Below are 56,419 nucleotides of genomic sequence, written 5' to 3' on the forward strand. Positions count from 1 at the left end.
TTTCTTTTGAAAAGCCCTATCAGTAATGATAGGGCTTTTTTGTTACCAATATAGCGTCCCGATGGGACTCTAACTATAACAAAACCACCTCATAGGGTGGTTTTGTTGTTTATATGCTTCATGAAAGGCTAACGTGAGAGTCTGCTAGCGAATGTACTTGGCTAGTTCGGCTAAAGCCTCCTAGCTTTTTTGAAATCTTTATGAGGTTTTTGTTACCAGTATGTCGTCCCGATAGGACTAAAAAAACTCAATAGGCTGGTTTTCTACTTCATGAATCGTTAAGGAGAGCAACTCGCTTGTGAATCTGTGAGCACGATGAATATTTTAATGAGTTTTTTTACCTTTATATCGTCACTACGGGACTGGGAAAAGTATAATTATTCTAATGAAAACCAATTCTGCGTTAGGGATAGCAGCATTGTTTGAGCTCTTACTTAAAATTCTTCAAGATTTTAAGTAAAGCGAGTGCGGATAGCCCGACCCTTAGGGGACGCCCTAAAACTCTAGAATTGTATCGTAATGTTTGTGGTGATTTTTGAATTCTTGTACACCTTCTTTAAAAGTTAGGTATTTTGCCCCGTTATTGTGGTTGTTTTTACTGATTAGGTACATGTAATGAAAATGACGTGTGAGTTCTTTCCAACCGAATAAAAGCGAATGTTTTGGATCGTACATGTGAGTAGGTTCGCTGATGGCACCGTTTATTTCTACGATTTGGAAGTTTTTACCTTTTGCTAAATCTTCATAGGAATGGTACATAATATCCATTCTTCCAAAATGAAAACCACTGATTTGACTACAAATGGTATTGAAACTTTCCATCATTTCTGAGGTGATTTCGTGACTCGCATCTACGAATTTTGTTCCGCGACAATGGTTTCCATAAGGAACCAAATTAATGGTTTCTCCTTCGTTTAAAACAGTGTTTAGTTTGTCTTTGTATTCTTCTTCAAGTACTTCTAATTGTAGCAGATAGCGTTTGTCTTGATATAGTAATTCTCTAAGGGTGTTTTTACCGTTTCCGGTTAAAATCATGAATTCTTTGGATACAATACCGGTTATTTTCCCGGGTTGGTTTGGCAATTTTACATAGAAAAGACCGATTTCATTTTCATAAGGAATCAAATCCTGAATTAAAATGTCAAATTTTGCTTTTTTGAGATAATTTTCTAGCTCTTCGGTAGTGTGAATTTTTTTTACTGCAGTTCCTCTTAAACCAATATCAGGTTTTGCAATTAGAGGAAATTGAATATTTTCGGAGTTAATTCTTTGTAAAATAACTTCTAAATTTTCATTAGGACTAACTAAAAGAGTTTTAGGATAATATTGGGGTGGAATCAAATCGTAAATTTCTTTTTTCGATTCCATAAAAAATCCTCCGTTTTTTATTGTTGGATTTGAAGCATTAAAGAAAAAAAATGATTGTGTTCTAATCACATAATATAAATATTGGAAATATACTGGCAAATACACCACTTGATAGGGCCAATATTCCCAATGGGTTAACTTATGTAGGAAAAGATTCAGTTTTGTCATTTTTTATTCGAATAAATCAAGATACTCCATTTTTATTGTATTACTAGTTACTTTGCATTGTGTTATACTGATGGTTTTCAATACATCGTTGCGATTAATCTGCAAGCCAAATTCTTTATTTTCTGATTCTGTAAATTGATGAAAATGTAAAATTTCTTCTGGTGTTGGAGCGTTTTTACTTTTTATAAAATCTTGAAACCATTCTTTTCTTTGTTCTCTAATTTCTTTAGAATATAGAGTAGAAGAGGACCAAATATGAAATTGCTTCGCATCAAATTCTGTTGTGCTTTTTTCAACTTCGTTCCATTGCAATTGCGTTAATTTATTATTTTCAATTAATACAATTGTGAACGGTTCAATGTCAGACAAATCAATTTTTCCCCAATAATCTATGGTCTTTTTAGCGGTCATCAAATCTAAGACAATTAAACCTCTGCTTTTGCGATAATGTGGTTTGGGAATGTGTTTTTCTCGCGCTCCATTGAGTAGAACAATAATTTTAGTTTCGCTATGTGCTACCCAAGTTCCTCCAGCTTTTGGGTCTTTTGGGAAGATTATCTTTTTTCCATCAATTAAATATTCTTGTGGTGAAAGTGCTCTTTCACGAGTAATTTTTTCATCTCTGTTGGAAGTAATAATACAACCTTCAGGAGTCGGAATATACGTTACTGTGCACATTGTTTGCGGTATTCTAATGTTGATGGCGCTACTCCGAATGAACTAGGTATTTTAATATGTGGCAAATTATGTAATGCCACTTTTATCAAGGCTTGATGATGAATACTGTGTTCTAAATTGTATAATAATTCACGAAAATAATTAGTTGGCAACACTTCTTCGGTACTGAAACAATTGTGAATTAATGACAGTTGTTTGTTTTGTTTATCAATAATTGTTAGCTGTTTTTCCAAAATAGAAATCGCACAATTTACATCTGATTGAATTTGAATGTTGCGATTTCGATTGTCGTAATTTATGATTCCTTGTTCATAATTATCCAACAAACATCCCATCAATTCTATAATATGACGCATATGTTCGCCAATTGTTGCTTGACTTAATTCAGGATTTTTTTTGCAGAATTCGTCATTCGAAAGTTGACGAATTAATTCAATGTTTTCTTTTAAGTTATCTTTTACAAAACGTATTAGCATAGTTCTACTTGGTTTCTGGAACAAATTTTATGGAAACAGAGTTCATACAAAAGCGTTGACCGGTAGTTTCTTTTGGGCCATCATCAAAAATATGACCTAAATGACCATCACATTTTGCACACAATACTTCAGTTCTAACCATTCCGTAGCTCAAATCTTGTACATAGACAACTGAACCTTTAATCGCTTTGTCAAATGAAGGCCAACCACAGTGTGAATCAAATTTGGTATCAGAACTAAATAAATCATTTCCGCAAGCAGCACAAACATATTTCCCTTTTTCAAAATGATCCCAATATTCACCAGTGAAAGCTCTTTCTGTTCCTTTGTTTCTTAAAACTTCATATTGTTCTGGAGTAAGCTCAGCTTTCCATTGCGCTTCGGTTTTTTTAGAATTTGAATTCATAGTTTTTGGTTCTTTAGTTTGGGATTGACATGATTGTAAACTTACAATTGTGATTAATAAAAATAATTTTCTCATAGCTAACATTTTTTCAAATTTAAGTGTAAGAATTCAAATAAAGTGTTAACAATGTTACAAAGTATTTGAATTAGGTATTGATTTCTAAATCTTTAATATAGTCTTCGTTTTCATAAAAGAAACGTTCAAAAGCATCCATTTTTTCGGCAAAAAAGTCAAAAATTTCAGGCCAAGTGGTTTTGTTATTAATGCTAATTCCTGTTTTTTCAACCCAAACACGACTAATTACTTTTCCATTTTCTAAATAAAAATTACGTTCAAAAATGGCATCCTCTAAATAATCTTCTAAAAGAATATTCTTTAATGACTCTACCTTTTCATAATATATTATACGTTTATTTTCGTCTTTTGGTTCTATATCTAATAAAACTTGTGCTTTTTTATTATCAACATAAAACTTAAAAGTAACATCTTTTATTTTTGTGTTGTATAACAACCATTTGCGAGGATATTCGGCAGCAAATGCAATCCAAAAATCCTTTTTTATTTGAAGAGCTTCTTCTTTACTAAACATACTATTTTTTAAAAATATTATTTTTCCTGTAAAAATTAATTATCTTTAAGTTTACAAAAACGGTTTCCCTATGCTTTTTACAGATTTTATTAAATTTATTCCAAAGATAGAAAAAGAAAAACTGCTTTCTACTGATGCCCACATAAAAATGGCACCACTTGAGCGTATTTCTTATTTAAAGGAAGAAAATTATATGGATAAAAATCCAAAGAAAGCTGCTGTTTTAATGCTTTTTTATCCTAAAAATGAAATTACACATTTGGCTTTAATTGTCCGAAATTCTTATCCAGGAGTGCATTCTTCACAAATAGGATTTCCTGGCGGAAAAGTTGAAGAAACTGATTTTAATTTGGAAGAAACAGCACTAAGAGAAACACATGAAGAAGTGGGTGTGCATCCTGATAAAGTAAAAATAATCAAAACATTTAGCGAAATTTATATTCCGCCAAGCAATTTTTTAGTAGCTCCTTTTATGGGAATTTCGCATGAAGAATTAACGTTTATTCCTGATTTAGATGAAGTTAAGCGTGTTTTGGAATTTTCAATTGTTGATTTTTTAGATGAAAAAAGTATCACTAAAGTAAAAATGTCAACTTCATATGCTACTGATATTGAAGTGCCTGCTTTTATGGTGGATAAATATGTTGTTTGGGGCGCTACTGCTATGATGATGAGTGAGTTAAAAGAAACTATTAAAAGCGTTTTGCGATAAACTACTTTATAGTCGCAATTTCAATTTGTGATTTTATCTTTTTTTTCTTTTTAAAATGACTGATTTTACTACATTTGCTTTCTTGTTTTGTTAATAAAGTTAAGTATTATGGGCTTATTCAAGAGAAATCCTTTCGGACATATATTGTTTTTAAAAACGTGGTTAATTCGTATCGCAGGAATAATTACGCACCGTCGTTACAGAAGTTTTAACGAGTTACACATTGAAGGTTCTGAAATTATTAGAAGTTTGCCAGACACAAATGTGTTGTTTATTTCTAATCATCAAACCTATTTTGCAGATGTTGTAGCGATGTTTCATGTTTTTAATGCTAGTTTAAAAGGAAGAGAAAACAATATTAAAAACGTGCTTTATTTGTGGAATCCAAAACTAAACTTGTATTATGTAGCGGCTAAAGAAACTATGCAAGAAGGGTTATTGCCAAGAATTTTAGCATATGCTGGTGCTATTACAGTTGAACGAACTTGGAGAGCCAAAGGAAAAGACGTTACCGAAAAAAAAGAGGTTAACCCTAATGATACCGAAAACATAAAAATAGCTTTAGAAGATGGTTGGGTAATTACTTTTCCGCAAGGAACAACTCGTTCTTTTAAACCTGTTAGAAAAGGAACTGCTCATATTATTTTACAACACAAACCTATTGTTGTTCCTATTGTAATTGATGGATTTCGACGTTCGTTTGACAGAAAAGGGCTGCGCATCAAAAAGAAAGGAATATTACAATCATTTGTAATTAAAGAGCCATTGAAAATTGATTATGAAAATGCAACAGTGGACGAAGTAGTTGAAATGATTGAATTTGCAATTGAACAACATCCATCACTTTTAAAAGTAATTCCTGCTGAAGAATTGGATGAAAAAGCAAAATTAGACAGAGAAAGAATGTGGAAATATTAAAAATAAAAAAAGAGGCAATCGCCTCTTTTTTTATTTTACCGCTTCTACTTTAAATCCTTGTTTTCGCAATAGTTTAATTACACCTTCTTCTCCAGCTAAATGACCAGCACCAACACCAAAAAAGGTTGCTTTATTTTTCATGGTTTTAATCATAATTGGAATCCATTTTTTATTTCTATTGTTCAATAAAACATCTTGGTTTTCAGAAGTAATTTTATTATCTGAATCATCCATCATTCTTAACATGCCTTCAATATCTTTTTCTTCATAAATCACCAACATTTTTTTGAATTCATCTTTTTCGTTAGATAAATCACCTTTCGCTGTTTTAAGTAATTCTTCTGCTTGTGTTTTGTATGGAATTGCATCAAAAACTTTCATTTGATCTTCCATTTTTTCTAAACCAAAAACTTCTTCTCCTTGCTCTTTGGTCACTTTCATTAATTCTGATTCAACTGATTGAAAGTCACAGTCTAATAGCTTTGGTAAAAGCATCGTACTGACCATGAAAGGTTTGAAAGTGTCAAACGTTTTGGCAGACATGTTCATGTTTTTTTTCAAGAAATCGTCTACAATTTTAAATTCCTCTGCAGTTAATAATGTTGATAGTTTAGTACCATCATTCATTTTTATGTGCTTTAGCATTTGCATTTGCATAGATTTGTCGTCCATGTCTAATTCTAAAAACAATTGCTTGGTTTCATCTAATGCTTTTAATGTATTTTCATCTAATTTGGCATCGCAAGTAGCATGAATTGTTCCATATAAATACGATGGCTCTTGTAATTCATTACTCGAAATCCGCCAAAGTAAACTTTTATCTAACTCTTGTGAATTCCCTAATATCGTTGTTAAAAGTCCAGCAATTAAAAATAAATGTTTCATTAAAAATCTATTTTTTGAAGTTCGTTATAGTTTTTTTGAAGTCTTCTCAATAAAATGCCATAAAGTAATCTATAAAATAACCAAAATAGTAAAAGTATAATTATTACGAAGAAAAATCCACCCAAAATAAAGAACAATTGGTATTTATCATACAAGTGATTAATATTTTTATCATACATAAATTGAGAATAAATAACAATAGCACTTGTGATTCCAACCAAAACAAGATTATACCAAACATAATACTTAACAATTTTTCTTGTGTTAATTATGTCTTGCATGAGTTTTTTTACAGAAGAAGAAGAGTTTATTGCCTTTAAATTTCTATAGAAGTAATAAATAAAAACAAGTAAAACTACAAAATTGAAAATAGTAACAAATTTTTCAAAATCATAAATATGATGTTCTTTCATTCTATTAGAATACTCATCATCTAAAAATATAGATAGGTCTAAAAGTCTTAAAAATAAAAACTCTAAAATACTAATAATCAAAATCCACTTCACAATTGATGATGATCTTTTGTGTAGCATTCCGTATATTTCTTTTTCTGTAACTTGGTCGAAAGCATTTTCGTTTTTCTTCCAATCTTTTTTTAATATTTCTAATTCATCCATGATTACGGATTTAATATTTTTTTTAATTTTCCTTTTACACGGTTCATTTTTACCCGTGCATTTACTTCACTAATACCTAATGTTTCAGATATTTCAGTGTAATCTTTGTCTTCTAAATACAAGAAAACGAGCGCTTTTTCAATATCATTTAATTCACTTATGGCGCTGTATAATAGTTTTAATTTTTCTTCTTCCTCAAAGTTATAATCGTCTTGTGTTACCTTATGAAAAGTGCTGTCAAACTCAATAGTATCAATGGTTCTTTTCTTTTTTCGGTAAAGTGTAATTGCAGTATTTAAGCCAACTCGGTATGCCCAAGTTGTAAATTTAGAATCTCCTCTAAAGTTTGGAAAAGCCTTCCATAATTGAATCGTAATTTCCTGAAACAAATCTTTGTGCGCGTCAGCATCAGTAGTATACAATCGACAAATTTTGTGGATTATATTCTGATTTTCTTTAAGTTGCTTTACGAAAAGTGCTTCCGATTCTGATTTCATATACAATAAGTAGTCGTTTGAACTAATTTGTTACAAGTTTACTATTTCAAATTTAATTAATCATTAACTATTTTGCGAAACATTCAATTCTTTTTCTTCTTATCTTTGACTTGATAAATTTACAATGATAAATGAATATTCCTCGTAGTAGTTTTCCTCGAATTGTCATCATTGGTGGTGGTTTTGCTGGAATTTCTTTAGCGAAAAAACTTCGCAACAAGAAAGTACAAGTCGTTTTATTAGACAAACACAATTATCATAATTTCCAACCTTTGATGTACCAAGTAGCAACTGGCGGTTTAGAGCCCGATTCTATTGCGTACCCAATTCGAAAAATTGTTCAAGAATATAAAGATTTTTATTTTCGATTGGCAGAAGTTCGTGAAATTGATGCTAAAAACAATACGCTTTACGCCGATATTGGCGAATTAAAATTTGATTATTTAGTCATTGCTACCGGTTCAAAAACCAATTATTTTGGGAATAAAGAAATTGAGCGCAATAGCATGGCGATGAAAACCATTCCGCAATCGTTGAATATTCGTAGTTTGATTTTAGAGAATTTTGAACAAGCATTGCTTACCAATGATATCGACGAACGTCATGGTTTGATGAATTTTGTTTTGGTAGGTGGTGGACCAACAGGAGTAGAGTTAGCAGGAGCTTTAGCCGAAATGAAAAAAGCGATTCTTCCAAAAGATTATCCCGATTTAGATGTTCGAAAAATGGAAATCAATCTGATTCAAAGTGGCGATAGAATTCTGAATACGATGAGCGAAAATGCTTCTGAAAAGGCAGAAAAGTTTCTTTTGGATTTAGGCGTTAGCGTTTGGAAAAACGTTCGTGTAACAGGTTATGATGGAAAAACTGTTACAACCAATTCCGATTTATCATTCGATTCCGCAACTGTAATTTGGACAGCTGGTGTACAAGGCTCTTTACCTCACGGTTTAAAGGCAGATAGTTTCATCAAAAATGTAGACAGAATAAAAGTCAACCAATACAATCAAGTAGAAGGGTATGATAATCTTTTTGCGATTGGAGATATTGCAGTAATGACTTCTGAAGCCTATCCACAAGGACATCCCATGATGGCACAACCTGCTATGCAACAAGGAAGATTATTAGCCGAAAATGTAATCCGATTATTAGATAAAAAAGAAATGAAACCTTTTGTTTACAAAGATAAAGGTTCAATGGCAACCATAGGAAGAAACAAAGCCGTTGTGGATTTGCCAAAATTTAAATTTAGTGGTGTTTTTGCTTGGTTTGTGTGGATGTTTGTGCATTTGTTTTCGCTAATTGGATTCAAAAATAAAGCTGTAGTATTCTTAAACTGGGTGTATAATTACATTCGTTTCGACCGAGAAGCAAGATTGATTATGCGTCCGTATAAAAAGAGAAATCAAGTGAGTTTTACGAGTGATGAGTTGTAAATAGGGAAAAGTAAAAAGGGATTAGGGAAAAGTTAATACGTTATGTAAAACTATTCCCTAATCCCTTTTATCTAATAACTTATTCTCATATCCAATCGCTAAACCTACAAACTTACTATACCCTTCCATGCCATCTTTTTGTTGGTTGGCTTTAAGGAAATTGTCGTAGAAATATTCAAAAAACGTATTGATTGGTGTTTGGTATTCCTTCCAAAAGGTTTTGTTTTCTTCAAAGTTTTTTAAAACGCCTTTGTTGATTTTTTTCAAATAAGACTCTGAACTTCCTTCTTTTATCATTTCCAAATTATGCAATGCATAGCGCAACGCAAAACTGTATGCTGAATATTGGAAATACAAATCCTCGTTTTTAGCAGCGGTTACAAATCCGATAAAATTGCATTCGCTTTCACTTCCAATTCCCGTTTGATGCGCCATTTCGTGGCCAGTGGTTAAAGGTGAAGTGTATTTAGGTTTCAAATAATTCACTTGCGCTTCATTGGTAAACGGATTCAAATAACCGCCAAATCCCATATAACTCAACGGATAACTGAACAACGAAGATTTGATGCTTTTTACTTCGTAATGAAATTCTTGTAAGTTTGTTGGTAATTTTTCATACCCTTTTAAAGATAAATTGTAAATTTCTTCATCTGAATATGGAATCACAACGGCAACCGAATCATTTTTAGTGATTTGGATTTGCAATTCGTTGGTTTTTACCAACATTTTTTCAATGAAAACTTTCAATTGGTCTATTGAATATTCTTTTTCAATCTGCAATTTTTCATGTAACGGAATACGGTAATAGTTCATTCCCCAAAGAATATGGAAGAAAAAATAAAACACCGAAACCCAACTCAATATCGCCAATCCGTTATTTTTCCATTCTTTAAAAAAGCCAATTCGGTGCTTCCAAATCCAACGGAATAAGAGTAAAATCAGTATAAAATAGATCACATCACCAAACGAAAACGGCAACCAGCCTAGTGCTTTTCTCGACAAGAAAGCCAATTTTGGATAAAAACCTTTACTGTACCAATTTTCTACAAAATCAGGAAATAAACCAATCGTTTTCACAACGATAATTTGGATAAGTAAGAATAAAGGAAGGACGAATTTTCTTTTCACGAATTTATATTTGCCATAAAATTAACTAATAATATAGAATAGCGCATTTCTTTTTTTGTAAATTTGTTGTTTAAATTAGGGATAATGACAAAAATAACTTTAAATATTCCGGATAATGAATTGACTTTCTTTATGAAATTGATTGAAAAATTTAATTACGAGACTGTAGTTAATGATGTTTCAGTTTCTGAAGAGATGAAAGTAGCTTTAGATGAAAGAAGAGCCTCTTCAAAAAAGGAAAATTTTGTTTCTTGGGAAGAAGCAAAAAAGCAAATTCGTTTGAAAACTAAATAATGAGTTATAAAATCGTAATTGAACCTCGAGCTATTGCCGATATTCAAGAAGCTGTAGAATTTTATGAGTCAAAAAGAGAAGATTTAGGAAACTATTTTTTTCAAATTGTTGATGAATATATTGAATCGATTGCAACAAACCCATTTTTTCAAATTCGCTATAAAGATTATCACGGATTACCTATTAAAATTTTTCCTTACATTATTCTTTACTTTATAGATGAAAAAGAGAAAACAGTTTTTATTTTATCTGTTTTTAATACATCACAGAATACGACTAAATACCCAAAATAAACAAATATAATGAGCCAAGAAATTAGAAATCTGGAACCAAAGCCACTTTGGAACAAATTTGCCGATTTGAATGCGGTGCCACGTCCGTCTAAAAAAGAAGAGCGTGTTATTGAATTCATGAAAAACTTCGGAACCAGTTTAGGATTAGAAACGTTTGAAGACGAAATTAGAAACGTAATCATTCGTAAACCAGCAACGCAAGGAATGGAAAACCGTAAACCAATTGTTCTTCAAGGGCATTTGGATATGGTACACCAAAAAAATAACGACACTAATTTTGATTTCGATACACAAGGAATTGATATGTATGTTGATGGTGACTGGGTTCGTGCAAAAGGAACTACACTTGGTGCCGACAATGGGTTAGGAGTAGCGATGATTATGGCGATTTTAGAATCTACAGATATCAAACATCCTGCAATTGAGGCTTTGTTTACGATTGACGAAGAAACTGGAATGACAGGCGCTTTGAACTTAAAAGGCGGTGTGTTACAAGGTGAAATTTTATTGAATTTAGATACAGAAGAAGATGATGAAATAGATATCGGTTGTGCGGGAGGAATTGATGTAACCGCTACAAGAGATTACAACGAAGAAGAAACGCCAGAAGGTTCTGTGGGTTACACGATTACTGTAAAAGGTTTACAAGGTGGTCACTCAGGAATGGACATTCATAAAGGATTAGGAAATGCAAACAAAATCATGAACCGTTTGTTATTTGACGGATTTGAGAATTTTGGATTGCAAATTGGTGAAATTTCAGGAGGAAGTTTGCGTAATGCAATTCCGAGAGAAAGTGTAGCGAAAGTAATTATTGCAGAAATGTATGACGAAGCCTTTGTTTTTGACATGCAAGAAGTAATTGGCGATATCAAAACCGAATTCAAAACGATGGAACCGAATTTAACGATTGAAATTGTTAAAAATGATACAATTCCAGCGAAAGTAATGGATTTAGGCGTACAAGAAGGTTTGTTACGAGCGATTTATGCAGCACACAACGGCGTTTACAGAATGTCGGCTGATATGGAAGAATTGGTAGAAACTTCGAATAATATTGCACGTGTAATTGTAAAAGACGGACAAATTTCGATTCAGAATTTAACGCGTTCTTCTGTGGAAAGTTCTAAAATGGATTTAGCAAATAGCTTACGTTCAGCTTATGAATTATTTGGTTGCGAAGTAGAATTTGGAGGAAGTTATCCAGGTTGGACACCAAACGTAAACTCGGAAATTCTAGATGTATTGACTTCAATTTACGAGAAACAAAACGGTGAAAAACCAAAAGTAGTTGCTTGTCATGCAGGATTAGAATGTGGTATTTTAGGTACGAATTATCCAAACATGGACATGATTTCTTTTGGACCAACCATTCACGGAGCACACAGTCCAGATGAAAGAGCGTCAATTAAATCGTCTCAGAAATTTTGGAAGTTTGTTTTGGAAATTTTAGAGAATATTCCGGTTAAGAAATAAGAAGATAGAAAATAGAATAAAGAGAAAATCCCGAGTGAATGCTCGGGATTTTTTTGTGCTGGCGCGAGCATCTTGCTCGTGACTATTTCTATGCTTTGCTTTGTGTGCACGAGTGTGACGCTCGCACTAGCTGAACTAGCTTGGGTCAAGCGTCATAACGGAAATTATATGCAATTATATTTTTTTGCTATATGTTCGAATTTTTCAAAACAAATGTTGATTAATTCATCAAACATAAATATAAAATTATCTTTATCATCAAAAATCATTGCTGTTAATTCCATTTTAGAATCTCCAAAAACATTTAATTCATTTTTACTATAGGAAATGCCTGCAATAGCTCCGGGTTCAGAGTTTGAAGTGAAATTAATCATTTGCATAGCATGTTTAATTATTGGATTTTTGTCTGAACGATTACTTTTTTTTAATGGATATCCGTGTTTCTCTTGGTTTACAATATCGATAAGTATTTGAAGATGTAAAGAATTATTTATTTCATCTTCAATAATTTGTGGGTTAATATTTTTGCCTTTTAAGTGGTTTTTTAAATGATCTTTTAAACTTGAAAGATTATATAGAATGATGAATATTTTATTGATGATAGTCTCTTCATCATCATTACCTGCAATTATTGAAAAACTACTTTCGTTCTCATTTTGACTATAATTAACATAAACAGCTACTTCCTCATCAAATCTTCCATTAAGTGATGATATAGTTCTTTTTAATCTTGAAGAAAAATCGTTGTAATCCATTTGCTAAGTTTTGAGATGAAAATAATAGAAGTTATTTTCATCTCAAAAATAATAATAACTAATTCAAACCAAACGAATCACGAATTTAACTTATCAACAAAAAAGGCCCACTTTCGTGAACCTTTTCTTTATTTTTTAACTTCTTTATTCTTTTTATAAATCGGAATAAAATAACTTATCGTATAATTCAAACCAGCTCCAAATTTTCCGTCATAAGTACGATTAAATCCCGGAATGTATAAATTATCAAAGTTTTCAGGTCTTTTATTAGAAACCAAATAGTTCAATCGTAATGAGAAACCTAAATATAAATTATTGAATAGTTCAGCTTTTACACCGCCAATAACTTCAATCCAACTCGCATTTAATCCGCTAAATTTTTCTCCAGAAGTTATAATCGTTTCACCATAATAATTGGTTGGGTCATAAATTTTATATGAATTACGCGTTTGGCTAAAACTACTCACACCATAACGCATTCCCACATAAATCATGTTTTCCATGTCTAACCAGTTTTCAAAAGAGTTGTAGTCAAAACCAACTTTAAAATACGTTCCTTTTGTAGTAAAGTTTAAACGATCATCGTCAACTATTTTTTCTTCGTTACCAATTTCTCCTGCAATATAATAACGTCTAGTTAAGCGATAATCAGCAACAACTTCTAATCCTTTATAATTGTCATCATAAAACGATTTTGTTAATCGATGTAAATCAACACCAACGCGTAAACCATAGCGTTCTGGATACACAATTTTGGTAGTGTCTTTTTTTTGTGCGTTTCCAATTATCGAAAAACACAGCAAAGCGATACTAAAAATAAATCTTAACATGTACTTCATTTTCGTTTTCGATATTAGGTTGAGAAACTACAATATTTTGAATCCAATTAGCTGCATCTGGTGATAGTACAATCGGATTTGTTGGGTCTAATTGAAAAATAGTTTTGTAGCCACAAGCGCGTGAAATATATACATTACTCGTAGCATAATTGAATGTTATTGCATCTGGGTTATCATCAGAAGTATCTGTTGTGTCACCTCCATTTTCAATAAAATTCAAAGTTGTTGTAGTCGAGTTTGTTCGCAAAGGAACTTCAATTTTACTAATTCCAGTAAACGAAAAACGTGTATCAAAAGTAGGTTCGCCTACACCTAAATTGGTAACATTTTTTAATGTTGTTGTGTTTAAAGCATCATAAAATTCTATAACAACGAATGGCGTATTTGCATTTCCGTCGGCACAAATATCATCTTTTTCGCAGTTCCAAAACGAAACGGCTAAAAGCAAGGATAGGGTTATAAAAACTATTTTTTTCATATTTATCTTATTCTGTCAAAATGAGCTTGTCGAAGTCGTTTTGTAACATTTCGACAGGCTCAATGTGACAAGTATTATCTTTTTTCTAAAAGAACCACGTTTTCTACATGATGCGTTTGTGGAAACATGTCCACAGGACGCACACGAACTACTTTGTATTTTTCGTCCATCAAAGCTAAATCACGGGCTTGTGTTGCCGAATTACAACTTACATACACAATTTTTGGTACATCTGTTTTTAATAACATTTCTACCACATCTTTATGCATTCCATCTCTTGGTGGATCGGTGATGATAACATCTGGTTGTCCGTGTTGGTTGATGAATTCGTCATTGAAAACGTTTTTCATGTCACCAACATAAAACTCACAATTTGTAATGTTATTGCGTTCGGCGTTAGCTTTTGCATCAATAATCGCTTCTGGAACAGCTTCTACACCAATTACTTTCTTCGCTTTTTTCGAAACGAATTGCGCAATAGTTCCAGTTCCTGTATATAAATCGTAAACGGTTTCATTTCCTGTTAAACCTGCAAATTCTCTAGTAATTTTGTACAATTCATACGCTTGATCTGAATTGGTTTGATAGAACGATTTCGCATTAATACTAAAATGCAAGCCTTCCATTTCTTCCAAAATATAATCGCGACCTTTGAACAAAATAATGTCTTGGTCATACAACGTATCATTCAATTTTTGATTGATAACATATTGTAACGACGTAATTTGTGGAAAACGTTCAGCCAAGAAATTCATCATCAATTCGATTCCGTTTTTATCGTTTTCATAAAACTGAATCAACACCATAAGTTCTCCTGTTGAAGCAGTACGAATCATCAATGTTCTCAATAAACCTTCTACAGCTCTTGCATTGAAGAATGTTAGGTTGTTTTCGTTTGCAAAACGTTTTATTTCGTTACGAATTTCGTTTGATGGATCTTCTTGTAAATGACATTTTTCAATATCTAAAATTTTATCCCACATTCTCGGAATATGAAATCCTAATGCATTTTTATTATCAAATTCAGTTCCCGATTGAATTTCCGCATCGGTCATCCAACGCGCATTCGAGAAACCAAATTCCATTTTATTTCTGTAAAACAATTGCTTTTCCGAACCTAAAATTGGCTCGAATTCAGGTAATTCAATCTTACCAATTCGTTTTAAATTATTATAAACTTCCTGATTTTTATAGAACAATTGTTGGCTGTACTTCATGTTTTGCCATTTACAACCGCCACAAGCACCAAAATGCTCACAAACCGGTTCAATTCTATGCTCTGAAAATTCATGGATTTTAATTGCTTTACCTTCGTAGTAGGCTTTTCTTTTCTTCATTGTTTGTACGTCTACCACATCGCCTGGTACTACATTTGGAAGAAATATTACTTTGCCATCAGGAGCTTTTGCTACCGATACACCTTTTGCACCTGCATCAAGGATTTTTACGTTTTCGAATACGATTTTGTCTGTTTTCTTTTTTCCCATGAGGCAAAAATAAGAATTGTTGGGTGGATTTGATAGGATTTTTTCATTTTCTATTATTTTTAAAATCAATTTGATAGAATCCAATGTTTTTAATCGTAAATTAGCTAAAATGTTTTTGAATTATGAGAAGCAATAAAACTTTTATAAGTGCTATTTCAAATATTGAATTTCCTCTACAAGATCAGGTATTTGGAAAAACCATACGAAACTCTATTTTAAATCTAATTTTAGAAGATTATCCCGATTTTGATGTGAACGATTCCATTTCTGTACAAGAATTGAATGTGTATCGTGAAAAATATATTTCAAAATACTTGCAAACCGAAATTAGAGAACTTTCAAAATTAGAGAAAGATGTCATCAAATCATTAGGTGACGATACCTCATTTGTAGCCAAAATAGAAGACGAAGCAGATACTAGGAATTATGGTCAAATAATTGCTGATAAAGTGGCATCTTTTGGCGGAAGTTGGACTTTTATTATCTCTTTTTTTATTTTTATTACCATTTGGATTGGTTCCAATGTTATAATTTTCACAAACAAAGAATTTGACCCTTATCCGTTTATTTTATTGAATTTGATTTTGTCTTGTATAGCGGCATTACAAGCGCCTGTGATTATGATGAGTCAAAACCGTCAGGAAGAAAAAGATCGTGAACGTGCCAAGAAAGATTACATGATTAATTTGAAATCAGAACTTGAAATTAGAATGTTAGATGATAAAATTGATCATTTAGTAATGCATCAACAACAAGAGTTAATTGAGATTCAAAAGGTACAAATCGAAATGATGAACGATATTTTGAACCGAATTAAGTAGGAAATTCTATTTTTGTACCAAATTACACCAAATGAAAACCCATTTAGCCTTACTTCGGGGAATTAACGTTTCCGGTCACAACATGATAAAAATGGACGTTTTGAAATCGCTTTTAGAAAATGCTGGATTTCAAAATGTACGCACGTATATTCAATCGGGAAACGTTTTTGTGGATTCGGAAGAAGAACATGGTGCTAGTGTTGGGTTTAAAATCAAACAAGAAATCTTCAAAGAATTAGGATTGGAAGTTCCAGTTGTGGTTATTACTAAAGAAGATTTGGAGGCGTGTTTCAAAAACAATTCATATCTCAAAGAAAAAGATTGCGATACTAAGAAATTGTATGTAGCATTTTTGTCCAAAGAATTACAAGGAAGCGCCATTAATGATTTAAAAATAAGTCAATTCAAACCTGATGAAGCTACAATTGATAAAAGCAGAATTTACATAAAATACGCTGTTGGTGCTGGAAAAACCAGATTAGATCAAAAATATATCGAGAAAAAATTAAACGTTGTCGCTACGATTAGAAACTGGAATACGGTTTCGACGTTGTTGGAAATGTTTGGATAAAAGTTTAAAGGTTTAATTGTTTAAAAGAGTTTAAGTTATTCATAGATTTTTAAAATTTCTATAATTTCTTAAATCTGTGTTCCAAAAGTCAGAAATTCTACAGATTATTAAATTTGAATTTGAACTTGCCCTTGATTTTTGTATTTTTGACAACTATTCGGTTGATTTCTCACCATTAAGAAGGAATTGCGATGTAACAATCAATAAAAAAACATTTTATGTCAGTTTTAGAAAAAATGAGTTCGGCTGAAGCTATTGCATTAGAAGACAAGTATGGTGCACACAATTATCATCCACTACCAGTAGTTTTAAGTAGAGGAGAAGGAGTTTATGTTTGGGATGTAGAAGGAAAGAAATATTACGATTTTCTTTCGGCTTATTCTGCGGTAAATCAAGGACATTGTCATCCAAAAATTGTAGGAGCGATGGTGCAACAAGCCCAAACTTTAACGTTAACATCAAGAGCATTTTACAATGATAAATTAGGGGTTTACGAACAATTTGTAACGAACTATTTCGGATTTGATAAAGTATTACCAATGAATACAGGAGCTGAAGCAGTAGAAACCGCTTTAAAACTGTGTAGAAAATGGGCATACGAGAAAAAAGGAATCAACGAAAACGAAGCGCAAATTATCGTTTGTGATGGTAACTTCCACGGAAGAACTACCACAATCATTTCATTCTCAAACGATGAAAACGCACGTAAAAACTTCGGACCTTATACAGCAGGATTTATTAGCATTCCTTATGATGATATTGAAGCTTTAGAAAAAGCCGTAAATTCCTCAAAAAATATTGCTGGATTCTTAGTAGAACCTATTCAAGGGGAAGCTGGCGTTTACACTCCATCAGAAGATTTTCTTAAAAGAGCAAAAGCAATCTGTGAAGCAAATAACGTTTTATTCATTGCTGACGAAGTGCAAACAGGTATTGCAAGAACGGGTTCGTTATTAGCCGTTTGTGGAAATTGTACTTGTGAAGCAAAATGTGAAAAACAAGCAACTTATACACAACCAGATATTTTAATCTTAGGAAAAGCTTTATCAGGTGGTGCTTATCCGGTTTCGGCGGTTTTAGCAAATGATAGCATTATGAATGTGATTAAGCCAGGACAACACGGTTCTACTTTTGGAGGAAATCCGGTTGCAGCTGCTGTTGCGATGGCGGCTTTAGAAGTAGTTTCAGAAGAAAGTTTGTCTCAAAATGCCAGAAAATTAGGGAAAATCTTCCGTGAGGAATTAGCAAAATTTATTGAAACATCAAATGTAGCAACTTTAGTAAGAGGAAAAGGATTATTAAATGCTGTTGTAATTAACGATACTGAAGAAAGCGACACCGCTTGGAATATTTGTGTACGTTTAGCAGAAAACGGTTTATTAGCAAAACCAACACATGGAAACATCATTCGTTTTGCTCCACCATTAGTAATGAATGAAGAGCAATTGAGAGATTGCGTTGCGATAATAGTTAGTACCTTAAAAGAATTTGAAAAGTAGAAATAAAGTCTAAAAATCCTGCTCATTGCAGGATTTTTTTATATTTACAAGATTAAACTAACTGACATGAAAACTAAATTAATTGCGATTGCTTCATTTTTTCTTATAATTTCTGCTTGTTCATCAAATAAATCAACTATTCAGGAACCAACAACAATAGCTGTTAAAATGAATAAGGATGAAGCTGGGAAAATGTTATACGAAAATAATTGTGCTAAATGTCACGATTTATATAGTCCTAAAGATTTTAATGCAGAACAATGGAAGCCAATTATGTTAAGTATGCAGAAAAAAGCTAAAATTTCAGATGAAGAAAGAGAAATAATTTACGCTTATCTAACAAAATAATAAAAAGTAATCCGTCAATTGGCGGATATTTTTTTGGTATCATTTTTGTATTTTTACCATCAATTAATAGCCATGAAAATAAAATTATCTTTTTTCTTTCTTCTTTTCTCTTTGTTCTCCTTTGGGCAAGTGCCGCATTGTGGCTTTGATTTTACGTCGTATTTAGTAGTAAAAGCCCATGAAGAAGGAAAATCTGATAATATTCCCGATTTAAAAATTACGTTGGTCAACGAAAAAGGAGAAGAAGTCATCAACGAGAATAACAAATACAGTTGGAAATACGGTAACCAAGCTTTAGTTTTTACTCGAAATCATTTAATAAGTAAACCAAACGAAGCTGAGAAATGGTTTTTTCCTTACGCTGGTGATACGTATTTACTTTCAGTAACGAATACATTTCCTGCGGAAGAATTCTTTATTAAAATTCAAGATACTAAAGGAATCTACAAAGAACAATTGGTACAATTACAAGCTTTTAATATGTACATTTTATGTTCGAGTGAAAACGAACGTCAAGCCAGAAGTTTCGGACCAAGAAGCAATAATCCTATTGAAGTGATTGTTGAACGAAAATAAAAAAACACCTCAAAAAAGGTGTTTGCTAAATTAATTACCGTTGTTAACAGCAATAACTTTTAATGTTTTGTTGCCAGCAGGCAATTCCCAATCTACTTGATCGTTTACTTTAAACCCAATAATCGCCACACTAAGCGGAACTAAAACTGAATATTTACTTTCTTTTATATTCGCCTGAGAAGGCAAAACAATTTGAAATTTCATTTGTTTTTGAGTGCTCATGTCTTCAATGATTACCTCAGAATTAATTCGAATAATATCATTTTCGATAGCATTATCTTCTACAATATTGCCTCTATCTAATTCTTCCATTAGTAATTTTATTTCTCTTGCACTTGTTGCCGAAAGATTCGTTTTGGTAATCTTTTTTAGCAGTTTATGATCGCTTGACGTAAATGTTGGTATTGGTTTCATATTATTTTAATTTAAATTCATGAATTCTTCTCGGTTGTACTTTATAGAATCTTTATAGTAAATCTCTGTGAAATTTTGATTGGAATTGTGTTCCACTCTTTTATACAAGAAATCGGGCGTTATTTCTTTCGGATTTTCAAATCCACAAGCACCAATAAATTCACCAAAGGCTTTTAAGGTGTTTTTATGAAAATTAGCAACTCTAACTCTTTTATCGGTTACATCTAATCCTTTGTATAACGATTTATCTTGCGTTGCAATTCCCACCGGACATTTTCCGCTATCGCATTGTAAAGCTTGAATGCATCCAAGAGCAAACATCATTCCTCGGGCACTATAACAAGCGTCAGCACCTAAAGCCAACGTTTTTGCAATATCAAAAGCAGAAATAATTTTTCCAGAAGCTAAAATTTTAATTTCGTCACGCAAACCATATTCTTTTAGAGTTTGGTTTATAAATACAATTGCATCTGAAAGCGCCATTCCCATATAATCGATAAATTCAAGAGGTGCCGCACCTGTACCTCCTTCAGCACCGTCAATGGTAATAAAATCGGGATAAATTTTAGTGTGTAACATTGCTTTTACGATATCTATAAATTCATCTTTTCTACCAATACAAATTTTGAAACCCACTGGTTTAAAGTTGGAAAGTTCTCTCAATTGTCCAATAAAATATAGCAATTCGGTAGCATTTGAAAAGGCGGTATGACCAGATGGCGAATGTACCGTTGTAAAAGGTTTTATACTTCTAATTTTTGCTATTTCAGGTGTGTTTTTTTCTGCTGGAAGTAATCCACCATGTCCTGGTTTTGCTCCTTGCGATAATTTTAATTCAATCATCTTTACTTGTTCGTAATTGGATTTTTGAGCAAATAATTCACTAGAAAAGTTTCCTTTTTCATCTCTACAGCCAAAATATCCTGTTCCAATTTGCCAAATCAAATCGCCTCCCATCAAATGGTAATCACTAATTCCTCCTTCGCCTGTATTGTGAGCAAAATTTCCAAGTTTAGCTCCTTCGTTTAACGAAGTGATGGCAGTTTTACTCAAGGCGCCATAACTCATAGCGCTAATATTATAAATACTAGCATTGTAAGGTTGTAAACAATTTGAGCCACCAATTAGCGTTCTAAATTTTTTCTCGTCCGCTTTTTTTGGATACACTGAATGAGCTGCCCATTCATATCCAATACGATTAGGGTCGTCTTGCATTCCAAAGGAAATGGTTTGTTTTTCGTTTTTAGCTCTTTGATAAACAATAGAACGTTGTCTTCTGTTAAAAGGCTTTCCATCTAATTCACCTTCAAAAAAGTATTGACGAAATTCAGGGCGAACCGATTCAAATAAATAACGTAAACGTCCTACTAATGGATAATTTTTTCGCACCGAATGCTTAGATTGAAAGCTGTCAATGGTTACTAGAACAAGCATAAGTAAAGGGGCAAATAAGAAAACAGGATGCACTTTATAATACGCAACCAAAAAAAGAGTTCCCGTCAAAAATGATAACGTGATTAACCAAATTATATGGCGTGCATATAATTTTCCTAAAAGTTTTTTTTGCGACATGATACTAGAATTAAAAAAAAATAATGATTACAGAAGATACTTCTGAAATGAATAGAAAATGTTGTAAGTAAAAATCCTCCGTCTGAGAATTAGGAATAGGGTAGACGGAGGCCTAATTGATAAAGGCCTTGCTGTGTGTAAATGCTACTACTTTTGTAATAGTATTTGAAATTAAAGTGATATTTGAAACTAGGTATTTCAAAATGAATAGGTTTAATTTGGGTACAAAGTTAAGGAAACTAACGAGATAAAAAAATTACTTCCACTTAATATTACACCCAATACTCGGTTTCTGTTCCGGATTAATTAATCGATTCATCACCACACCATCAATAGCGCTTCGTAAATCAGAACCACTCAATGGAATTCCGTTTGCAGGTCGGCTGTCGTCTAATTGTCCGCGGTAAACTAGTTTGTTTTGATTGTCAAAAAGATAAAAATCAGGTGTACAAGCGGCATCGTAGGCTTTGGCTACTTCTTGTGTTTCATCATATAAATAAGGAAATTCAAAACCATTTTCAAAGGCAAATTCGGTCATTAATTCAGGAGCATCTTGCGGATATTTTATAACATCATTGCTCGAAATCGCTATAAAACCAATTCCCTGAACACGATAATCGTTCACTACGCGAATTACTTCTTCTATCACGTGATGTACAAACGGACAATGATTGCAAATGAACATTACCACCGTTCCTTTTTCACCTTTACAATTAGCAAATGTTTTAAAATCGGTAGCATTGGTATCTCTCAAATTGAAATCAGGAGCAATTGTGCCTAATGGTAACATGTTGGAAGGAGTTTGAGCCATTTTAAATTTAGAATTATATTTTAATACCTTTTACTTTAACCTTTTTACTTTTAACTTCATTAATTATACGCACCAAATCTTTTATTGTTACAAAATGCGTCAATACTTTTTTTTGGAATAGCATTTTCTTACTTTTGCACAACAACACAACACACTATGTACAAAATCTTCATTCGTCCGTTACTTTTCTGTTTTGATCCAGAAAAAGTGCATTATTTTACCTTTTCATTAATTCGTTTTCTGAATAAAATTCCAGGTTTTTCAAGTTTATTTCAAGCGCTTTACGAAGTAAAAGATGCCCGTTTAGAGCGAGAAGTTTTCGGAATTAAATTTAAAAATCCGGTTGGATTAGCGGCTGGGTTTGATAAAGATGCGAAGTTATATCAAGAGCTGTCAAACTTTGGTTTCGGATTTATAGAAATTGGAACATTAACTCCTGTAGGACAAGAAGGGAATCCAAAAAAACGTTTGTTTCGCTTAAAAGAAGACAATGCGATTATTAATAGAATGGGATTCAATAATGGCGGCGTTAAAGAAGCGGTGGAACGTTTGAAACAAAATAAAGGCGTTTTAATTGGTGGAAACATCGGAAAAAATAAAGTTACGCCAAACGAAGAGGCGGTTAAGGATTACGAAATCTGTTTTGAAGCTTTGTTTCCGTATGTCGATTATTTTGTGGTGAATGTGAGTTCGCCAAACACGCCAAATCTTCGCGAATTACAAGATAAAAAGCCTTTGACTGAGTTGTTACAAACACTTCAAGATAAAAACAATGCAAAACAAAAACAAAAGCCAATTTTACTAAAAATCGCTCCTGATTTAACTGATGAGCAACTTTTAGATATCATTGACATTGTTAATGAAACCAAAATTGCAGGTGTAATTGCTACCAATACTACGATTTCTCGCAAAGGTTTACAATCGGAAAACAAATCAGAAATGGGTGGTTTATCTGGAAAACCATTAACCAAACGTTCAACTGAAGTGATTCGTTTTCTTTCGGAAAAAAGTAATAAGTCGTTCCCAATCATTGGAGTAGGTGGAATTCATACTGCTGAAGATGCGATTGAAAAGTTGAATGCTGGTGCAAGTTTAGTGCAACTTTATACAGGATTTATTTATGAAGGACCAGCTTTAGTAAAAGCGATTAATGAAAAGATTTTAGAAAATTGCTAATTGAACGAGTAATCCTATTAGTAACGCAATCCCGAAACTTAACAAGGTTCCAATAAGTACATATTCCGTTAGTTTTCGGTCTTTTGCGGCTTTTAAATCACCAAATCTAAAAATTGACTTTGCTGCCAATAAAAATCCAATAGCTTCAAAATGATGGGTCAAAATGAAGCAAAAAATGAATAATCGTTCTAAAATTCCAATATAATTCCCAGCATTTTCAAGCGAATTGTCTTTTGCTTTTTTTTCTGGTGTCCAAATGGAAATGATATTTCGAATGATGATTGATGTGGGTTTTGTTAATAATACAATTCCTGTTATGATAATCCAGAAATTATTTCCAAAAAAGCTAAAATCTATTGTAGTATTTGTGTAAAGAAATGCGATTCCTACAAGGGTTATTATGTGTAAAAATTGATCCAAAAGAAACCAAAACCGTTTCGTTTTTTTAGTTTGAAATTGCAATTTGAGATAATCTATTACACCATGTAGAACTGCTAAAAGTAGTGCAAACCAAAGGAAATTTTTCTCAAAAACGAGTGTGAAAGCTAAAATACCGTGAAGAAGTATATGAAAATATAAATAAATACTTTTGTGTTTTTTAGCTTCTTTATCTAAAACCCAAGTGGTTGGTTGCAATAAAAAATCGCCAATTAAATGTGCTAAAAGTAATTTTACGAGTACAATCATACTTCAAGAGTTTTAACTTTTTTTCTAAAATAGTGTTCCACTTGCATCATCAATTCAAAATTAGAACGTTTTTGTCTTCTACTTACAGCTGCTTGATTAATGCCAAGTTTTACACCTATTTCTTCTTGTGAAAGTGTAGGGTTTTGAATGGCAATTAAAACAAATTCTGCCGACTGCTGCAACCAATTGTCCATGAATGACAAGCTTAATTTAAGCATTAAATTCAACTCTTCATCAAATGCTGTATTGCCTGTATTTAATACTAAATTTAGTTTCTGCTTTTTTAAGGTTTCAAATGTTTCACCTGAGCGAACAAAGGCTGTTCCGTTGCTTTCTGTTATTTTTCTCGTTTTATATGTTTTGTCTCCAAATCCTAAACTCATTCGTACATCTAAATTGATGGATTTGAAAAAAGCTTTAATTTGAAACGCGATTAATAACGCATCTTCTGGATTTTTAATTTCCATCTGAAATTCATCGCCACGGTAAATTTCCCAATCATTTGGAGATTTCCCAAAAGTCAGCAATAAAGCTTTTAAATCATCTATCCATTTCTTGGAAGAAAGCTTTCTCGATTTGACTATATCTGCTGTAAGTATCACAATCATGACTCAAATGTATAAAAATATTTTATAAAAACAAAAAGTATTACCAAAAAGTGTAATATTTACAATTATTACCAAAAAGCGTAATATTTACAATTATTACCAAAAAGCGTAATATTTGATTTTTAAAGAATGTAAAAAACGATTTCGTAAAATAGAATACTTTATTATCTTTGAAGCTATGAACGAAATCAAAATTATTGAATGTCCGCGCGATGCCATGCAAGGCATTAAACCTTTTATTCCTACTGAGAAAAAGGTAAAATACATTCAATCGTTATTGCGTGTAGGTTTTGATACTATTGATTTTGGAAGTTTTGTTTCTCCAAAAGCGATTCCGCAAATGCAAGATACGGTTGAGGTTTTGGCACAATTGGATTTATCGGCAACGAATAGCAAATTATTAGCCATTATTGCCAATACACAAGGCGCTCAGAATGCTTCAATCCATAAAGAAATTCAATATTTAGGTTTCCCTTTTTCGATTTCGGAGAACTTTCAAATGCGAAATACACACAAAACTATTGCGGAAAGTTTGGTGACCTTACAAGAAATTTTAGAAATTGCTGATAAATCAAATAAAGAAGTCGTGACTTACATTTCAATGGGCTTTGGAAATCCGTATGGAGATGCTTGGAATGTTGAAATTGTTGGAGAATGGACTGAAAAATTGGCGAATATGGGCGTGAAAATTCTATCGCTTTCGGATACTGTTGGAAGTTCGACTCCAGAAGTTATTGATTATTTGTTTTCTAATTTAATTCCGAAATACCCAAACATTGAATTTGGAGCACATTTACATACCACACCAGACAAATGGTTTGAAAAAATTGATGCAGCTTACAACGCAGGTTGTCGTCGTTATGATGGCGCTATTCAAGGTTTTGGTGGCTGTCCAATGGCAAAAGACGATTTAACAGGTAACATGCCAACGGAAAAATTGTTGTCGTATTTCACTACGAAAAGAGAAAACACGAATACCAGTCCAATGAGTTTTGAAAGTGCGTATAACGAAGCAACTAAATTATTTGGAGAGTTTCATTAATTTGATTTTCTTCGTTTAAACGCTTTATAAATTTCTACCCAAAGCACCGAAATACTTCCCACTAAAACACAAATTCCTATTTGGGAAACACATACCATTTCAAACAAGAAGAACTTTGAAAAAGCAGGAATAAACAATAGTAATCCTGTTAGTAAAATGGTGATTCCAATGATTAATCCCACCAAGTTATTTTTGTACTGAATTGTTTTAAAAATCGAATAATAAAACGAACGATTGGCTAACGTTAATACGATATTAGAAGTGATTAATGTTAAGAAAATCAAAGTTCTAGTACCGTTTTCGGACATGCTTTCTCCAATAGCATATTGATAAATAAATAACAATCCTAATGTAATAACCAATCCTTGAATGATGCTAATAAGCACTTCTTTTAAGTTGAAAAAAGTAGTAGTTAGCGGTCTTGGTTTTTGTAGCATCAGATTGTCTTCCATAGGTTCATTTTCGTAGATGATAGAGCATGTTGGTCCCATAATAATTTCCAAGAAAATAATATGAACGGGCGTAAAAATATTCGGATAGATCCAACCTAAAGCCAATGGAATAAACACAATTAAAATAATCGGAATATGAATTGAAATGATGTATTGAATTGCTTTTTTGAGATTAATGTAGATTTTTCTTCCCATAGCGATGGCATCCGTCATTTTTTCGAAATTATCATCTATAAGAATTAAATTGGCGGCTTGTTTGGCAATTTCGGTTCCTTTTTTACCCATTGCAATTCCTATATGTGCCGATTTCAAAGCGGGTCCGTCATTTACGCCATCACCTGTCATGGCTACAATTTGATTATTTGCCTTTAAAGCTTGAATAATTTTAAGTTTAGCTTCAGGAAACATTCGTGTAAAAATAGCGGTTTCCATTACTTTCTCTTTTAAAGTCGCTTCGTCCATTGCCATTAATTCGTCGCCATTCAAGACTTTATCTGCATTTTTAAATCCGACTTGTTTTGCGATGGTTGAAGTAGTTTCAGCATTATCGCCAGTAACAATTTTCACTTGAATTCCGGCTTTGTAAAATGTTTCAAAAACTGCTTGAATATTGTGTTTTGGTGGATCATAAAAAGCAACCAAACCTTTAAAGTTGAATTTTAATGCTTGTTGGCTTTCAGGATAATCCGTTCCTGAAAAGTCAGAAACTCCAACACCTAAAACCCTGAAACCTTTTTGAGTCATCGCTTTCATCGCTTTCATCGCCTGATTTTTTTCAGCTTCACTCAAATGACTTACTTCGATTAACGCCTCAGGAGCTCCTTTTGCTGCGATGATTTTTATACCCGATTTGTTTTCGAAAATATGCGTCATCATAGGAGGTTTTCCGCTTAACGGATATTCGTGAACCAATTTAAAATGAGGTCTTTCGTCTTCGCTTTCAAAATTGGAATATGCTTCATGAATCGCAATTTCCATCGCATCAAACGGAATGGGTTCGCTTGACCACATGGCGTAATTCAAGACTTCTTCGGCTTCTGTTGTTAGTTTTTCTTTCGTATCAATAATCGTATCAGAATCAAAAAGATACAACTCGGCCAAACTCATTTTATTTTCCGTAATGGTTCCAGTTTTATCTGTGCAAATTACGGTCGCGCTTCCTAAGGTTTCAACGGTTTTGGTTTGTTTGGTAATGATTCCCATTTTCATCAAACGCCAAGCACCTAAAGCCATAAAAGTGGTGAATGCTACTGGAATTTCCTCAGGAATAACGCTCATTGCTAAGGTTAATGCTTTCAATAAACTATCTAATAATTCTCTAGAATTGTAATAATTAATGCCCCAAACGATTCCGAAAATCACTAAACCAATAATCGACATTTTAGTAACGAAATTGTTGATTTGAATTTGCAAAGGTGTTTTTTCGTCTTCAATAGCATTCAAACTAGAGCCGATTTTTCCTAGTTGGGTGTTTTTTCCAATTGCTGTTATTTCACAAATAGCAAGTCCAGAAGCCACAATCGTACCTTGAAACACTTGTTTGTTTTCAGATTCATTGGATTTAAAAACCGATAAAGATTCGCCTGTTAAAATAGATTCGTTAACCGAAAAATCGTTTGAAGAAAGTATAATTCCATCAGCAGGAATAAATGCACCTTCTTCTAGCTGAACACAATCACCAATTACGATTTCTTCTGTTGGAATTTCGATGATTGTACTGCTTCGAATGACTTTACATTTGGGTTGCGATAATTTTTTTAAAGCTTCAATCGCATTCCGACTTCTGGATTCTTGAAAAACAGAAATTGCAATTACAAAAACAATCGCAATGGCCATAAAAATGCCATCACCATAATCACCAGTTATGAAATAAATACTCGTTGCGGTGAACAATAAAATAAACATGGGTTCCTTAATAATGTCTACTAACGAAATCAAGAAATGGTTTTTTTTAGCGTGTTCAACGGAGTTTTTGCCGTGAATTTTTGCGGATTCTAAAACTTCTAAATCGGTTAAACCAGTACTTATTTTTTTAGAATCGCTCATTGTTGATGGATTATTATTTATGCAAGTTACATAATTTATTCTTAAAAGAAATAGATTATTTGCTTAAGATTTACTATATTTGCACGCAATTTAACAACAACTACAAATTGCACCATGAAAGCACACACAACTAAAATCGTTGGCGAAGGTCTTACTTACGACGATGTTTTGCTTATTCCAAATTATTCAGAAATTTTACCACGCGAAGTTAGTATTCAATCGAAGTTTTCGAGAAATATTACTTTGAATGTTCCTATCGTTTCCGCAGCAATGGATACGGTTACCGAAAGCTCTATGGCAATTGCTATGGCACAAGAAGGTGGAATCGGTGTGTTGCACAAAAACATGACGATTGAGCAACAAGCAGCTAAAGTAAAGAAAGTAAAACGTGCAGAAAGCGGTATGATTATCGATCCAGTGACGTTGCCTTTGACAGCTAATGTTGGTGACGCGAAAATGGCGATGAAAGAATTTAGTATTGGCGGAATTCCAGTAGTAGATGAAAACGGAATTTTAAAAGGTATTGTTACCAATAGAGATTTACGCTTCGAAAAAGTAAATACCCGTTCTATTTTAGAAGTAATGACTTCTGAAAATTTAGTAACGGCTGCTCAAGGCACTACTTTGCAAGAAGCAGAAGGGATTTTACAAGAAAATAAAATTGAAAAATTACCAGTAGTTGATAACAACAATAAATTAGTAGGTTTAATTACCTTTAGAGATATTACCAAATTAACGCAAAAACCAATTGCTAACAAAGATAGATTTGGTCGTTTGCGTGTGGCTGCCGCTTTAGGTGTAACAGCTGATGCAGTAGATAGAGCAACGGCTTTAGTAACTGCAGGTGTTGATGCTGTAATTATTGATACCGCTCACGGACATACGAAAGGTGTGGTAGATGTGTTAAAAGCTGTAAAAGCAAAATTCCCAGATTTAGATGTAGTTGTAGGAAACATTGCTACTCCAGAAGCAGCATTATATTTAGCTCAAAACGGTGCTGATGCGGTGAAAGTAGGAATTGGTCCAGGTTCTATTTGTACAACTAGAGTTGTTGCAGGTGTTGGCTTTCCACAATTTTCAGCAGTTTTAGAAGTTGCTGCGGCTTTAAAAGGAACAGGAGTTCCAGTTATTGCAGATGGTGGAATTCGTTACACAGGAGATATTCCAAAAGCGATTGCTGCGGGTGCTGATTGTGTGATGTTAGGTTCACTTTTAGCAGGAACAAAAGAATCGCCAGGTGAAACGATTATTTTTGAAGGAAGAAAATTCAAATCATACCGTGGAATGGGTTCTGTTGAAGCGATGCAAGAAGGTTCGAAAGACCGTTATTTCCAAGATGTAGAAGATGATGTGAAGAAATTAGTTCCAGAAGGAATTGTTGGTCGTGTACCTTATAAAGGAGAATTAAACGAAAGCATGCAACAATTCATTGGTGGTTTAAGAGCCGGAATGGGTTATTGTGGAGCAAAAGATATTCCAACGTTACAAGAAAACGGTCGATTCATTAGAATTACAGCAAGTGGAATTGGCGAAAGTCACCCACACAATGTAACGATTACAAAAGAAGCTCCTAATTATTCGAGATAAAAATGTGTTCAGTGCTCAGTGAGTAATGATCATTAAAATAAAAACCTGATAGCCAAAAAGCTATCAGGTTTTTTATTTTGCTCCAAACATTTGCACCGCATAAATTTTCTTATTTTCCCAATCGATGCTAAAACCAATTTCTGTGTAAAAGTATTGATGATCTAAGATATTTTTCAAATGATTGGGTGATTTTTTCCATAGATTGAACATTTTTAACGCTAAAATATCTAAATCGGTTTCAGAGTAAATTTGGTCTTTAATTCCTGTAAATAATAGATTTTCACCCACTAATACAAACGAGTTTCCACCATAAAAGTAAACACGTTCTTTTGGGCTTTGTTTTTTAGCATCGGTTTGTTCGTGTGATAACTTTTGAGATTTTGCAATGTATTTGGAATGGTCGTCAGCTGCTTTTTTTAAATGAGCATCCAAACCAAGTACTTTTCTGTCGTTATTGGAACGTTCTTCGTTTACCAATTGATATACTTTTGTTTTCAGTTTTTCCAAATCAATTTTGTTTTGATATTGACTAAAACTCAATACAGAAAAAAGAAGTAGGAATAGGGTGAAATGGGTTTTCATATCGTATGTTTTTCAATACTTTATATAACTTAAAAAGAGATTAAATAGTATTTTACCCCTTCAAAAACTCATTAATTTTCTTTTTATCACCAGCAATCCATAAAATATCATCTGATTCTAAAATCCAGTGCGATTCTGGGTTTAGAATACGCTTTCCGTTGCGTTCGATACCTACGATGATGCCGTGTGTTTTTTCTCTAATTTGTGATTCACGGATGCTTTTTCCGATGCAAACGCGGTTTTTAAGCTCTAATTGTTGCAGAATAATATCTTCTTTAATGAAAGCTTCTGGTTCGTCGATTTCGTGTTTGTCTAAGAAGTTTTTGAATAATTTTACTTGTTCGTCCGTACCAATTATGTTGATTTCGTCTCCAGGGAATAAGCGTTCGGTTCTTATCGGAATATTAATCGTAACATCACCACGTTTGATAGATGCAATATTAATTCCGAATTGCTCTCTGATTTTTAATTCTTCTAAGGTTTTGCCTGCTAAATTAGATTCTTTGGCAATAATAAAATCCGCCATGTGACCATCCCAAGGCGACAATACATTCTGACGTTTGTTGGCTTGCTTCGTAATTTCTCTATCGTTAAAATTTTTCAAGAAATGACCTTCAATTTTGTTGTAAAAAGCATGCAATCTTTTCGGGAATAAAATGTAAGAAACAATTCCAATAACTAAAGCAATAATAGCAATTACGGGAGAGAAAAACTCATTCAATACAAATCCCATATAGAAAAGCGAAAGTGCAATTCTAAAGAATACCAATACAATAATAGGACCTTGATATTTTCTGACTTGCATTAATTCTTGCACTTGTTCCACAGCCACTCTTCTCAATGATAATGCCCATAAAAATGGAGATAAAATTACAACCGTTATTAATGCTGCGATGGCATTTCCAAAACGCGAATCTTCAACCAAAGGCAAAATATATTTCGATGAAAGTAGAATAATCGCCACAATAATAATCGAATGAATAATCACCTGAGTTAAGTAGGCGCGAAGTACAATTTGCCATGTACTTACCGATTTAATAGCTTCTGTATTGGCACTGTAACGTTCGATTTTTTTGACCCAACGTCTTGGTAGTTTTTTTTCTAAATACAACGAAAATGGCGTTGAATATTTCACCATAAAAGGCGTTGTAAATGTGGTAATCGCCGAAACAGCTACGACAATTGGATACAAGAAATCGCTCGTTACATTTAACGTCATTCCTAATGTGGCGATGATGAACGAAAACTCTCCAATTTGCGATAAACTCATACCAGTTTGTATGGATTGTTTCAACGGTTGTCCCGAAAATAAAGCACCAATGGTTGCACTTAACGATTGTCCTAAGATAACAACCAACGTTAGAATGGCTACAGGAAATCCGTATTTCATTAACATTTCAGGATCTATCAACATTCCAACCGATACGAAGAAAACGGCTCCAAATAAATCTTTTACTGGTTTGACCAAATGTTCAATGTGTTCGGCTTGCGTAGTTTCGGCAATAATCGAACCCATGATAAACGCACCAAGAGCAGGAGAGAAGCCCACATTTGCGGCAAATAAAACCATCAATAAACACAAAGCCAATGAAACAATTAGCAACATTTCATCGGTTAAAAGGTGTTTTGCTTTTTTAAGTAATGTTGGAATAAAGAAAATTCCCGCTACAAACCAAATGGTTAAAAAGAAAACCAATTTTAAAACAGATTGAAATAATTCGGTCCCTGAAAATTGTTGACTAACAGCAACCGTAGACAATAAAACCATCATTAAAATGGCTAAAATATCTTGTACAATTAAGGCTCCGATTACATTTCCAGCGAACTTTTGAGTTTTTACGCCTAATTCGTCAAAGGTTTTTAGGATAATTGTAGTGGAAGAAATGGATAAAATAACGCCTAAAAACAGACTATTCATTTTGCCCCAATCCATTAGTTGACCTACGAAATAACCCAAGGCTACCATTGAAATGATTTGAGTTAAAGCGGTTATGGAAGCTGTTCCACCTACTTTCATTAGTTTTTTGAAACTAAATTCGAGTCCAAGGCTGAATAAAAGGAAAATTACACCAATTTCTGCCCAAACTTTAACACTATTCATGTCTTTTACCGTAGGAAAGAAATCGAATTCACTTCCCGCTAAAAATCCGGCTACTAAATAACCTAAAACAAGAGGTTGTTTTAATAGTCTAAATATTAATACTGCGATTGCAGCAGTGACAAGAATTAGTCCTAAATCGCTAATTAAATCAGGAATGTGCAAGGTGGTTGAGGATAGAAATATTGGCATATATTTGAATTTTGACTAAAATAGTAAAAACAGATTTCTTTTCAAAATTTCTTTGAAAAATAGCGCTATTTTATTCATTTTTTAATGAATTCAAAATAATTCAATTCAGTTCAATCTAAAAGAAAAAACCTATCAGTAAACTAATAAAATGAGTTTTATACTGATAGGTTTTGGCATATTATATTAAATCAAATTTTAATCAATTGCAACGTAAAGTTTTTTCTTGAAACATAAATCCTGCAATATATGAAGCATTTTTATCACCAAGTCCATTTCTGGTTGTGGGTAATTTTTTTTCAAATTCTGATAAACTATTCATTATCTCAGGACAATTTGAAAAATGTTTTTTAATATCAGCAATGGCTTTTTGTTGATCAGCTAATCCTTTTGAAAATCTAGTTTCAACAAACGTTCCTTCTTCAAGAACTGTTTGTGTTTGTTTATTAATTATTTTATAAGCATAGATAAAACGAGATTCAGTAGGATTGAAAGAAACTAATAGCATTTTATCATTAGATTCGGCAACAATTTTAAAAAAACCAGTAGCTTTTTTTTCATTTTTTGTAATTTCATATGGAATATAGGTTATCTCTCCCGCAACCAGTTTCTCAACTTCATCAATATCTATACCTTTAACAAATTCAGTTCCTTTTTTTTCTAAAAGAGTATATCTAATTTTCTTAAAACTCATATAGTGATAATGATTTCCGTCGATTTCTATTTTTGTTCCATCTTTTTTCAAAATATAACTATCTTGAGCATTAGAAAAGATTGTTGATAACAAGATAATTGTAAAAAAAAGTTTTTTCATTTATAGTAGTTTTTATATATGTATTAAATCCCCAAATAGTTACTAGGTGTAATTTGCATTAACTCCGCTCTCACTTCTTCAGATACGTTTAATGTTCCGATGAAATTATGAATTGCTTCTTTATTAATTACGGTATTTGTTCTGGTTAAGTCTTTTAGAGCTTCGTACGGATTTGGATAGCCTTCACGACGCAAAATTGTTTGAATTGCTTCTGCAACTACCGCCCAGTTTTTCTCTAAATCTTCTGCGAATTTTTCTTCGTTCAATAACAATTTGTTTAATCCTTTTAAAGTAGCTTCAAATGCGATTAACGTGTGTCCCATCGGTACACCAATATTACGTAAAACTGTACTATCCGTTAAATCGCGTTGTAATCTTGAAAGTGGTAATTTTGCTGAAAGATGTTCGAAAATCGCATTTGCAATTCCTAAATTTCCTTCTGAATTTTCAAAATCAATTGGATTTACTTTATGTGGCATCGCCGAAGAACCAATTTCGCCTGCTTTGATTTTTTGTTTGAAATAATCCATTGAAACATACGTCCAAATATCTCTATCCAAGTCGATTAAAATCGTATTGATGCGTTTTAAAGCATCAAAAAATGCTGCAAAATGGTCGTAATGTTCAATTTGTGTTGTTGGAAACGAATGGTGTAATCCCAAACTGTTTTCTACGAAATCGCTTCCAAATTTTTTCCAATCGGTGTTTGGATAGGCAACTTTGTGTGCGTTGTAATTTCCGGTTGCACCACCAAATTTAGCTGCAAAAGGAACGTTGAATAACAAACGTATTTGCTCTTCTAAACGTTCCACGAAAACTAAAATCTCTTTTCCTAAACGAGTAGGTGAGGCTGGTTGTCCGTGTGTTCTGGCTAACATTGGAACGTTTTGCCATTCCATTGCTAATTCTTTCAATTTCGCAACTACGCTTACTAAACCTGGTAAATATACATTTTCAAATGCTTCTTTAGTAGAAAGCGGAATTGCCGTATTGTTGATATCTTGAGAAGTCAATCCGAAATGGATAAACTCTTTGTATTCTTGTAATCCTAAACCATCAAACTTCGATTTGATGAAATATTCCACCGCTTTTACATCGTGATTCGTTGTTTTTTCGGTTTCTTTAATCCAAAGTGCATCTTCAGTAGAAAAGTTCTTATAAATAGCTCTTAAAGAATCGAAAATCGATTTATCAATTTTGGCTAATTGAGGTAAATCAGCTTCGCGCAAAGCAATAAAATATTCAACCTCTACCAAAACTCGGTATTTGATTAAGGCTTCTTCAGAAAAATAAGGAGATAATGAAATAGTTTTGCTTCTATAACGACCATCAATTGGCGAAATAGCGTTTAATTCTGTTAATTGCATTTTGTTGTGTGTTGTTTAAAGAAGTGCAAATATAATAAGAAGTTAGAAGTTAGAAGTTAGAAGTTAGAAGTTTTTTGGATTGAATTTACCAATTCTTCTTTGACAATTTTCATTCCTTCAACTGCGGTTAACGGTAATACTTTCAATTCGTTTGGTAAATCATAAATCGTAGCAGGTTTTGGATCGATGTAATAAACTGGAACGCTTTGGTCTACATAATTCATTAATCCAGCAGCTGGATATACTTGTAAAGAAGTTCCGATAATAATTAAAATATCTGCGGTTTCTACAATGTCAATTGCGTGTTCAATCATAGGAACATCCTCGCCAAACCAAACAATATGTGGTCGCAATTGGTTACCTTCCAAATCAAAATCACCTAAGTTTAAATCTTGCTTCCAATCAATAACAAAATCTTCGTTTGAAATGCTTCGAACTTTTAATAATTCGCCATGTAAATGAACGATTTTATTACTTCCGGCTCTTTCATGTAAATCGTCTACGTTTTGTGTTATGATTTGAATGTCGAAATGTTCTTCTAATTCGGCTAAAATTTCGTGGGCTTTATTAGGTTTAACAGTTAAAAGTTGGGCTCTTCGTTTGTTGTAAAAGTCCAAAACCAATTCAGCATTTTTGTTCCAACCGATAGGCGAAGCGACTTCCATAATGTCGTGACCTTCCCATAAACCATCAGCATCACGGAACGTTTTGATGCCACTTTCGGCACTAATTCCAGCACCTGTTAGTACTACAATTTTTTTCATTTTCTTTTTCTTTTGCAATTTTAAAAAACAAATGCGCCTTAAAGACGCATTTGAGTATTATACTTTTCCTAAGGTATAGAGTTGTTCCATTGTTGGTCCAGCACTTCCTCCCGCAGGTTCTAATGTAATTCCGAAGGCTTGTGCTTCGTTTGCGTTTTCTACTTTAATTACTTTTGTAGTACTTGTAGCATATGAATCAAGCAATCCGATACTTGTAGGTGTTAAAACAGGTTCTAATTTTAATGCCCAAACTTGGTAAACCATTCCTTCTGGAGGAGTTGGTAAGCCAGATGCATCGATGTATACTTCTTTTGTGTTTTTGTTGTAATAGGCTTTTGCGTAAGCGTTTGGAGCAACTTGTTGTCCAGCCAAGGCTACAGCAACATTACTCGTATCTCTTAAAACAGCTAAAACAGATTCAGATTCTTTCTTTTTCAATTCTAAATCAACAACAGATTCTTGAAGGTTACTTTTTTCTACAGATAAAGTGTCAATTACATTGTTAGATTCGTTTAACTTGTAGAACTGAATTCCCATTCCTAAAACAAATACAGCGGCGGCAACCCAACCCATGTATTGTGTTAAAGAGTTTTTAGGTTTCATTTGAATTACCTTTTGTTTTTCTAACAGCTGATTTCTGATTTTTTCAAAATTTGTGGCTGATAAATGTGGTGCAATACCATACGATAGATTAATTACGGCTTTTTCGATAGCTGTAATTTCTTCTTTTACTTCAGGATATTGTGCTGCCATTTGGTTGACTTCCGCAATTTCTTCATCGGAAAGTTTTCCAAATACGTATAATTCTAATATACCTGATTCTATATATTCTCTACTATTCATTGATTAATAGTCTTAATTCGTTCATACAATTTCTATTCTGAGTTTTTACCGTACCTAAAGGAATCTCTAACTCGTCTGATGTTTCTTGTTGTGTATACCCTTTAAAAAACAACAAATCGATAATTTGAATGCACTTTGGTTTTAATTTCTTTATAAACTCCTTAATACCTATCGCATCTATTTGATTGATGGTTTTTGAGTTATCGTCCAATATATGTACGAAATTATCAGCAGATAAGTTTTTTTGATTGTTGTTAAATCCTTTAGAACGCAATTTATCAATAGAAGTGTTGCGTGCAATGTTTAACATCCAAGTGTACAAACGTCCTTTTGACTCGTTATAAGAATCTATATTTTTCCAAATTTTAACAAAAACCTCCTGGAGTACATCTTCTGCTTCTTCACGGTCTTTAATTAATGTAAAAATTACGCCATACAAACTTTTGGAATAATTGTCATAGAGTAGGGTAAATGACCTATCATCTTTTTTTAATAATAAGGGGATTAGTTCTTCTTGTGTCATGCAATTTTAATTTTTCACTAAAATAATAAAAAAAGTAGTATTATTTTTGTTTCATGAAAAATAATGTAAAAGACTTATTAGCATATTTAGAAGGTTTTATTTCAGAAAATAGAAAATCAGGTTTTTTAAGAGTGCTAAAAAATAGAACTAAACATTTTACTATAGCAATTGAAGATGTGTATCAATTACACAATACAAGCGCTGTAATGCGAAGCTGTGAAGTGTTTGGAATTCAAGAGTTGAATGTAATTGAACAAAAATTTGGCAAACGGATTGATACCGAAATTGCTATGGGTGCTCAAAAATGGGTCGATGTAAATCGGTTTAACACGGTTCAAAGTTGTATTGATCAAATGCGAGCTAAAGGATACCAAATAATAGCAACAACACCTCACAACGATTCTTGTATGTTACATGAATTTGATATTTCTAAACCATCTGCATTGTTTTTTGGTACAGAACGAAATGGATTGTCTGAGGAAGTAATTCAACAAGCTGATGGGTTTTTAAAAATACCAATGGTGGGTTATACCGAAAGTTTGAATATTTCGGTTTCAGCTGCGATTATTATTCAAGATATTACGAATCGATTAAGACAATCTAATATAGATTGGCAATTATCAGAAGAAGAAGTTTTAGAAAAACGCCTTGATTGGACACGGAAATCTATAAAAGATATTGAATTTATTGAAAAAAAATTTTATGAAAATTCTGAAAATGATTAATTTTCTTCTTCAATAACTTCTTTTGATAATGTAAGTTTTAAACTGATAAATCCAATTAAACCAGCTAATAATGAGGCTAACAGAATAATAAATTTTGCATTATTAATAATTGTTTCGTTTTCAAAAGCCAAAAGCGTTATAAAAATAGACATTGTAAATCCGATTCCTGCTAAAAATCCTACACCAAGAATTGACTTCCAGCTTAACTCATTTGGAAGTTTACACCAACCAAGTTTAATTGCTATAAATAAGATGGTAATAATTCCTAAAGGCTTACCAATAATAAGTCCAAGTGCAATTCCTATGCTATAATTTTGTGTAATAATTGTAGTAAAATCCGTTCCAATTACTATGGCTGTATTTGCTAATGCAAAAATGGGTAAAATGATAAAAGCAACTGGTTTGTGTAAAAAATGTTGTAATATATACGAAGTAGATTTTTCTCCACCATTTCCAAAAGGAATTGCAAAAGCCAATAGAACACCAGTAATCGTAGCGTGAACCCCAGAATGAAGCATGAAATACCACATAAAAACGCCTCCAATTAAATAAGGAATTAAGTTTCTAACTTTCAGACGATTAAGAACTAATAAAAAAGAAAAAATACCTAAAGCAATTATTAGGTTTGACCAAAATAATGCTTTTGTATAGAAAATCGCAATAATCATTATAGCACCTAAATCGTCAATTACGGCTAATGCTGTTAAGAAAATTTTTAATGAAGTTGGTACTCTATTTCCTAATAATGATAAAATTCCCAATGCAAACGCAATGTCTGTTGCCATTGGAATTCCGGCTCCAGATTGTGTTTCGGTTCCAAAGTTAAATAGCAAAAAAATCGCGGCTGGGATAATCATTCCGCCAATAGCACCAAAAATTGGAAGTAAGGCATCTTTTATATTGGATAATTCGCCTTGGTAGATCTCTCTTTCAAGTTCTAAACCAATCAATAAAAAGAAAATAGTCATCAATCCATCGTTTATCCAATGCTCAATACTATGTCCAGCAAATGTAGTTTCCCAGAAATGTAAATATGAATTGCCAAAAGCTGAGTTGGCAATTGCTAATGAAATTAGGGTAAATGCAATAAGTACTAAACCGCCTGATTTTTCACTTTCGAAAAAATCTTTATATAATTGTGTTGCTTTCATTCTATTTTTTTTGGAATTGATAAAAAAATCAATCCGATTATCAAATAGTTTAAAAAGGATAAGAAGCCTTTATTTTATTTGTTTTTTTTCAAAACTTTATACTCTTCATAGCATGAACTAATTGCATCCATGATTTGTAAGTCGTTTGCAGTTTTTATGAAGTATTCAGAGTAATTACAATTTTCTAGGATTAATGGAATATCATCTTTATTGATTTCTAATAAAGCCGCTAATGTTTCTCTATCAAATTTTGTAGCCAAAAGATTTCTAACGGTATCGTCTTTTTTCATTTCTTTTAGCTTTTTCATTTCTTTAGGGCGTTTTCCAAAAACATTATAAAGAAAGTCGGCAGGATTAAATATAGATCCTAAAACTTTAGAAACAGCATTTGGAGATTTATCACCCACTTCGTATCCAACTTGCAAACCAGGAATGCTGTAACGATAATTGTCAGAGGCAACAGGAATAAGTTCTGTGTCAACCTGAACGTGTCCAGTTAAATTGTATTTAAAAACAGTTACTTCGTCTAAAACATAAGACTTTTCACTAAGGTAAATTTTGGTTGGATTTTCTTTTATCCAGTCGTTAGTTACTTTGACTTTTATGGTTTCATATCCTAAATAACTAAATAAAAGAGTGTCGTTAACTTGAGCAGCAATTTCAAATAATCCACTTGGAGTGGTTATAGTTCCTGAAACTTTTGTAGCATTAATAACGTGCACACTCCCCATAGGTAAACGCGTTTCGTTATGAATTACGGTTCCTTTAATGAATTTTACTAGCGTATCATTTTGCGCATTGGCAAAGATAGAGACAAGTAAAAAAAGAAAAACTACAAAATATCTCATGCTTTATTTATTGATTCAAAAATACGAATCTAAAGCTGATATTTTGTAGTTTTATATAATTTTATAAGAAAATTAACGAAAATCGTTAGCTTCTTCTTGGTCTTCTTGGTCTTGCAGTATCTCCAGTACTTTCTGCACGTCTTGGTGCTCTGTCTGAAAATCCGCCTTCTCTTCTTGGTGCTGAACTGCTTCTTTCACCTCTAAAACTACCTTCTCTCTTAGGAGCTGAACTTCTATCGCTTCTTAAACCGCCATCTCTACCACCTTCTCTTCTTGGAGCAGAACCACTTCTTTCGCCTCTGAAGCCACCTTCGCGTCTTCCACCACCAAAACCTCCGCCAGAGTTTCTTCCATTGTGGTCACGTCTTCCACCACCATCATTTTTAGAAATTTCAACGTTGATTCTTCTACCGTTCATGTCATATCCGTTAAGAACAGACATTACTTTGTCAGTATGTTCTCCATCAGTGTTAAAGAAAGAGAAACCTTCTTTTACATCCACTTTAAATACATCATCTCTGCCTAAATCTAAAGTTTCTTTGATAAAGTCTTTTAATTGCATCCAATCGAAATCATCTCTTGCTCCAATATTAATGAAATAACGAACTGGATCGCCAGCTCTAATTTCTCTTGGTTCAGAACTTCTTTCTCTATCATTTCCTCTTTCACCTGATAAATCACGTTTCGATTTGTAATAGTTGATGAATCTATTAAATTCAACAGATACCATTTTCTTAATTAACTCTTCTTTAGATAAACCATCTAAAACTTCATTAATAGCAGGTAAGTAATTGTCAATTTCGTGATCAACTTCTGTATCTTTAATTTTGTTTGCTAAGTGTAATAACTGAATTTCGCAGATTTCAATTCCAGAAGGGATTGTTTTTTCTTCGAATTTTTGTTGGATAATACGCTCAATTGAGTGTATTTTTCTGATTTCACTTTTCGTAATAATCACGATAGAGGTTCCTAATTTTCCAGCTCTACCAGTTCTTCCTGAACGGTGGTTGTAAGTTTCAATTTCGTCTGGTAATTGGTAATTTACTACGTGAGTAATATTATCAACGTCAATTCCACGAGCCGCAACGTCTGTTGCTACAAGCATTTGAATTTGACGACCTCTAAACGATTTCATTACGCCATCACGTTGTGCTTGCGATAAATCTCCGTGTAAAGCAGCTGCGTTGTAACCATCTTCGATAAGTTTTTCAGCAACCGCTTGTGTGTCTCTTTTCGTTCTACAAAATACAACTGAGAAAATATCTGGGTTTGCATCTGCTAAACGTTTTAAAGCTTCGTAACGGTCACGAGCATTCACACAGTAATATTCGTGTGATACGGTAGCCGAACCTGAGTTTTTGCTTCCCACAGTAATTTCTACTGGAGATGACATGAATTGTTTTGCAATACGCGCTACTTCAGCAGGCATAGTTGCAGAGAATAACCAAGTGTTTTTCTCGTCTGGTGTGTCCGATAAAATGGAACAAATGTCTTCGTAGAATCCCATATTTAACATCTCATCTGCCTCATCTAAGATACAAAAATCGATGTTTTTAATGTTAACAAGACCTCTGTTAATCATGTCTTGCATTCTACCTGGTGTAGCCACAATAATTTGTGCACCACGTTTAACTTCTCTAGCTTGTTCTGTAATGCTTGCACCACCATAAACAGCCACTGTATGTAACCCCTTTATGTACTTTGAGTATAATTTAATCTCGTTGGTGATTTGTAAGCATAACTCACGTGTTGGCGATAAAATTAATGCTTGTGTATTTTTATTCTCAGCATCAATTTTTTGAATTAGCGGGAAACCAAAAGCTGCGGTTTTCCCTGTACCTGTTTGCGCTAGGGCAACTAAATCTGTGTTTTGTTCCAATAGTACTGGAATCGCTTTTTCTTGTACTTCTGACGGATTCTCAAATCCTAGATCTTTAATCGCCAGCAGTAGCGACTCATTCAATCCTAATTGTTCAAATTTATTCATAAAATATTTTAAATTGGGTGCAAAGGTACGCTTTATAAATCACATAAACTAATTTGTTATATATTGATTTTCAATTTGTTACGTTTTTTGGTTTTTTCACATATTTTATAAAAAATGTTTTATTGCTAAAATTAGAATGGAAAAATTAGAAAGTAAGGTATTTTTGTATCAAAATAAGAACCATGTTTGAACTGTTAGACATTATTGGAACATTAGTATTTGCCATTTCAGGAGCTTTAACTGCTATTTACAAGAAGTTAGACTTGTTCGGCGTGTATTGTATTGCTTTTGTTACCGCTTTAGGCGGAGGAACAGTTCGTGATGTGTTAATAGGAAGAACTCCAGTAGGGTGGATGTTGGATATAAATTATGTGTATATTATTACAGTTGGCTTTTTACTTTCTATAATTTTCAATCGTTATTTAGAGCGTTTGCGAATTTCTATGTTTTTATTTGATACGATTGGATTAGGTGTTTTTACCTTAATAGGTTTAGAAAAAGGATTAGAGTTTGGATTAAGTCCTGTTGTTTGTGTGATTTTGGGAACTTTGACAGCTACTTTTGGAGGCGTTATCCGCGATATTTTGTGTAATGAAATTCCAGTTTTATTCCGAAAAGAAATTTATGCCACGCTTTGTATTGCGGGAGGAATTCTGTTTTTCCTTTTGCAAGAATTACAAATACAAAGTGATATTATTTCGTTAATCGTAGCGGTTTTTATTATCTCGTTTCGATTGATTGCTTTTAAATACAATTGGAGTTTGCCTATTGGGACAGTTTTTGTAAAAAAAGAATAAGTTCTTTCACTGCAATTCCTCTGTGACTGATAGTTGATTTTTCTTCCATGCTTAATTCGGCAAAAGTTTTATCAAATCCGTCAGCTACAAAAATTGGGTCGTAACCAAAACCATTTGTTCCAATTTTTTCTTCAATGATTTTTCCGTTGATTATTCCAGTGAATAAGTTTTGTTTACCATTAAGATTTAAAGCAATCACTGTTTTAAAATTGGCTTTTCGATTCGATTTATCTTTTAATTCCGATAAAAGCTTATCCATATTATCATTTGCATCTTTTTGTTCGCCAGCATATCGCGCAGAATAAACTCCGGGCGCTCCGTTTAAAGCTTCGACTTCTAAACCCGTATCATCAGCAAAACAATCGTAACCATAGTTGGAGGTAACGTAATTGGCTTTTAGGATGGCATTCCCTTCAATCGTATCGGCTGTTTCTGGGATATCTTCAAAACAACCAATATCTTCCAAACTTACAATTTGAAAGGTATTTGGAACTAAAGCCTGAATTTCCTGAATTTTATTTTTATTGTTTGATGCGAATACGAGTTTCATGTGAAGTAATTTAGAAATGTAAAAATACGAAACGTCTATAAAGTATAAAAGCCGATCTGGAGCGATCGACTTTTACGGTGAACGTGTAACCACATTTCTGTGTCGTTCGGTGCAAATGTAAGACCAATAATTCGATTATGAACTATTATTTCTATAATTTTTTTTCTAATCAAAATAAATTATAATAAAAGTATTTTTCTTTTTACTTTTTTTTACTTTTGTCGAGTTTTAAACACCTATATATTATGGTAAAAGATTTATTCGAAAGAATTCAGAACAATAAAGGTCCTTTAGGAAAATGGGCTTCACAAGCAGAAGGATATTTTGTGTTCCCTAAATTAGAAGGAGAATTAGGTCCAAGAATGCAATTTCAAGGAAAAGATATTTTAAACTGGAGTTTAAATGATTATTTAGGATTAGCAAATCATCCAGAAGTACGTAAAGCAGATACAGAAGCAGCAATGCAATTTGGTGCGGCTTACCCAATGGGTGCTCGTATGATGAGTGGTCACACTAAATATCACGAACAATTAGAACAAGAATTAGCTGCTTTCGTAATGAAAGAATCGGCTTATTTGTTAAACTTTGGTTACCAAGGAATGGTGTCTATTATTGATGCTTTGGTTACTAAAAACGATATTATTGTATATGATGTAGATTCGCACGCTTGTATTATTGATGGTGTACGTTTACACATGGGAAAACGTTTCACATACAAACACAACGACCTTGAAAGTATGGAAAAAAACCTGCAACGTGCTACTAAAATGGCAACCGAAACAGGTGGAGGAATTTTATTCATTACCGAAGGTGTTTTCGGAATGCGTGGTCAACAAGGGAAATTAAAAGAAGTTGTTGCTTTAAAAGAAAAATACAATTTCCGTTTGTTAGTTGATGATGCACATGGGTTTGGAACACTTGGTAAAACAGGCGCTGGAGCAGGAGAAGAGCAAGGTTGTCAAGACGGAATTGATGTTTACTTTTCAACTTTCGCAAAATCAATGGCAAACATTGGTGCTTTCGTTGCAGCAGATAAAGATATTATCGATTATTTAAAATACAACTTACGTTCGCAAATGTTTGCAAAAGCGTTACCGATGATTCAAACTATTGGTTCGTTAAAACGTTTAGAATTATTACGTAATTCATCTGAGATAAAAGATAAATTATGGGAAAACGTAAACGCATTACAAAGTGGATTAAAAGAAAAAGGATTTAATATTGGCGATACAAACACTTGTATTACACCAGTTTATTTAGAAGGTTCTATTCCAGAAGCGATGATAATGGTAAATGATTTACGTGAAAACTACGGAATTTTCCTTTCTATTGTGGTTTATCCAGTAATTCCAAAAGGTATTATTTTGTTGAGAATGATTCCTACAGCTTCGCATACAATTGATGATATTAATGAAACACTAACAGCTTTTGAAGCTATTCGTGAAAAATTAGTAAACGGAACATATGCTAAAATTGCAGAAGCAAGCGTACAAAATGTAGAATAACATTTATTAAGAATATAAAAAAAGGGATTCAATTTGAATCCCTTTTTTGTTATAACTCTTTTCTATAAGTTCTTCTTCGTTTATTAATTTTCGAATTAAAATGTTTCCATAAATTATGAATGGCATGATTTTCTTCTAATTCGGGAGTTCTTATACAGGTTTCAATTCCTTTTGCTTGACACACTTTGTAGTATTCATCAAAAACAATTGCGGTAACGCCTTTGCTTTGGTATTCAGGTGTTATACCAATTAAATAAAAAACTACTTCTTTAGAATGTTTTCGAGCTTGTAATAAATGATAAAATCCAAAAGGGAATAGTTTTCCATTCGCTTTTTTAAGTGCTTGTGCAAAACCAGGCATCACAATAGCAAAAGCAATCATGTTGTCATTTTTATCGACGATAAATTTTATAAATTCTGGATTGATAAAACCAATGTATTTCTTTTTAAAATAAGCTTTTTGAATATCATTTATTGGAACAAACGATTGTAGTTTGGCATAGGTTTCATTAAACAAATCAAACATTTTGTCCACATAAGGCATAATGTCTTTTGTTTTTGTGAAATTCAGACTACGTAACTCGTAACGTTTTTTTATCAATTCACTTGCTTTTTGAAAAGGTTCAGGGTTGATACCATTAAAAGAAAAATCACTTTCAATGTATTCTTTCTCTTTTATAAAACCAAGTTGTTCAAAATGAGTAATATAATAAGGCAAACTGTACCAAGTAATCATGTTGCCCATTTGGTCAAAACCTTCACTTAAAATACCAACTTTGTCCAAATTAGAAAATCCCATAGGACCTTCCATGTGATCCATGTTGTGTTTACGTCCTAATTCTTCCACTTTATCTAAAAGTGCTTTCGTAACTTCAATATCGTCAATAGCATCAAACCAACCAAAACGAGCTTTTCTTTTCCCTAAAAGGTTGACTTCTTCCCAATTTATGATTGCGGCAATTTTACCAACAATTTTGTTGTCTTTGTAAGCTAAATAAAAATGAGCTTCAGCTGTTTGAAGAGCTGGATTTTTTGTTTTGTCAAAAGTTTCTAATTCTTCTGCGATTATTGGCGGAATCCAGTATTGGTTGTTTTTATATAATTCGAAAGAAAACATCACGTAATCTTTCATTTCTTTTTTGGTAAGGGCTTCTTTAATTGTTATCATTTTATTCTTCTACTGTATCTTTACGTTTTTTAGCATCTTTTTCGCCTTTTTTCTTCATTTTTTTATCCATTTTACTACCATTGTCTTTTTCAATTTTGACTTCTTTGTAGTTTTTGGTAAATCGCCACGAAAATCCAATTCCTCCAGTAAATAAGCTCGGTGTGTTTTTTATATTTTTTCCAATAGAAGCATCAATTTGCATGTCTTTATTGAATAAATATGCTGCTCCCATTCTAAATAATCCATCAGAATAATAATCACCCATATATCCTTGATTTTCAATAAATCCAGACCATTTTGAATTGAATCCTCTTGTAAGCGTAAGGATATAATCGATACTTGCAAATTCAGAGCCAATCTTGTTGTAAGCTACGTTTGTTACTAAAACCCATCTACTTCCAAAATGATTTTGCGCAATAATCATTGCTTTTGGACTTACTTTTGGTTCTTCAATACCAACAGGAGCAAAATTAAACGGATTGTCAGAAAAGTTCAAATTTGCACCTCCATACACTGCTACAGCAGGAATTAATTGTCTCCATTTGAAGCGGTGATTGGCTTTCCAGCTATATAGATTTGGTTTTTCTTCATAGTTTTTAAATGGGTCATAAATCAAATATTTGGCTCCAAAAAGTGTTTTTTTCAATGCACTTCTGTTTTTATCAAGCAAATCGGATGTATAATTATCATTTTGATACTGAAATTCAGCAATAAGTTCTAATTGCTCAAAGAATAATCCCCAACGAATATCAAATTCTGCCATAAAACCACTGGCTTTATAATCTAATGTATTGTGATCTTCGTTAACATAATGCAATCCTGTTTCGGTTTGAAAAACAGATTTCCCAACAGAAAATGCCATCATTGAACGACCAGGGCGATTGGAATTGATGTCATCTGTAAATTGTGCAAATGAAATTTGAGACATAATTCCTAAAATTAAAACAAAAAGTGTTTGAATAGATTTCATAAAAAAATGATTTATGTCCAAAAATAGTTATTTTATCATAATTTTAAGAAACAAATTTGAAGTTTTACCAACCAATATCTGTAATTTTGAATTTTAAATTTTTATAGCATGGAAATGGCTTCTTTTACAGGTTTTATAAAAACACTTTTTTATATCATACTGTTTTATTATTTGTTTAAGTTTTTGATGCGAATTTTTGCTCCTATTTTAATGCAAAAAGCAGTGAATAAAATGCAACAAAAAATGCAAGAACAATATAGACAACAACAAGAACAACAGCAAGATAGAACTTCTCAGTCGCAACAAAGTATGCCAAAAGAGAAAAAGAAAGTTGGCGAATATATTGATTATGAAGAAATCAAGTAGTTAGTATTTCATACATTACCCAAAAGGATATTTTAACGATATCCTTTTTTTAGTTACTTTAGCATCTTATTTTATTACACATTCACATGAAAAACATCAAAGCATTATACCCTCATTTATTAGTTTTAGTAGGGTTTATTCTGGTTTCAATAATCTATTTCTATCCAGTTTTACAAGGAAATAAAATTTTTCAATCCGATATCGTTCAATATACTGGAATGGCAAAAGAGCAAAATGATTTTAGAAAAGAAACAGGTGAAGAACCTTTTTGGACCAATAGTGCTTTTGGAGGAATGCCTACTTATCAATTGGGAGCAAAATATCCAAACGATGTTATTGGAATGTTAGATGATGCTTTACGCTTTTTACCACGACCAGCTGATTATTTATTCCTTTATTTCTTAGGGTTTTATGTATTGTTAATGGTGTTAAAAGTAGATCCATTAAAAGCGTTTTTTGGAGCGTTAGCATTTGGATTGTCTACGTATTTGATTATCATTTTAGGTGTTGGACATAATGCTAAGGCACATGCAATTGCGTATATGCCAATGGTAGTTGCGGGAGTTTTATTGGTTTTCCAAAGAAAATATATAATAGGAGGCTTACTAACTATGGTAGCGGCAGCATTAGAAATTAATGCGAATCACTTCCAAATGACGTATTATTTATTGCTATTGTTGGCAATTATTGCTGTTTATTATGTGGTAATTGCACTTAAGAATAAAGAATTTAAAGAATTAGGAAAAGTTATTGGTGTCTTTGCTATTGCAGGAATTTTAGCCATCGGAGCCAATGCAACCAATTTAATGGCTACTTCAGAATATGCCAATCATAGTATTCGTGGTAAAAGCGAATTGACTTTTAATGCAGATGGTTCTCAAAATACTGAGGATTCGTCAATGAAGTATGAATACATTACAGAATACAGTTATGGTGTTGCCGAAAGTTTTAATCTTATTGCGCCAAGACTTTTTGGTGGTGGAAATGGAGAAGAATTAGATGAAAAATCTGCATTGTATGAGTTTTTATTGAATTATGGAGCTACACCAATGGAAGCTTTACAAACGGTTCAATATTATGGAAAGACGTATTGGGGAGAACAACCTATTGTAGAAGCACCAGCATATATTGGAGCCATTGTGTTCTTATTAGCGGTTTTAGCATTGTTTCACGACAAACGAAAAGTAAAATATTTATTCTTAGCTGGAGCCATTCTTTCTTTATTACTTTCATGGGGTAAAAATTTTGATGCTTTGACGAGATTCTTTGTTGATTTTGTGCCTTTGTATGATAAATTCCGTGCGGTTTCTTCTATTCAAGTAGTATTAGAATTGTGTTTTCCAGTTTTAGCAATTATGGGACTTCAATCGTTTTTTACTTCGGAAAAAGAAACACAATGGGCAAGTTTATGGAAAGCAGCTGCGACTAGTATAGGAATAGTAGTTGTATTATACTTAGCAAAAGGATTCTTTAATTTTTCAGCTCCAATTGACCAACAATTAATGCAAATGTTTGGCGAAAGTCAAGATAAATCATTCGGAATCAGTTTTATAAACGCTTTAAAAGAAGATAGAATGAGTTTCTATACTAGCGATTTAATGCGTTCAGGTTTATTCATGTTGGCGGTAGCAATTGTTTTATGGCTGTATATTCAAAATAAATTAGCACAAACTACAGCGGTTATTTTGGTTGGATTTTTCATGGTTTCCGATTTATTCATGGTCGATAAACGTTATGTAAACAATAATCCAAACCAATTTAAAAGTGCTCGCGAAGTAGACATGCCTTTTGAAGCTACAGATGCAGATAAGCTAATTTTAAAAGACACATCAAATTATAGAGTGTACGAAATTCAAGGAAGATTGCAAGGAAGAACCTCTTATTTCCATAAAGCAGTTGGAGGTTACAGTGCAGTCCGACCAAGAAGAGTAGATCAATTATTTGAATATAATGTTGAGAAAAACATCAATGCATTAGGGAATTCGATAGATTTTCAAACGTTAAGTTTTACAAAAAGCAATCCGGTTTTAGATATGTTAAATGTAAAATACGTTATTGTACCAACAGGTGAAGGCGATGTTCCAGTTACCAATCCTTTTGCTAATGGAAATGCTTGGTTTGTAGAAAAAGTTAAACTTGTAAAATCAGCTGATGAAGAAATAAAGGTTTTAGATAAATTAGATACGAAGAGAGAAGCTGTTATAAACCCTATTTCTTTAAAAATGAAAACAAGTTATAATTTTAATGATTTGAAGAGGGATTCAACGGCAATAATTCAATTAAAATCGTATCAACCAAATCAATTAAAATACGTTTCAAATAATAGTAATGAAGGTTTTGCTGTTTTCTCTGAAATGTATTATCAAAACGGTTGGAAAGCAATGATTGATGGCAAAGAAGCTCCAATTTATAGAGTAAATTACGTCTTAAGAGGCTTAAAAGTTCCAGCAGGAAAACATACAATCGAATTCAAATTTGAACCTCAAGTAGTAAAAACAGGTAGTACAATTGCTTTAATCAGTTCAATAGCAATGCTTTTATTGATTGTAGCGGGAGTTTATTTTGAGAACAAGAAAAAGAAATCAGTACAATAAACTTTCAACTTGCAACCAACAAAAAAAATACTCATCATTTCGTATTACTGGCCACCAGCAGGAGGTCCAGGAGTACAGCGTTGGTTAAAATTTGTCAAGTATTTACCCGATTTTAATATTGAACCTCACGTTTATATTCCAGAAAATCCAACGTATCCTTTGATTGATGAGAAATTATTGAGTGAAGTTTCTGACAAAGCTGTTATTATCAAACAACCGATTTTTGAACCTTATGGATTGGCTTCGGTTTTTTCGAAAAATAAGGCAAAAAAAATCAGTTCCGGAATTATTCCCAATCAAAAAAAGCAATCGTTTGTAGAAAAAGCTATGCTTTGGATTCGTGGTAACGTTTTTATTCCCGATGCAAGAGTGTTTTGGGTAAAACCTTCGGTTAAGTTTCTGAAAAAATATCTTCAAGAAAATCAAATTGATACTATAATCACCACAGGTCCGCCACATAGTTTGCATTTGATTGGTTTGCAATTAAAAAAAGAACTAAGCATCACTTGGTTGGCCGATTTTCGTGATCCTTGGACTACGATTGGCTATCATAAACAATTAAAATTAAGTTCGCGGGCAGCTAACAAACATAAAACTTTGGAGAAAGAGGTTATGACGACTTGTGACCAAATTTTAGTAACATCTCCAACGACAAAAACAGAATTTCAAGCTATTACTTCAAAACCTATCGAAGTCATTACGAATGGTTATGATGTGGAGAAAGTAATCAAAAAACCTTTGGACGAAAAATTTACTTTAGCACATATTGGTTCTTTTTTATCGGCCAGAAATCCAAGGATTTTATGGAAAGCGCTGAAAGAATTAACCAAAGAAAATCCTGAATTCAAAAATCATTTCCAATTAAAATTGATAGGAGCGGTGAGTGCTGAGGTGCTTCAAGCGATTAAGGAATTTAAGTTGGAAAAATACGTGAATCATTTAGGCTATTTGCCACACGATGAAGCCATTATTGAACAACGAAGTTCACAAGTATTATTACTTATCGAAATTGATTCAGAAGAAACCAAATGCATTATTCCAGGAAAATTATTTGAATATATGGTTTCAGAGCGGCCAATCATCGCCATCGGTCCAGAAAATGCTGATTTTGCTCAAATCATAAAGGAAACTAATACGGGAAATTTCTTCAAATATGACGAATTAGAAGCTTTGAAAGCACAAATTCTGACTTGTTTCGAACAATTTCAGCAAAATAATTTAAAAGTATATCCAGTTGGTTTGCAACAATACAGCAGAAAGTCCTTGACTGAGAAATTAGCCAAACTGCTAATCACTAATCACTAATCACTTTTCACTAAAAACATGGGAATTGTCATCAAACAATCGATTAAAAACACCATCATTACCTACATCGGTTTTGGAATTGGCGCGATTAACACGTTGTTTATGTATGGACAATTTCTAGGCGATACTTTTTATGGTTTGGTTGGATTTATTTTGTCGGCGGCTAATATTATGATGCCTTTGATGGCGTTTGGAGTGCACAATACATTGGTGAAATTCTACAATGAATACGAAACCGAAGAGAAAAAAGCGCAATTTCTAACGTTTGTTTTAGTTTTACCTTTATTGATTGTACTTCCCATAAGTTTGATTGGTTATTTCGGATATCATCAAATAGCGGAATTATTATCGAGGAAAAATCAAATTGTTTACGATTATGTTTGGCAAATTCCAGTAATCGGACTTTGTATGGGATATTTTGAGATTTTTTATGCTTGGGTAAAAGTACATTTGCAATCGGTTTATGGTAGTTTTGTGAAAGAAGTTTTACTTCGAATTCTAATTTCGATCTTCTTATTTGCGGTTTATTTTGATGTTATTTCGCCTCAACAATTCGTTTTTGCGTTAATGGGAATTTACTTTTTATCACTTCTCGCTATGTTTTTATATGCGATGAAAGTCAAAACACCACAATTTAATTTGGTTTTTCCTGATAATGCAAAAGCGGTTTTAACCTATTGTTTCTTCATAATTTTATCGGGAAGTGTAGCTAATTTATTGTTGGATGTAGATAAATTCATGCTTAATTTTTACATCAAAATTGATAATATTGCTTTTTATTCTGTCGCTATTTTTATTGCTACTGTTATTGCGGTACCAAGTCGTGCGATGCATCAAATTACATATCCCATTACAGCAAAATTAATGAGTGAAAACAAGCATGAGGAGCTAAATGAATTGTATAAAAAGTCTTCGATTACGCTACAAGTTATCGGTGGTTTAATTTTAGTTGGGATTTTAGTAAACATCAATGAATTGTATAGCGTTTTACCAAAAGGCTATAGTGATGGAATTGCCGTGGTGTTTTTTATTGGAATTTCGAAGTATTTCGATTTGGTTTTGGGAAACAATAATGCTATTATTTTCAATTCAAAATATTATCAAGCGGTCTTGTTTTTGGGATTATTCTTGGTTTTTCTTACGGTTTCACTAAATATGATCTTCATTCCGCTTTATGGCTTGAATGGAGCGGCTATAGCAACGTTAATTTCAATTACGTTATATAGTTTAGCTAAATTACTTTTTGTGGTGCTTAAAATGAAGCTATTTCCGTTTACTAAAAATACGCTTGTAGCTTTGGTTCTAACAATAGTAAGCTTTGGAGTGTTTTATTATTGGGATTTTAGTTTTCATCCTTTTGTAAATATTGTTCTAAAATCTATTTTGGTGTCTATTTTCTATTTAGGATTGAGTTATTATTTAAAGATTTCTTCAGATATTAATTTTGTGATGAATTCTGTTTTTAAGAAATTTTTGAAATAAAAAATCCTGCTTCATCTTCCCAGAATCCGCAGGATTAAAAAACAAACTTAACCAACCAATTTTTATTTTCTTTTAACTTCTAAAGTTTCTCTTTTGATTTCTTTTACGTCATCATCAGACATTTTTGCTTTAGAACCGTCTTTTCTGTAGTAGTAATAGTCATCGTCATTGTAGTCGTCTCCATAATCATCGCCATCATCATAATGTCCGTTTCCACTTGAGTAATAAGTTCCAGGGTTGTAGTTGTATCCGCCGTTAGCGTGGTTGATAAAACCATATACATCTACAATTCTACCTCTTCTGTCATAAACTATTCGCATATTACCCACTTTAGTTACAGCAAAACTGTTATAACTCATATAAATAGTTCCAATACGTTTTACTCTTCCAAAAGCGTCGTAGTTGATGTAAACATTTCCTACGCGTCTTACTCTACCAAAGTTATCGTGTTCAACTCTAACGCCTCTTTCTGAAGTTCCGTAGTACATTCCTCTTGGTGCACCACTTGTTCCATTGTCTCTTGGTCTAACCGCTGGTCTTGTGTTGAAGTCGAATTCTCCATTTGGAAACAACATAAACTCAATTCCGCGTTCTCTGAAGATAATAGGCTCTGCATCTCTATAATCGATGTAATAACCTCTTCTGTTTGTGTTGTCAGAAAAAACAGGGTTTTCTGACGCTAAAGCCATGTTCCCTACCAGAAGGATACTGGCTACTACTAAAAGTGTAATTTTTTTCATGATACAACAATTTAAAAGTTGGGCAACTTCATTTTAAAACTCGTTTCTAAAACTTGTTGCTTGATTAGGTATTTCCAATTGCTGTGCCAAACTCAAAAAAAGTGTTGTGAACGATTTGTTAATGAGTTGTTATTAAATAAAAAAAAGACAGTTAAGTAGCTGTCTTTTAATGATTTATATGTTTTTGTTTTTATTGAACTCCAAAATATCTGTTCATTTCTTCTTTTAATAAATCTGGATCTTGTAGTGAATCAAAACCAAATGTTGCTATCATCCATATCATCATAAGTAAATAAATCACACCTAAAACAATTCCTATAATATTTAGCGTTTTACCAATTTTAACATTGTTATAATTTGTATAATTTGTTGGATTTTCGGCATAGAGTTTAGCGTCTTTATTGGCTAAAACAATTCCTATTGTCCCTAAAATAACACTAAAAATTCCATAACAACAACAAGTTATGATTGATAAGATGCCTAAAATAAGTACAGCTGTAGCATTTGGTAATTTTTGATTTTCCATTTTTATAAAGTTTAATTGGTTAAATAGGTAAAATACATTTTGTATACATAAGAAACTAAAACTACAATGCCGTTTAAAATGGCAATTGCAATTACTAATTTAGTGTAATTTCTTTTCTTATCTAATAAATGTAATAATAAAAAAACAAACAATAGTGCCAATGTATAAATAGCAGGAAAGATTTTAAAGGCTTCATAAAATTCTCCTTCTAATAAAAAAGCAATGGCTCTTTGCGTGCCACAACCCGGACATTCAACTCCAAAAAGTTGTTTGTTCATACAAGGCAACATATGTTCTTCCATAATACTTTTTGAAAGTTGAAAATTTGTTTCACAAGTTTACAAAAAAAAGTTCAAAAACAAATACTAATTTTAAAAACACTACTTTTGAAAACTTTATTAAAAGAAAAAATATGAAGCAATTTTTATACATTTTGATGTTCGCAGCTATCGGAATTTTTGCCATGATTGAACAATCAAAACCAGCTCCAAATCGATTTATTATGATAGGAGCAATGGCTGTTTTTATGTTTGGATTATTTAGATTGATGAAGAAAATTCCATCTAAAAATGATGGAGAAAATGAAAATAAAAATGACACAGAAGTTTGAAATAGGAGATAAGGTTGCCGTTTTAGACGACGACATTTCGGGAGTGGTAATTAAGGTTCAAAATAATGAAATTTCAGTGGAAACTACCGATAAATTCTTGATGACATTTTTTGTCAACGAATTGATTAAAATAAACAATTCCAATGAGTTAAGTGGTTTTTTCTCCACTCAAAGTTTAGGTTCGGTTTTAAAAGACAAAGAAGAGCCGAAAAAGCGCAGTTTTGTCAAAGAAAAGCGTTCTCGTAAGGATGAATTTGTCTTAGAAGTTGATTTGCATATCGAAAAATTAGTACCTTCAAAACGAGGAATGAGCAACTATGATATTCTGACTTTGCAAATGGAAACCGCTAAACGACAACTCGATTTTGCTATCAAAAATCGAATGCCGAAAGTGGTTTTTATTCATGGTGTTGGTGAAGGTGTTTTGAAAGCCGAATTAGACTTTATGTTGGGACGTTATGACAACATTTCATTCCAAGATGCGAACTATCAAAAATATGGTTTGGGAGCAACCGAAGTTTACATTAAGCAAAATGTGAAGTAAGATTTTGGACTAAAATTTCACTTGAATTTCACTTCAAGAAATAAAAAAAGGACTACTCAATTTTGAATAGTCCTTTTACTTTTTTGATGTTTTTTCTATAAGTCGGTTTCGTAATTTCCAAAAATATATTCTGTAAAACTAAATGAATTGTCCGGATTTGAAAAGTTTACATTTTTAAATTTAATATTATGTGTGTAGCCGTTAATTGTAATTCCATCTACATCGTAAAGCGCATCTGTAATAATTTCTATCGTTCCACCTGAAGCATTCCATTCTTTTTCAACAACAGGCGAAGCAGGAGGCAGTGTTGAACAAATTGTAGCAGAACTCACATTTCCAGAATATAATCTATAAATAATTTGATTTGTGGTTCCAACATTTATAATTCTCGGACTCCCATCAGGTGTCTCTTCGTTAAGAAAACTGCTCTCCGGAATACTTAAAAGCAACAACTCTTTATCGTTAATTTTAAAAACAAGGTTGTTATCTGTACAATTTTGAATAGTTGCAGTATCAAAATTGAAAGATTCTAGCGTAATATCGCCATCATCACAGGCTTGTAGCATAAAAACTGAGGCTACTAAAACTATAAGTTTTTTCATTTATTCATCGAATTTATGCAACAAAAATAAAGGTTTTAATTTATTAATTTGCTAAAGTTTGTTAATTTAAACGTGAATTGAATTTAAGACTTTCAAAATAAAATGATTTGTATCTTTGCGACATGAGAAAAGTGTATTTAGATAACGCCGCAACCACGCCTATTCATCCAGAAGTTATTACTGCAATGATGAACGTGCTTCAAAATGATTTCGGGAATCCATCTTCAACGCATAGTTTTGGTCGAAGTGCGAAAACGTTGGTCGAATCAGCTCGAAAATCCATTGCTAAACTGCTAAATGCACAAGCTTCAGAAATTATTTTTACGTCAAGCGCTACAGAAGCTACGAATTGGATTCTAACTAGTGCTGTTAAAGATTTGGGAATTAAACGAATTATAACAACTAAAATCGAGCATCACGCTACGTTACATACAGTTGAACATTTAGCAAAAGAATTCGGAATTCAAGTTGAATATGTTACGATTTTATCCAACGGAAACATCGATTACCATGATTTTGCTGATAAATTACATTCAGATGTCCCAACATTAGTATCATTAATCCACGTTAATAACGAAATAGGAACGATTTTAGACATCAAACGTGTTTCGGACTTATGCAAGTATGCGAAAGTGCTTTTTCATTGCGATACGGTGCAGTCTATCGGAAAAACGAATTTAGATGTGCAAGAGTTGGGAGTCGACTTTTTAGTGGCTTCTGCCCATAAATTTCATGGTCCAAAAGGAATTGGGTTTGCGTATTTGAAAAAGAATTCAATGCTACAACCGATGATTTTTGGTGGCGAACAAGAGAAAGGCATGCGTGCCGGAACTGAAGCTGTACATCAAGTTGTTGGAATGGCAAAAGCGTTAGAATTAGCTTGTGAGAATTTAGAAAACGACACCAATTACATTTCTGATTTAAAAAACTACTGCTTTTTAGAATTAAAAAAAGTATTTCCAGAAGTTAAAATCAACGGAGAAAACACGTTTTATAACCTTTTGAATGTGCAATTACCATTATCAGAAGAAAAGACTTCCATGTTGTTATTTACATTGG

The 56,419-nt window shown here is 32.7% G+C and carries 60 protein-coding genes (1 of these 60 cut by a window edge); 24 read left to right on the top strand and 36 right to left on the bottom strand.

The genetic code is table 11. The features are described 5' to 3' along the window. Positions 1–495 precede the first annotated feature (495 nt). From M9Q43_RS02925 to M9Q43_RS02945, 5 genes are all read right to left on the bottom strand, one after another. A complete protein-coding gene (locus M9Q43_RS02925) occupies positions 496–1,536 on the bottom strand; it encodes an ATP-grasp domain-containing protein (RefSeq protein ID WP_262317485.1) in 1,041 nt (346 codons plus the stop codon). Positions 1,537–1,539: 3 nt separating this feature from the next. Beyond that, the gene (locus M9Q43_RS02930) at positions 1,540–2,214 is read right to left on the bottom strand and encodes an NRDE family protein (protein ID WP_262317486.1); all 675 of its coding nucleotides are present in this window, start codon (positions 2,212–2,214) and stop codon (positions 1,540–1,542) included. Next, positions 2,202–2,690: a DinB family protein gene (locus tag M9Q43_RS02935; protein ID WP_262317487.1), complete on the bottom strand. Its 489-nt coding sequence runs from the start codon at positions 2,688–2,690 to the stop codon at positions 2,202–2,204. Before M9Q43_RS02935 ends, M9Q43_RS02930 begins: the two co-directional genes overlap by 13 nt. Positions 2,691–2,694: 4 nt before the next feature. Next, on the bottom strand, positions 2,695–3,171 hold the full coding sequence (gene msrB / locus M9Q43_RS02940) for a peptide-methionine (R)-S-oxide reductase MsrB (RefSeq protein WP_262317488.1): 477 nt from the start codon (positions 3,169–3,171) through the stop codon (positions 2,695–2,697). 70 nt (positions 3,172–3,241) lie between these two features. After that, positions 3,242–3,685, bottom strand: a complete 444-nt coding sequence (locus M9Q43_RS02945) for a DUF4268 domain-containing protein (RefSeq protein WP_262317489.1) — start codon at positions 3,683–3,685, stop codon at positions 3,242–3,244. 70 nt (positions 3,686–3,755) lie between these two features. On the opposite strand from M9Q43_RS02945, the gene M9Q43_RS02950 reads away from it, so the two are divergent. Together M9Q43_RS02950 and M9Q43_RS02955 are read left to right on the top strand one after the other, a co-directional pair. Next, on the top strand, positions 3,756–4,397 hold the full coding sequence (locus M9Q43_RS02950) for an NUDIX hydrolase (RefSeq protein ID WP_262317490.1): 642 nt from the start codon (positions 3,756–3,758) through the stop codon (positions 4,395–4,397). A 108-nt stretch (positions 4,398–4,505) separates the two neighbouring features. After that, positions 4,506–5,315 (top strand): lysophospholipid acyltransferase family protein, encoded by an 810-nt coding sequence (locus M9Q43_RS02955; RefSeq protein ID WP_262317491.1) that lies wholly within the window; start codon positions 4,506–4,508, stop codon positions 5,313–5,315. 30 nt (positions 5,316–5,345) lie between these two features. Here the strand turns inward: M9Q43_RS02955 and M9Q43_RS02960 are convergent, their stop codons facing one another. From M9Q43_RS02960 to M9Q43_RS02970, 3 genes are read right to left on the bottom strand one after another with little or no spacing between them, the layout of a single operon-like run. Then, a complete protein-coding gene (locus M9Q43_RS02960) occupies positions 5,346–6,200 on the bottom strand; it encodes a TraB/GumN family protein (RefSeq protein ID WP_262317492.1) in 855 nt (284 codons plus the stop codon). Continuing rightward, positions 6,200–6,817 (bottom strand): hypothetical protein, encoded by a 618-nt coding sequence (locus M9Q43_RS02965; protein ID WP_262317493.1) that lies wholly within the window; start codon positions 6,815–6,817, stop codon positions 6,200–6,202. The genes M9Q43_RS02960 and M9Q43_RS02965 overlap by 1 nt, the downstream gene beginning before the upstream one ends. 2 nt (positions 6,818–6,819) lie before the next feature. After that, positions 6,820–7,314, bottom strand: a complete 495-nt coding sequence (locus tag M9Q43_RS02970) for an RNA polymerase sigma factor (RefSeq protein ID WP_166237342.1) — start codon at positions 7,312–7,314, stop codon at positions 6,820–6,822. 131 nt (positions 7,315–7,445) lie between these two features. On the opposite strand from M9Q43_RS02970, the gene M9Q43_RS02975 reads away from it, so the two are divergent. After that, positions 7,446–8,750, top strand: a complete 1,305-nt coding sequence (locus M9Q43_RS02975) for an NAD(P)/FAD-dependent oxidoreductase (RefSeq protein WP_262317494.1) — start codon at positions 7,446–7,448, stop codon at positions 8,748–8,750. A gap of 57 nt (positions 8,751–8,807) precedes the next feature. Here M9Q43_RS02975 and M9Q43_RS02980 read toward each other — a convergent pair whose 3' ends face one another. Next, positions 8,808–9,827 (bottom strand): DUF3810 domain-containing protein, encoded by a 1,020-nt coding sequence (locus M9Q43_RS02980; protein ID WP_262317495.1) that lies wholly within the window; start codon positions 9,825–9,827, stop codon positions 8,808–8,810. A 135-nt stretch (positions 9,828–9,962) separates the two neighbouring features. Between M9Q43_RS02980 and M9Q43_RS02985 the strand changes: the two genes are divergently transcribed. The 3 genes from M9Q43_RS02985 to M9Q43_RS02995 are packed head-to-tail and all read left to right on the top strand — an operon-like array spanning position 9,963 to position 11,941. Then, positions 9,963–10,172 carry a hypothetical protein gene (locus M9Q43_RS02985; protein ID WP_262317496.1) on the top strand — a complete coding sequence of 70 codons (210 nt, stop codon included), beginning with the start codon at positions 9,963–9,965 and terminating at the stop codon, positions 10,170–10,172. Beyond that, complete coding sequence (locus M9Q43_RS02990) at positions 10,172–10,465, top strand: type II toxin-antitoxin system RelE/ParE family toxin (RefSeq protein WP_262317497.1); 294 nt, start codon at positions 10,172–10,174, stop codon at positions 10,463–10,465. Before M9Q43_RS02985 ends, M9Q43_RS02990 begins: the two co-directional genes overlap by 1 nt. A gap of 9 nt (positions 10,466–10,474) precedes the next feature. Further along, the gene (locus M9Q43_RS02995; RefSeq protein ID WP_262317498.1) at positions 10,475–11,941 is read left to right on the top strand and encodes an aminoacyl-histidine dipeptidase; all 1,467 of its coding nucleotides are present in this window, start codon (positions 10,475–10,477) and stop codon (positions 11,939–11,941) included. 164 nt (positions 11,942–12,105) lie between these two features. Here the strand turns inward: M9Q43_RS02995 and M9Q43_RS03000 are convergent, their stop codons facing one another. From M9Q43_RS03000 to rlmD, 4 genes are all read right to left on the bottom strand, one after another. Next, on the bottom strand, positions 12,106–12,696 hold the full coding sequence (locus M9Q43_RS03000) for a hypothetical protein (RefSeq protein ID WP_262317499.1): 591 nt from the start codon (positions 12,694–12,696) through the stop codon (positions 12,106–12,108). Between the two features lie 128 nt (positions 12,697–12,824). After that, complete coding sequence (locus tag M9Q43_RS03005) at positions 12,825–13,526, bottom strand: DUF6048 family protein (protein ID WP_262317500.1); 702 nt, start codon at positions 13,524–13,526, stop codon at positions 12,825–12,827. After that, complete coding sequence (locus M9Q43_RS03010) at positions 13,507–14,013, bottom strand: DUF6452 family protein (protein WP_262317501.1); 507 nt, start codon at positions 14,011–14,013, stop codon at positions 13,507–13,509. Before M9Q43_RS03010 ends, M9Q43_RS03005 begins: the two co-directional genes overlap by 20 nt. 74 nt (positions 14,014–14,087) lie before the next feature. Further along, entirely contained in the window at positions 14,088–15,500 is a 1,413-nt protein-coding gene (gene rlmD, locus M9Q43_RS03015) for a 23S rRNA (uracil(1939)-C(5))-methyltransferase RlmD (RefSeq protein WP_262317502.1), read from the bottom strand. Positions 15,501–15,622: 122 nt separating this feature from the next. On the opposite strand from rlmD, the gene M9Q43_RS03020 reads away from it, so the two are divergent. The 5 genes from M9Q43_RS03020 (at position 15,623) to M9Q43_RS03040 (ending at position 19,315) form a co-directional block, all read left to right on the top strand. After that, positions 15,623–16,321, top strand: coding sequence for a DUF1003 domain-containing protein (locus M9Q43_RS03020; protein ID WP_262317503.1), 699 nt, complete (start codon positions 15,623–15,625; stop codon positions 16,319–16,321). 31 nt (positions 16,322–16,352) lie between these two features. Then, positions 16,353–16,892, top strand: a complete 540-nt coding sequence (locus M9Q43_RS03025; protein WP_262317504.1) for a DUF1697 domain-containing protein — start codon at positions 16,353–16,355, stop codon at positions 16,890–16,892. Positions 16,893–17,110: 218 nt separating this feature from the next. Continuing rightward, complete coding sequence (gene rocD, locus M9Q43_RS03030; protein WP_262317505.1) at positions 17,111–18,391, top strand: ornithine--oxo-acid transaminase; 1,281 nt, start codon at positions 17,111–17,113, stop codon at positions 18,389–18,391. A gap of 66 nt (positions 18,392–18,457) precedes the next feature. After that, entirely contained in the window at positions 18,458–18,739 is a 282-nt protein-coding gene (locus M9Q43_RS03035; RefSeq protein ID WP_262317506.1) for a c-type cytochrome, read from the top strand. Positions 18,740–18,811: 72 nt separating this feature from the next. Further along, positions 18,812–19,315 (top strand): hypothetical protein, encoded by a 504-nt coding sequence (locus tag M9Q43_RS03040; protein WP_262317507.1) that lies wholly within the window; start codon positions 18,812–18,814, stop codon positions 19,313–19,315. A 30-nt stretch (positions 19,316–19,345) separates the two neighbouring features. Here M9Q43_RS03040 and M9Q43_RS03045 read toward each other — a convergent pair whose 3' ends face one another. From M9Q43_RS03045 to M9Q43_RS03055, 3 genes are all read right to left on the bottom strand, one after another. Next, positions 19,346–19,729, bottom strand: a complete 384-nt coding sequence (locus M9Q43_RS03045; protein ID WP_262317508.1) for a GreA/GreB family elongation factor — start codon at positions 19,727–19,729, stop codon at positions 19,346–19,348. A 6-nt stretch (positions 19,730–19,735) separates the two neighbouring features. Beyond that, positions 19,736–21,301, bottom strand: coding sequence for an FMN-binding glutamate synthase family protein (locus tag M9Q43_RS03050; RefSeq protein WP_262317509.1), 1,566 nt, complete (start codon positions 21,299–21,301; stop codon positions 19,736–19,738). Between the two features lie 256 nt (positions 21,302–21,557). Further along, the gene (locus M9Q43_RS03055) at positions 21,558–22,112 is read right to left on the bottom strand and encodes a thioredoxin family protein (RefSeq protein ID WP_262317510.1); all 555 of its coding nucleotides are present in this window, start codon (positions 22,110–22,112) and stop codon (positions 21,558–21,560) included. Between the two features lie 156 nt (positions 22,113–22,268). Between M9Q43_RS03055 and M9Q43_RS03060 the strand changes: the two genes are divergently transcribed. Then, positions 22,269–23,288, top strand: coding sequence for a quinone-dependent dihydroorotate dehydrogenase (locus M9Q43_RS03060; RefSeq protein WP_262317511.1), 1,020 nt, complete (start codon positions 22,269–22,271; stop codon positions 23,286–23,288). Here M9Q43_RS03060 and M9Q43_RS03065 read toward each other — a convergent pair. Both M9Q43_RS03065 and M9Q43_RS03070 read right to left on the bottom strand, forming a co-directional pair. Continuing rightward, entirely contained in the window at positions 23,274–23,975 is a 702-nt protein-coding gene (locus M9Q43_RS03065) for a DUF3307 domain-containing protein (protein WP_262317512.1), read from the bottom strand. The genes M9Q43_RS03060 and M9Q43_RS03065 overlap by 15 nt on opposite strands. Beyond that, positions 23,972–24,583: a hypothetical protein gene (locus M9Q43_RS03070; RefSeq protein WP_262317513.1), complete on the bottom strand. Its 612-nt coding sequence runs from the start codon at positions 24,581–24,583 to the stop codon at positions 23,972–23,974. Before M9Q43_RS03070 ends, M9Q43_RS03065 begins: the two co-directional genes overlap by 4 nt. Before the next feature lie 178 nt (positions 24,584–24,761). On the opposite strand from M9Q43_RS03070, the gene M9Q43_RS03075 reads away from it, so the two are divergent. Beyond that, the gene (locus M9Q43_RS03075; protein WP_262317514.1) at positions 24,762–25,625 is read left to right on the top strand and encodes a hydroxymethylglutaryl-CoA lyase; all 864 of its coding nucleotides are present in this window, start codon (positions 24,762–24,764) and stop codon (positions 25,623–25,625) included. On the opposite strand, the gene M9Q43_RS03080 is transcribed toward M9Q43_RS03075, so the two are convergent. Next, positions 25,622–28,123 carry a cation-translocating P-type ATPase gene (locus tag M9Q43_RS03080; RefSeq protein WP_262317515.1) on the bottom strand — a complete coding sequence of 834 codons (2,502 nt, stop codon included), beginning with the start codon at positions 28,121–28,123 and terminating at the stop codon, positions 25,622–25,624. The two genes, M9Q43_RS03075 and M9Q43_RS03080, sit on opposite strands and share 4 nt — an antisense overlap. A 114-nt stretch (positions 28,124–28,237) precedes the next feature. On the opposite strand from M9Q43_RS03080, the gene guaB reads away from it, so the two are divergent. Beyond that, entirely contained in the window at positions 28,238–29,710 is a 1,473-nt protein-coding gene (guaB, locus tag M9Q43_RS03085; RefSeq protein ID WP_262317516.1) for an IMP dehydrogenase, read from the top strand. Positions 29,711–29,782: 72 nt separating this feature from the next. Here guaB and M9Q43_RS03090 read toward each other — a convergent pair whose 3' ends face one another. The 7 genes from M9Q43_RS03090 to M9Q43_RS03120 form a co-directional block, all read right to left on the bottom strand. Beyond that, positions 29,783–30,292, bottom strand: a complete 510-nt coding sequence (locus tag M9Q43_RS03090; protein ID WP_262317517.1) for a CAP domain-containing protein — start codon at positions 30,290–30,292, stop codon at positions 29,783–29,785. A gap of 52 nt (positions 30,293–30,344) precedes the next feature. Further along, positions 30,345–32,582 carry a cation:proton antiporter domain-containing protein gene (locus tag M9Q43_RS03095; protein WP_262317518.1) on the bottom strand — a complete coding sequence of 746 codons (2,238 nt, stop codon included), beginning with the start codon at positions 32,580–32,582 and terminating at the stop codon, positions 30,345–30,347. A gap of 199 nt (positions 32,583–32,781) precedes the next feature. Further along, positions 32,782–33,393, bottom strand: coding sequence for a hypothetical protein (locus M9Q43_RS03100; RefSeq protein WP_262317519.1), 612 nt, complete (start codon positions 33,391–33,393; stop codon positions 32,782–32,784). A gap of 23 nt (positions 33,394–33,416) precedes the next feature. Further along, entirely contained in the window at positions 33,417–34,760 is a 1,344-nt protein-coding gene (purB, locus tag M9Q43_RS03105; RefSeq protein ID WP_262317520.1) for an adenylosuccinate lyase, read from the bottom strand. A 56-nt stretch (positions 34,761–34,816) separates the two neighbouring features. Continuing rightward, entirely contained in the window at positions 34,817–35,524 is a 708-nt protein-coding gene (locus M9Q43_RS03110; RefSeq protein WP_262317521.1) for an SIR2 family NAD-dependent protein deacylase, read from the bottom strand. A gap of 57 nt (positions 35,525–35,581) precedes the next feature. Beyond that, positions 35,582–36,367: an anti-sigma factor gene (locus M9Q43_RS03115; protein WP_262317522.1), complete on the bottom strand. Its 786-nt coding sequence runs from the start codon at positions 36,365–36,367 to the stop codon at positions 35,582–35,584. After that, positions 36,360–36,890, bottom strand: coding sequence for an RNA polymerase sigma factor (locus M9Q43_RS03120; protein ID WP_262317523.1), 531 nt, complete (start codon positions 36,888–36,890; stop codon positions 36,360–36,362). The genes M9Q43_RS03115 and M9Q43_RS03120 overlap by 8 nt, the downstream gene beginning before the upstream one ends. A 53-nt stretch (positions 36,891–36,943) precedes the next feature. Here M9Q43_RS03120 and M9Q43_RS03125 point away from each other — a divergent pair, with 53 nt between their 5' ends. Then, positions 36,944–37,615 carry a TrmH family RNA methyltransferase gene (locus M9Q43_RS03125; protein ID WP_262317524.1) on the top strand — a complete coding sequence of 224 codons (672 nt, stop codon included), beginning with the start codon at positions 36,944–36,946 and terminating at the stop codon, positions 37,613–37,615. Here the strand turns inward: M9Q43_RS03125 and nhaA are convergent. The 3 genes from nhaA to M9Q43_RS03140 form a co-directional block, all read right to left on the bottom strand. Next, positions 37,612–38,766 (bottom strand): Na+/H+ antiporter NhaA, encoded by a 1,155-nt coding sequence (gene nhaA / locus M9Q43_RS03130; protein WP_262317525.1) that lies wholly within the window; start codon positions 38,764–38,766, stop codon positions 37,612–37,614. The two genes, M9Q43_RS03125 and nhaA, sit on opposite strands and share 4 nt — an antisense overlap. 74 nt (positions 38,767–38,840) lie before the next feature. Next, positions 38,841–39,614 carry a carboxypeptidase-like regulatory domain-containing protein gene (locus tag M9Q43_RS03135; RefSeq protein ID WP_262317526.1) on the bottom strand — a complete coding sequence of 258 codons (774 nt, stop codon included), beginning with the start codon at positions 39,612–39,614 and terminating at the stop codon, positions 38,841–38,843. Positions 39,615–39,699: 85 nt separating this feature from the next. Beyond that, positions 39,700–41,601, bottom strand: coding sequence for a DEAD/DEAH box helicase (locus M9Q43_RS03140; RefSeq protein ID WP_262317527.1), 1,902 nt, complete (start codon positions 41,599–41,601; stop codon positions 39,700–39,702). 182 nt (positions 41,602–41,783) lie between these two features. On the opposite strand from M9Q43_RS03140, the gene M9Q43_RS03145 reads away from it, so the two are divergent. Beyond that, positions 41,784–42,398 carry a trimeric intracellular cation channel family protein gene (locus M9Q43_RS03145; protein ID WP_262317528.1) on the top strand — a complete coding sequence of 205 codons (615 nt, stop codon included), beginning with the start codon at positions 41,784–41,786 and terminating at the stop codon, positions 42,396–42,398. Here the strand turns inward: M9Q43_RS03145 and M9Q43_RS03150 are convergent. Beyond that, positions 42,367–42,948 carry a non-canonical purine NTP diphosphatase gene (locus M9Q43_RS03150; protein WP_262317529.1) on the bottom strand — a complete coding sequence of 194 codons (582 nt, stop codon included), beginning with the start codon at positions 42,946–42,948 and terminating at the stop codon, positions 42,367–42,369. The two genes, M9Q43_RS03145 and M9Q43_RS03150, sit on opposite strands and share 32 nt — an antisense overlap. Before the next feature lie 245 nt (positions 42,949–43,193). Between M9Q43_RS03150 and M9Q43_RS03155 the strand changes: the two genes are divergently transcribed. Continuing rightward, positions 43,194–44,453 carry an aminotransferase class I/II-fold pyridoxal phosphate-dependent enzyme gene (locus M9Q43_RS03155; RefSeq protein WP_262317530.1) on the top strand — a complete coding sequence of 420 codons (1,260 nt, stop codon included), beginning with the start codon at positions 43,194–43,196 and terminating at the stop codon, positions 44,451–44,453. Between the two features lie 49 nt (positions 44,454–44,502). Here M9Q43_RS03155 and M9Q43_RS03160 read toward each other — a convergent pair whose 3' ends face one another. Further along, positions 44,503–45,621 (bottom strand): GTP cyclohydrolase, encoded by a 1,119-nt coding sequence (locus M9Q43_RS03160; RefSeq protein WP_262317531.1) that lies wholly within the window; start codon positions 45,619–45,621, stop codon positions 44,503–44,505. 1 nt (position 45,622) lies between these two features. Continuing rightward, positions 45,623–46,591: a transporter gene (locus M9Q43_RS03165; protein ID WP_262317532.1), complete on the bottom strand. Its 969-nt coding sequence runs from the start codon at positions 46,589–46,591 to the stop codon at positions 45,623–45,625. A gap of 108 nt (positions 46,592–46,699) precedes the next feature. Between M9Q43_RS03165 and M9Q43_RS03170 the strand changes: the two genes are divergently transcribed. From M9Q43_RS03170 to M9Q43_RS03185, 4 genes are all read left to right on the top strand, one after another. Continuing rightward, a complete protein-coding gene (locus M9Q43_RS03170) occupies positions 46,700–46,957 on the top strand; it encodes a DUF4834 family protein (protein WP_262317533.1) in 258 nt (85 codons plus the stop codon). An 86-nt stretch (positions 46,958–47,043) separates the two neighbouring features. Beyond that, on the top strand, positions 47,044–49,551 hold the full coding sequence (locus M9Q43_RS03175; RefSeq protein ID WP_262317534.1) for a YfhO family protein: 2,508 nt from the start codon (positions 47,044–47,046) through the stop codon (positions 49,549–49,551). Between the two features lie 9 nt (positions 49,552–49,560). Further along, positions 49,561–50,856, top strand: a complete 1,296-nt coding sequence (locus tag M9Q43_RS03180) for a glycosyltransferase family 4 protein (protein ID WP_262317535.1) — start codon at positions 49,561–49,563, stop codon at positions 50,854–50,856. 18 nt (positions 50,857–50,874) lie between these two features. Next, positions 50,875–52,338, top strand: coding sequence for an oligosaccharide flippase family protein (locus tag M9Q43_RS03185; protein ID WP_262317536.1), 1,464 nt, complete (start codon positions 50,875–50,877; stop codon positions 52,336–52,338). A 62-nt stretch (positions 52,339–52,400) separates the two neighbouring features. Here the strand turns inward: M9Q43_RS03185 and M9Q43_RS03190 are convergent, their stop codons facing one another. The 3 genes from M9Q43_RS03190 to M9Q43_RS03200 all read right to left on the bottom strand — a co-directional run bounded on the left by M9Q43_RS03190 (position 52,401) and on the right by M9Q43_RS03200 (position 53,906). Continuing rightward, entirely contained in the window at positions 52,401–53,078 is a 678-nt protein-coding gene (locus M9Q43_RS03190) for a hypothetical protein (RefSeq protein ID WP_262317537.1), read from the bottom strand. Positions 53,079–53,268: 190 nt separating this feature from the next. Further along, a complete protein-coding gene (locus M9Q43_RS03195; RefSeq protein WP_262317538.1) occupies positions 53,269–53,604 on the bottom strand; it encodes a CCC motif membrane protein in 336 nt (111 codons plus the stop codon). A gap of 11 nt (positions 53,605–53,615) precedes the next feature. Further along, positions 53,616–53,906, bottom strand: a complete 291-nt coding sequence (locus M9Q43_RS03200) for a DUF2752 domain-containing protein (RefSeq protein WP_262317539.1) — start codon at positions 53,904–53,906, stop codon at positions 53,616–53,618. A 110-nt stretch (positions 53,907–54,016) separates the two neighbouring features. Between M9Q43_RS03200 and M9Q43_RS03205 the strand changes: the two genes are divergently transcribed. Further along, positions 54,017–54,214 (top strand): hypothetical protein, encoded by a 198-nt coding sequence (locus M9Q43_RS03205; RefSeq protein ID WP_262317540.1) that lies wholly within the window; start codon positions 54,017–54,019, stop codon positions 54,212–54,214. Continuing rightward, positions 54,198–54,758 (top strand): Smr/MutS family protein, encoded by a 561-nt coding sequence (locus M9Q43_RS03210; protein WP_262317541.1) that lies wholly within the window; start codon positions 54,198–54,200, stop codon positions 54,756–54,758. Before M9Q43_RS03205 ends, M9Q43_RS03210 begins: the two co-directional genes overlap by 17 nt. Before the next feature lie 95 nt (positions 54,759–54,853). Here the strand turns inward: M9Q43_RS03210 and M9Q43_RS03215 are convergent, their stop codons facing one another. Further along, positions 54,854–55,360, bottom strand: a complete 507-nt coding sequence (locus tag M9Q43_RS03215; RefSeq protein WP_262317542.1) for a hypothetical protein — start codon at positions 55,358–55,360, stop codon at positions 54,854–54,856. Between the two features lie 122 nt (positions 55,361–55,482). Between M9Q43_RS03215 and M9Q43_RS03220 the strand changes: the two genes are divergently transcribed. After that, positions 55,483–56,419 carry the 5' portion of a cysteine desulfurase family protein gene (locus M9Q43_RS03220; protein WP_262317543.1) on the top strand. 185 nt of this gene lie beyond the right edge of the window, so the window shows 937 of its 1,122 coding nt (coding positions 1–937); it begins with the start codon at positions 55,483–55,485; the stop codon falls past the right edge of the window.

It is taken from the genome of Flavobacterium odoriferum, from assembly GCF_025499515.1.
GTDB lineage: Bacteria > Bacteroidota > Bacteroidia > Flavobacteriales > Flavobacteriaceae > Flavobacterium > Flavobacterium odoriferum.

What these genes read in the sequence shown, in the direction of transcription:
- M9Q43_RS03035 (WP_262317506.1), top strand. Translation starts at nt 18,458, where the DNA reads ATGAAAACTAAATTAATTGCGATTGCTTCATTTTTTCTTATAATTTCT.
- guaB (WP_262317516.1), top strand. Translation starts at nt 28,238, where the DNA reads ATGAAAGCACACACAACTAAAATCGTTGGCGAAGGTCTTACTTACGAC.
- M9Q43_RS03000 (WP_262317499.1), bottom strand. Translation starts at nt 12,696, where the DNA reads ATGGATTACAACGATTTTTCTTCAAGATTAAAAAGAACTATATCATCA.
- M9Q43_RS03100 (WP_262317519.1), bottom strand. Translation starts at nt 33,393, where the DNA reads ATGAAAAAACTTTTTTTTACAATTATCTTGTTATCAACAATCTTTTCT.
- M9Q43_RS03020 (WP_262317503.1), top strand. Translation starts at nt 15,623, where the DNA reads ATGAGAAGCAATAAAACTTTTATAAGTGCTATTTCAAATATTGAATTT.
- M9Q43_RS03135 (WP_262317526.1), bottom strand. Translation starts at nt 39,614, where the DNA reads ATGAGATATTTTGTAGTTTTTCTTTTTTTACTTGTCTCTATCTTTGCC.
- M9Q43_RS02960 (WP_262317492.1), bottom strand. Translation starts at nt 6,200, where the DNA reads ATGAAACATTTATTTTTAATTGCTGGACTTTTAACAACGATATTAGGG.
- M9Q43_RS02985 (WP_262317496.1), top strand. Translation starts at nt 9,963, where the DNA reads ATGACAAAAATAACTTTAAATATTCCGGATAATGAATTGACTTTCTTT.
- M9Q43_RS02930 (WP_262317486.1), bottom strand. Translation starts at nt 2,214, where the DNA reads ATGTGCACAGTAACGTATATTCCGACTCCTGAAGGTTGTATTATTACT.
- M9Q43_RS03170 (WP_262317533.1), top strand. Translation starts at nt 46,700, where the DNA reads ATGGAAATGGCTTCTTTTACAGGTTTTATAAAAACACTTTTTTATATC.
- M9Q43_RS03200 (WP_262317539.1), bottom strand. Translation starts at nt 53,906, where the DNA reads ATGGAAGAACATATGTTGCCTTGTATGAACAAACAACTTTTTGGAGTT.
- M9Q43_RS03210 (WP_262317541.1), top strand. Translation starts at nt 54,198, where the DNA reads ATGACACAGAAGTTTGAAATAGGAGATAAGGTTGCCGTTTTAGACGAC.
- nhaA (WP_262317525.1), bottom strand. Translation starts at nt 38,766, where the DNA reads ATGAAAGCAACACAATTATATAAAGATTTTTTCGAAAGTGAAAAATCA.
- M9Q43_RS03195 (WP_262317538.1), bottom strand. Translation starts at nt 53,604, where the DNA reads ATGGAAAATCAAAAATTACCAAATGCTACAGCTGTACTTATTTTAGGC.
- M9Q43_RS02945 (WP_262317489.1), bottom strand. Translation starts at nt 3,685, where the DNA reads ATGTTTAGTAAAGAAGAAGCTCTTCAAATAAAAAAGGATTTTTGGATT.
- M9Q43_RS02970 (WP_166237342.1), bottom strand. Translation starts at nt 7,314, where the DNA reads ATGAAATCAGAATCGGAAGCACTTTTCGTAAAGCAACTTAAAGAAAAT.
- M9Q43_RS03185 (WP_262317536.1), top strand. Translation starts at nt 50,875, where the DNA reads ATGGGAATTGTCATCAAACAATCGATTAAAAACACCATCATTACCTAC.
- M9Q43_RS03150 (WP_262317529.1), bottom strand. Translation starts at nt 42,948, where the DNA reads ATGAAACTCGTATTCGCATCAAACAATAAAAATAAAATTCAGGAAATT.
- M9Q43_RS03110 (WP_262317521.1), bottom strand. Translation starts at nt 35,524, where the DNA reads ATGAAAAAAATTGTAGTACTAACAGGTGCTGGAATTAGTGCCGAAAGT.
- M9Q43_RS03160 (WP_262317531.1), bottom strand. Translation starts at nt 45,621, where the DNA reads ATGATAACAATTAAAGAAGCCCTTACCAAAAAAGAAATGAAAGATTAC.
- M9Q43_RS03025 (WP_262317504.1), top strand. Translation starts at nt 16,353, where the DNA reads ATGAAAACCCATTTAGCCTTACTTCGGGGAATTAACGTTTCCGGTCAC.
- M9Q43_RS02950 (WP_262317490.1), top strand. Translation starts at nt 3,756, where the DNA reads ATGCTTTTTACAGATTTTATTAAATTTATTCCAAAGATAGAAAAAGAA.
- M9Q43_RS03120 (WP_262317523.1), bottom strand. Translation starts at nt 36,890, where the DNA reads ATGACACAAGAAGAACTAATCCCCTTATTATTAAAAAAAGATGATAGG.
- rocD (WP_262317505.1), top strand. Translation starts at nt 17,111, where the DNA reads ATGTCAGTTTTAGAAAAAATGAGTTCGGCTGAAGCTATTGCATTAGAA.
- M9Q43_RS03190 (WP_262317537.1), bottom strand. Translation starts at nt 53,078, where the DNA reads ATGAAAAAAATTACACTTTTAGTAGTAGCCAGTATCCTTCTGGTAGGG.
- M9Q43_RS02925 (WP_262317485.1), bottom strand. Translation starts at nt 1,536, where the DNA reads ATGACAAAACTGAATCTTTTCCTACATAAGTTAACCCATTGGGAATAT.
- msrB (WP_262317488.1), bottom strand. Translation starts at nt 3,171, where the DNA reads ATGAGAAAATTATTTTTATTAATCACAATTGTAAGTTTACAATCATGT.
- M9Q43_RS03050 (WP_262317509.1), bottom strand. Translation starts at nt 21,301, where the DNA reads ATGTCGCAAAAAAAACTTTTAGGAAAATTATATGCACGCCATATAATT.
- M9Q43_RS03140 (WP_262317527.1), bottom strand. Translation starts at nt 41,601, where the DNA reads ATGAATAAATTTGAACAATTAGGATTGAATGAGTCGCTACTGCTGGCG.
- M9Q43_RS03075 (WP_262317514.1), top strand. Translation starts at nt 24,762, where the DNA reads ATGAACGAAATCAAAATTATTGAATGTCCGCGCGATGCCATGCAAGGC.
- M9Q43_RS03010 (WP_262317501.1), bottom strand. Translation starts at nt 14,013, where the DNA reads ATGAAAAAAATAGTTTTTATAACCCTATCCTTGCTTTTAGCCGTTTCG.
- M9Q43_RS03165 (WP_262317532.1), bottom strand. Translation starts at nt 46,591, where the DNA reads ATGAAATCTATTCAAACACTTTTTGTTTTAATTTTAGGAATTATGTCT.
- M9Q43_RS03115 (WP_262317522.1), bottom strand. Translation starts at nt 36,367, where the DNA reads ATGAATAGTAGAGAATATATAGAATCAGGTATATTAGAATTATACGTA.
- M9Q43_RS03080 (WP_262317515.1), bottom strand. Translation starts at nt 28,123, where the DNA reads ATGAGCGATTCTAAAAAAATAAGTACTGGTTTAACCGATTTAGAAGTT.
- M9Q43_RS03145 (WP_262317528.1), top strand. Translation starts at nt 41,784, where the DNA reads ATGTTTGAACTGTTAGACATTATTGGAACATTAGTATTTGCCATTTCA.
- M9Q43_RS03175 (WP_262317534.1), top strand. Translation starts at nt 47,044, where the DNA reads ATGAAAAACATCAAAGCATTATACCCTCATTTATTAGTTTTAGTAGGG.
- M9Q43_RS03060 (WP_262317511.1), top strand. Translation starts at nt 22,269, where the DNA reads ATGTACAAAATCTTCATTCGTCCGTTACTTTTCTGTTTTGATCCAGAA.
- M9Q43_RS02955 (WP_262317491.1), top strand. Translation starts at nt 4,506, where the DNA reads ATGGGCTTATTCAAGAGAAATCCTTTCGGACATATATTGTTTTTAAAA.
- rlmD (WP_262317502.1), bottom strand. Translation starts at nt 15,500, where the DNA reads ATGGGAAAAAAGAAAACAGACAAAATCGTATTCGAAAACGTAAAAATC.
- M9Q43_RS03005 (WP_262317500.1), bottom strand. Translation starts at nt 13,526, where the DNA reads ATGTTAAGATTTATTTTTAGTATCGCTTTGCTGTGTTTTTCGATAATT.
- M9Q43_RS03065 (WP_262317512.1), bottom strand. Translation starts at nt 23,975, where the DNA reads ATGATTGTACTCGTAAAATTACTTTTAGCACATTTAATTGGCGATTTT.
- M9Q43_RS03090 (WP_262317517.1), bottom strand. Translation starts at nt 30,292, where the DNA reads ATGAAAACCCATTTCACCCTATTCCTACTTCTTTTTTCTGTATTGAGT.
- M9Q43_RS02990 (WP_262317497.1), top strand. Translation starts at nt 10,172, where the DNA reads ATGAGTTATAAAATCGTAATTGAACCTCGAGCTATTGCCGATATTCAA.
- M9Q43_RS02995 (WP_262317498.1), top strand. Translation starts at nt 10,475, where the DNA reads ATGAGCCAAGAAATTAGAAATCTGGAACCAAAGCCACTTTGGAACAAA.
- M9Q43_RS03215 (WP_262317542.1), bottom strand. Translation starts at nt 55,360, where the DNA reads ATGAAAAAACTTATAGTTTTAGTAGCCTCAGTTTTTATGCTACAAGCC.
- M9Q43_RS02975 (WP_262317494.1), top strand. Translation starts at nt 7,446, where the DNA reads ATGAATATTCCTCGTAGTAGTTTTCCTCGAATTGTCATCATTGGTGGT.
- M9Q43_RS03095 (WP_262317518.1), bottom strand. Translation starts at nt 32,582, where the DNA reads ATGCCAATATTTCTATCCTCAACCACCTTGCACATTCCTGATTTAATT.
- M9Q43_RS02935 (WP_262317487.1), bottom strand. Translation starts at nt 2,690, where the DNA reads ATGCTAATACGTTTTGTAAAAGATAACTTAAAAGAAAACATTGAATTA.
- M9Q43_RS03125 (WP_262317524.1), top strand. Translation starts at nt 36,944, where the DNA reads ATGAAAAATAATGTAAAAGACTTATTAGCATATTTAGAAGGTTTTATT.
- M9Q43_RS03070 (WP_262317513.1), bottom strand. Translation starts at nt 24,583, where the DNA reads ATGATTGTGATACTTACAGCAGATATAGTCAAATCGAGAAAGCTTTCT.
- purB (WP_262317520.1), bottom strand. Translation starts at nt 34,760, where the DNA reads ATGCAATTAACAGAATTAAACGCTATTTCGCCAATTGATGGTCGTTAT.
- M9Q43_RS02965 (WP_262317493.1), bottom strand. Translation starts at nt 6,817, where the DNA reads ATGGATGAATTAGAAATATTAAAAAAAGATTGGAAGAAAAACGAAAAT.
- M9Q43_RS03045 (WP_262317508.1), bottom strand. Translation starts at nt 19,729, where the DNA reads ATGAAACCAATACCAACATTTACGTCAAGCGATCATAAACTGCTAAAA.
- M9Q43_RS03040 (WP_262317507.1), top strand. Translation starts at nt 18,812, where the DNA reads ATGAAAATAAAATTATCTTTTTTCTTTCTTCTTTTCTCTTTGTTCTCC.
- M9Q43_RS03205 (WP_262317540.1), top strand. Translation starts at nt 54,017, where the DNA reads ATGAAGCAATTTTTATACATTTTGATGTTCGCAGCTATCGGAATTTTT.
- M9Q43_RS03055 (WP_262317510.1), bottom strand. Translation starts at nt 22,112, where the DNA reads ATGGCTCAAACTCCTTCCAACATGTTACCATTAGGCACAATTGCTCCT.
- M9Q43_RS03155 (WP_262317530.1), top strand. Translation starts at nt 43,194, where the DNA reads ATGGTAAAAGATTTATTCGAAAGAATTCAGAACAATAAAGGTCCTTTA.